Origin of the sequence: Bradyrhizobium sp. dw_411, assembly GCF_018449695.1 — a bacterium.
Taxonomy (GTDB): domain Bacteria; phylum Pseudomonadota; class Alphaproteobacteria; order Rhizobiales; family Xanthobacteraceae; genus Bradyrhizobium.
The window spans coordinates 1-57,671 of the sequence record NZ_JAAVUY010000028.1; the positions used below are offsets into that span (position 1 = coordinate 1).

General features: G+C 61.9%; 46 protein-coding genes (1 of these 46 running past the window's edge). 15 read left to right on the top strand and 31 right to left on the bottom strand.

Going from position 1 to position 57,671, the window contains the following annotated elements; genetic code table 11:
- Positions 1-83: 83 nt before the first annotated feature.
- The 7 genes from HB676_RS31580 to HB676_RS31610 form a co-directional block, all read right to left on the bottom strand.
- On the bottom strand, positions 84-1,805 hold the full coding sequence (locus tag HB676_RS31580; RefSeq protein WP_213742418.1) for an iron ABC transporter permease: 1,722 nt from the start codon (positions 1,803-1,805) through the stop codon (positions 84-86).
- A gap of 123 nt (positions 1,806-1,928) precedes the next feature.
- The gene (locus tag HB676_RS31585; RefSeq protein WP_249780557.1) at positions 1,929-2,945 is read right to left on the bottom strand and encodes an extracellular solute-binding protein; all 1,017 of its coding nucleotides are present in this window, start codon (positions 2,943-2,945) and stop codon (positions 1,929-1,931) included.
- 74 nt (positions 2,946-3,019) lie between these two features.
- Positions 3,020-4,081, bottom strand: a complete 1,062-nt coding sequence (locus HB676_RS31590; RefSeq protein ID WP_213742420.1) for an ABC transporter ATP-binding protein — start codon at positions 4,079-4,081, stop codon at positions 3,020-3,022.
- A gap of 142 nt (positions 4,082-4,223) precedes the next feature.
- Positions 4,224-5,411, bottom strand: coding sequence for an aminotransferase class V-fold PLP-dependent enzyme (locus HB676_RS31595; RefSeq protein ID WP_213742421.1), 1,188 nt, complete (start codon positions 5,409-5,411; stop codon positions 4,224-4,226).
- Between the two features lie 164 nt (positions 5,412-5,575).
- Positions 5,576-6,361: an LssY C-terminal domain-containing protein gene (locus tag HB676_RS31600; RefSeq protein ID WP_249780561.1), complete on the bottom strand. Its 786-nt coding sequence runs from the start codon at positions 6,359-6,361 to the stop codon at positions 5,576-5,578.
- 290 nt (positions 6,362-6,651) lie between these two features.
- On the bottom strand, positions 6,652-7,401 hold the full coding sequence (locus tag HB676_RS31605; protein WP_249780558.1) for a thermonuclease family protein: 750 nt from the start codon (positions 7,399-7,401) through the stop codon (positions 6,652-6,654).
- Between the two features lie 126 nt (positions 7,402-7,527).
- Entirely contained in the window at positions 7,528-9,282 is a 1,755-nt protein-coding gene (locus HB676_RS31610) for a hypothetical protein (protein ID WP_213742422.1), read from the bottom strand.
- A gap of 445 nt (positions 9,283-9,727) precedes the next feature.
- Here HB676_RS31610 and HB676_RS31615 point away from each other — a divergent pair, with 445 nt between their 5' ends.
- Entirely contained in the window at positions 9,728-10,630 is a 903-nt protein-coding gene (locus HB676_RS31615) for a caspase family protein (RefSeq protein ID WP_213742423.1), read from the top strand.
- Positions 10,631-10,987: 357 nt separating this feature from the next.
- Here the strand turns inward: HB676_RS31615 and HB676_RS31620 are convergent, their stop codons facing one another.
- The 4 genes from HB676_RS31620 to HB676_RS31635 form a co-directional block, all read right to left on the bottom strand.
- A complete protein-coding gene (locus HB676_RS31620) occupies positions 10,988-11,887 on the bottom strand; it encodes an HlyD family efflux transporter periplasmic adaptor subunit (protein ID WP_213742463.1) in 900 nt (299 codons plus the stop codon).
- Between the two features lie 518 nt (positions 11,888-12,405).
- Entirely contained in the window at positions 12,406-12,924 is a 519-nt protein-coding gene (gene dcm, locus HB676_RS31625) for a DNA (cytosine-5-)-methyltransferase (RefSeq protein ID WP_346347471.1), read from the bottom strand.
- A 997-nt stretch (positions 12,925-13,921) separates the two neighbouring features.
- Entirely contained in the window at positions 13,922-16,390 is a 2,469-nt protein-coding gene (locus HB676_RS31630; protein ID WP_213742425.1) for an adenylate/guanylate cyclase domain-containing protein, read from the bottom strand.
- A gap of 204 nt (positions 16,391-16,594) precedes the next feature.
- Positions 16,595-18,604 (bottom strand): AsmA family protein, encoded by a 2,010-nt coding sequence (locus tag HB676_RS31635; protein WP_213742426.1) that lies wholly within the window; start codon positions 18,602-18,604, stop codon positions 16,595-16,597.
- Positions 18,605-18,783: 179 nt separating this feature from the next.
- Between HB676_RS31635 and HB676_RS31640 the strand changes: the two genes are divergently transcribed.
- Positions 18,784-19,458, top strand: a complete 675-nt coding sequence (locus HB676_RS31640) for a Crp/Fnr family transcriptional regulator (protein WP_213742427.1) — start codon at positions 18,784-18,786, stop codon at positions 19,456-19,458.
- Between the two features lie 3 nt (positions 19,459-19,461).
- On the opposite strand, the gene HB676_RS31645 is transcribed toward HB676_RS31640, so the two are convergent.
- The 4 genes from HB676_RS31645 to HB676_RS31660 form a co-directional block, all read right to left on the bottom strand.
- Complete coding sequence (locus HB676_RS31645; protein WP_213742428.1) at positions 19,462-22,599, bottom strand: efflux RND transporter permease subunit; 3,138 nt, start codon at positions 22,597-22,599, stop codon at positions 19,462-19,464.
- Positions 22,599-23,525 carry an efflux RND transporter periplasmic adaptor subunit gene (locus HB676_RS31650; protein WP_213742429.1) on the bottom strand — a complete coding sequence of 309 codons (927 nt, stop codon included), beginning with the start codon at positions 23,523-23,525 and terminating at the stop codon, positions 22,599-22,601. Before HB676_RS31650 ends, HB676_RS31645 begins: the two co-directional genes overlap by 1 nt.
- Positions 23,526-23,686: 161 nt before the next feature.
- A complete protein-coding gene (locus tag HB676_RS31655; RefSeq protein WP_213742464.1) occupies positions 23,687-24,337 on the bottom strand; it encodes an OmpA family protein in 651 nt (216 codons plus the stop codon).
- A 185-nt stretch (positions 24,338-24,522) separates the two neighbouring features.
- Positions 24,523-25,983: a caspase family protein gene (locus HB676_RS31660; protein WP_213742430.1), complete on the bottom strand. Its 1,461-nt coding sequence runs from the start codon at positions 25,981-25,983 to the stop codon at positions 24,523-24,525.
- Positions 25,984-26,384: 401 nt separating this feature from the next.
- Here HB676_RS31660 and HB676_RS31665 point away from each other — a divergent pair, with 401 nt between their 5' ends.
- Together HB676_RS31665 and HB676_RS31670 are read left to right on the top strand one after the other, a co-directional pair.
- Complete coding sequence (locus HB676_RS31665) at positions 26,385-27,191, top strand: N-acyl homoserine lactonase family protein (protein WP_213742431.1); 807 nt, start codon at positions 26,385-26,387, stop codon at positions 27,189-27,191.
- Between the two features lie 14 nt (positions 27,192-27,205).
- Positions 27,206-27,562: a RidA family protein gene (locus HB676_RS31670; RefSeq protein ID WP_213742432.1), complete on the top strand. Its 357-nt coding sequence runs from the start codon at positions 27,206-27,208 to the stop codon at positions 27,560-27,562.
- A gap of 96 nt (positions 27,563-27,658) precedes the next feature.
- Here HB676_RS31670 and HB676_RS31675 read toward each other — a convergent pair whose 3' ends face one another.
- A complete protein-coding gene (locus tag HB676_RS31675) occupies positions 27,659-28,147 on the bottom strand; it encodes a MarR family transcriptional regulator (RefSeq protein ID WP_249780559.1) in 489 nt (162 codons plus the stop codon).
- Between the two features lie 98 nt (positions 28,148-28,245).
- Here HB676_RS31675 and HB676_RS31680 point away from each other — a divergent pair, with 98 nt between their 5' ends.
- The 5 genes from HB676_RS31680 to fahA all read left to right on the top strand — a co-directional run bounded on the left by HB676_RS31680 (position 28,246) and on the right by fahA (position 33,935).
- Positions 28,246-29,850 (top strand): FAD-dependent oxidoreductase, encoded by a 1,605-nt coding sequence (locus HB676_RS31680; protein ID WP_213742434.1) that lies wholly within the window; start codon positions 28,246-28,248, stop codon positions 29,848-29,850.
- A 9-nt stretch (positions 29,851-29,859) separates the two neighbouring features.
- Positions 29,860-30,084: a DUF2783 domain-containing protein gene (locus HB676_RS31685; RefSeq protein ID WP_213742435.1), complete on the top strand. Its 225-nt coding sequence runs from the start codon at positions 29,860-29,862 to the stop codon at positions 30,082-30,084.
- 118 nt (positions 30,085-30,202) lie between these two features.
- A complete protein-coding gene (locus tag HB676_RS31690) occupies positions 30,203-31,156 on the top strand; it encodes an MBL fold metallo-hydrolase (RefSeq protein ID WP_213742436.1) in 954 nt (317 codons plus the stop codon).
- A gap of 1 nt (position 31,157) precedes the next feature.
- On the top strand, positions 31,158-32,504 hold the full coding sequence (gene hmgA / locus HB676_RS31695; protein ID WP_213742437.1) for a homogentisate 1,2-dioxygenase: 1,347 nt from the start codon (positions 31,158-31,160) through the stop codon (positions 32,502-32,504).
- Positions 32,505-32,663: 159 nt separating this feature from the next.
- Complete coding sequence (gene fahA, locus HB676_RS31700; protein ID WP_213742465.1) at positions 32,664-33,935, top strand: fumarylacetoacetase; 1,272 nt, start codon at positions 32,664-32,666, stop codon at positions 33,933-33,935.
- A gap of 98 nt (positions 33,936-34,033) precedes the next feature.
- Here the strand turns inward: fahA and HB676_RS31705 are convergent, their stop codons facing one another.
- The 6 genes from HB676_RS31705 to HB676_RS31730 all read right to left on the bottom strand — a co-directional run bounded on the left by HB676_RS31705 (position 34,034) and on the right by HB676_RS31730 (position 42,033).
- Positions 34,034-34,345, bottom strand: coding sequence for a DUF1272 domain-containing protein (locus tag HB676_RS31705; protein ID WP_213742438.1), 312 nt, complete (start codon positions 34,343-34,345; stop codon positions 34,034-34,036).
- An 87-nt stretch (positions 34,346-34,432) separates the two neighbouring features.
- Positions 34,433-35,548 carry a CoA transferase gene (locus HB676_RS31710; RefSeq protein WP_213742439.1) on the bottom strand — a complete coding sequence of 372 codons (1,116 nt, stop codon included), beginning with the start codon at positions 35,546-35,548 and terminating at the stop codon, positions 34,433-34,435.
- Between the two features lie 139 nt (positions 35,549-35,687).
- Positions 35,688-37,517, bottom strand: a complete 1,830-nt coding sequence (locus tag HB676_RS31715; RefSeq protein WP_346347472.1) for a hypothetical protein — start codon at positions 37,515-37,517, stop codon at positions 35,688-35,690.
- A 784-nt stretch (positions 37,518-38,301) separates the two neighbouring features.
- Entirely contained in the window at positions 38,302-39,102 is an 801-nt protein-coding gene (locus tag HB676_RS31720) for a xanthine dehydrogenase family protein subunit M (protein WP_213742440.1), read from the bottom strand.
- Between the two features lie 14 nt (positions 39,103-39,116).
- Entirely contained in the window at positions 39,117-41,462 is a 2,346-nt protein-coding gene (locus tag HB676_RS31725) for a xanthine dehydrogenase family protein molybdopterin-binding subunit (protein ID WP_213742441.1), read from the bottom strand.
- Positions 41,463-41,547: 85 nt separating this feature from the next.
- Complete coding sequence (locus HB676_RS31730; RefSeq protein WP_213742442.1) at positions 41,548-42,033, bottom strand: 2Fe-2S iron-sulfur cluster-binding protein; 486 nt, start codon at positions 42,031-42,033, stop codon at positions 41,548-41,550.
- A 278-nt stretch (positions 42,034-42,311) separates the two neighbouring features.
- Between HB676_RS31730 and HB676_RS31735 the strand changes: the two genes are divergently transcribed.
- From HB676_RS31735 to HB676_RS31745, 3 genes are all read left to right on the top strand, one after another.
- Positions 42,312-42,998: a 3-oxoacid CoA-transferase subunit A gene (locus HB676_RS31735; RefSeq protein WP_218625910.1), complete on the top strand. Its 687-nt coding sequence runs from the start codon at positions 42,312-42,314 to the stop codon at positions 42,996-42,998.
- Complete coding sequence (locus HB676_RS31740) at positions 42,995-43,690, top strand: 3-oxoacid CoA-transferase subunit B (protein WP_249780560.1); 696 nt, start codon at positions 42,995-42,997, stop codon at positions 43,688-43,690. Before HB676_RS31735 ends, HB676_RS31740 begins: the two co-directional genes overlap by 4 nt.
- Before the next feature lie 212 nt (positions 43,691-43,902).
- A complete protein-coding gene (locus HB676_RS31745) occupies positions 43,903-45,942 on the top strand; it encodes a HAMP domain-containing methyl-accepting chemotaxis protein (protein WP_213742443.1) in 2,040 nt (679 codons plus the stop codon).
- Between the two features lie 99 nt (positions 45,943-46,041).
- Here HB676_RS31745 and HB676_RS31750 read toward each other — a convergent pair whose 3' ends face one another.
- From HB676_RS31750 to HB676_RS31770, 5 genes are all read right to left on the bottom strand, one after another.
- Complete coding sequence (locus tag HB676_RS31750) at positions 46,042-46,821, bottom strand: DUF4167 domain-containing protein (RefSeq protein ID WP_213742444.1); 780 nt, start codon at positions 46,819-46,821, stop codon at positions 46,042-46,044.
- 526 nt (positions 46,822-47,347) lie between these two features.
- Positions 47,348-48,232, bottom strand: coding sequence for a peptide chain release factor N(5)-glutamine methyltransferase (prmC, locus tag HB676_RS31755; protein WP_213742445.1), 885 nt, complete (start codon positions 48,230-48,232; stop codon positions 47,348-47,350).
- Positions 48,229-49,314 (bottom strand): peptide chain release factor 1, encoded by a 1,086-nt coding sequence (prfA, locus tag HB676_RS31760; RefSeq protein ID WP_213742446.1) that lies wholly within the window; start codon positions 49,312-49,314, stop codon positions 48,229-48,231. The genes prmC and prfA overlap by 4 nt, the downstream gene beginning before the upstream one ends.
- Positions 49,315-49,386: 72 nt before the next feature.
- Positions 49,387-51,654: a phosphoenolpyruvate--protein phosphotransferase gene (ptsP, locus tag HB676_RS31765; protein ID WP_213742447.1), complete on the bottom strand. Its 2,268-nt coding sequence runs from the start codon at positions 51,652-51,654 to the stop codon at positions 49,387-49,389.
- Positions 51,655-52,101: 447 nt separating this feature from the next.
- A complete protein-coding gene (locus HB676_RS31770; protein ID WP_213742448.1) occupies positions 52,102-53,358 on the bottom strand; it encodes an aspartate kinase in 1,257 nt (418 codons plus the stop codon).
- A 175-nt stretch (positions 53,359-53,533) separates the two neighbouring features.
- On the opposite strand from HB676_RS31770, the gene HB676_RS31775 reads away from it, so the two are divergent.
- From HB676_RS31775 to HB676_RS31785, 3 genes are all read left to right on the top strand, one after another.
- Positions 53,534-54,001, top strand: a complete 468-nt coding sequence (locus HB676_RS31775; protein WP_213742449.1) for a PH domain-containing protein — start codon at positions 53,534-53,536, stop codon at positions 53,999-54,001.
- Positions 54,002-54,017: 16 nt separating this feature from the next.
- Positions 54,018-54,788, top strand: coding sequence for a bifunctional 2-polyprenyl-6-hydroxyphenol methylase/3-demethylubiquinol 3-O-methyltransferase UbiG (gene ubiG / locus HB676_RS31780; RefSeq protein ID WP_213742450.1), 771 nt, complete (start codon positions 54,018-54,020; stop codon positions 54,786-54,788).
- 133 nt (positions 54,789-54,921) lie between these two features.
- Positions 54,922-55,821, top strand: a complete 900-nt coding sequence (locus tag HB676_RS31785) for a DMT family transporter (protein WP_213742451.1) — start codon at positions 54,922-54,924, stop codon at positions 55,819-55,821.
- Positions 55,822-55,875: 54 nt separating this feature from the next.
- On the opposite strand, the gene HB676_RS31790 is transcribed toward HB676_RS31785, so the two are convergent.
- The 4 genes in view from HB676_RS31790 to HB676_RS31805 are tightly spaced (at most 39 nt apart) and all read right to left on the bottom strand, a layout consistent with a single transcriptional unit that may run on beyond the window.
- The gene (locus HB676_RS31790) at positions 55,876-56,355 is read right to left on the bottom strand and encodes a DUF1178 family protein (protein ID WP_213742452.1); all 480 of its coding nucleotides are present in this window, start codon (positions 56,353-56,355) and stop codon (positions 55,876-55,878) included.
- Entirely contained in the window at positions 56,352-57,230 is an 879-nt protein-coding gene (locus HB676_RS31795; protein ID WP_213742453.1) for a carbon-nitrogen hydrolase family protein, read from the bottom strand. The genes HB676_RS31790 and HB676_RS31795 overlap by 4 nt, the downstream gene beginning before the upstream one ends.
- Positions 57,227-57,502 (bottom strand): glutaredoxin 3, encoded by a 276-nt coding sequence (gene grxC, locus HB676_RS31800; protein ID WP_213742454.1) that lies wholly within the window; start codon positions 57,500-57,502, stop codon positions 57,227-57,229. Before grxC ends, HB676_RS31795 begins: the two co-directional genes overlap by 4 nt.
- 39 nt (positions 57,503-57,541) lie before the next feature.
- Positions 57,542-57,671, bottom strand: partial view of a ComF family protein gene (locus HB676_RS31805; protein WP_213742455.1) — the end only. Its footprint extends 671 nt past the window's final position; the window shows 130 of its 801 coding nt (coding positions 672-801); its start codon lies off the right edge, out of view; it ends in the stop codon at positions 57,542-57,544.

Consider the following 57,671-nt stretch of genomic DNA (forward strand, 5'->3'; position numbering starts at 1 on the left):
AGACCTGAACCCCTCACCCCAACCCTCTCCCACAAGGGGAGAGGGGGCTCACCGGTTGCTTTGATAAAGCTTCGCGTTATTCTCTACCCATTCCTCACCCTTGTGCTCGTCGTCGCCCCGAACATCGGGATCTGGTTCACCGCGAGCACCACGGCGAACGTAATGATCAGCATCGCGATGCCCAATACCGAGATCGCGGCGAGGTCGCCGCTTTCGTTGAGATCGTAGATCAACACGCTGATCACCTTGGTTTGCGAGGTGAACAGCACGATCGCCGCGGAAAGTTCCCGCATCACGCCGATGAAGATGAAGCACCAGGTCGCGATCACGCCGGTGCGCAGCAAGGGCGCGGTAATGCGCAGCAGCGATTGCAGCCGGGTGGCGCCGAGAATGCGGCTGGCGTCTTCGAGTTCGGGATGGATGGTCGCGAACGCCGCCTGCAATTGCTGATAGGCCGAGGGCAGGTTGATGGTCAGGAACGCAATCAGAAGAATCCACAGCGTGCCATAGAGCACGAAGGGCTGCCGCGTATAGCTGAGAAACAGCCCGACGCCGAGCACGATGCCGGGAACCGCTACTGGCGCGGTAGCGAGAAAGCCGAGGACGCGCCAGCCCGCGATCACGCGCCGCGTCGTGACGTAGGCGATGACCAGCGCCAGCACAGTCCCGATCGTCGCGGTCGCGGTGCCCAGGATCACCGTGTTCTTGATCGCAAGCTGGGTCGACGACAGCTCCGTGAATACGAACACGATATTATGCAGCGTGAAAGTTGATGGCGTCACCAGCGTGGTCGCATTCGGCGAGAAAGCGGCGTTGAACAGCGCAAAATACGGCAGGAACACGGGATTGAGCAGCACCACAAGGCAGAACGCCAATGCTGCCCATCGCCACTTCTTCATTTCGACACGGCGCGGCGCGCCATATTTGCCGCCCACCACCGAATAGCCGCGGCGGCCGAGAATGAATTTCTGCGCCTGCAGCAGCGCGATGGTCAGCAGCAGCAACGGCACCGCGGCGGCTGCGGCGAGTTCGAGTTTCGGCGGATACTGGAACAGGCTCCAGATTTTCGTGGTCATGGTGTGAAAGCCGGCCGGCAGCGCCAGGATCGCGGGCGAGCCGAACAGCGTCATCGCCTGCAGGAATGCAATCAGGGCCCCGGCGACCAGCGCTGGCAACGCCAGCGGAATCGTCACGCGCCGTGCGGTGGTCCAGGCCTTGCCGCCGAGAATCGCGGAGGCATCCTCGAGTTCGCCCGGCATGTTGTCCAGCGAATTGGCCACCAGCACGAACACGAAGGGGAATGTGTAGCAGGAGATCACGAAAATGATCCCGGTCATCGAATAGATGTCGAACAGATGCTCGTCGGAAGCCGCCCCGGTCAGGAAGCGATAGAGCTGGTTGAGCAAGCCGCTGTTCGGCGCGGCCAGCAATTCCCATGCGACGGCGCCGAGAAACGGCGGCGTCACGAACGAGGCCGTCACCAGCGCGCGGATGAACTGCCGCCCCGGCATGTTGGTGCGCGACACCAGCCACCCCATCGGCGCTGCGACGATGCAGCAGATGGCGGCGGAGGAGACGGCGATGATCGCGGTGGTCAGCAGCGGATCGAGAAAATCCGGATCGGTGAACAGCGTGACGAAGTTCTGCAGGGTGAGGTGATTGGCCTTGTCGGTGACGGCGTAGATCGCGAGCCAAGACATCGGCAACACAATCAGCGCAACCAGCCCCAGCGCAAACAGCCATAGCACCGGCTTGGTCCAGTCGATTTTGGCTTTTGGGGTGTCTAGGCTGGTGGTGATGGTCATGTTGCCTGCCGATCTTATTTCTTTCCCTCACCGTCATTCCGGGGCGCGCGAAGCGCGAACCCGGAATCTCGAGATTCCGGGTCTGGTCCTTCGGACCATCCCGGAATGACGACGTTTAGTCGTTCACACCCGAAACAGCCGCGCATAGCGCGTCTTGATTTCTTCCGCCATCTTCTCGACCCCGGCGGGGTCTTCCTTCATCAGTCTGGTCTCGGAAAATTTCTTGCGGCCAGGTTTGCTCTGCACTTGCGCATGCACCGAATATTGCGCGGTGAAGTCGGTCAGAAACTGTTGTGTCTCGCGCGTGTGAAACCAGGCCTGAAACAGTTTGGCGGCATTGGGGTGCGGGGCGTTGATGAAGATGCCGGTCGGTCCCGAAATGGTCGGCGTGCCCTCGCTCGGATATACCGGCTCGACCGGCTGGCCGGCTTCCTTCAGCAGCACGATGTTGTATTCATTGCCGTCGGCCATCACTGCGCGCTCGCCAAGCGCCAGCTTCTTCGGCGGATCGGTCGAGGACTGCACCTGCATCACGCGCTGCTTCGACAGTTTTTCCAGATAATCCCATCCGAGATCGCGAACGAGCTGGAACGTCGTGGTCATGATGGTGCCGCTATAGGCGGGATGGCCCTTGACCATCTTGCCGGCCCATTTCGGACCCAACAGATCCGCGTAGCTGGTCGGCGCGTCCTCGGCTTTGACGAGGCTGGTGTTGTAGGCGATCGACGACAGCCAGACCCGCGTGGTCGCGAACATGCCATCGGGATCGCGATATTGTTCCGGAAAATATTGCGCGACGTCGTCCGAGACAAAGGGCTTCAGCCAGCCATTACGCTTCCACGGAATAAAGTGCGACGCGTCGGCGCTGCTGACCACGTCGGCGGCGCGGATGTTGGAGGCGAACTCCTGATCGATCCGCTGAAACAGCCGCTCGGAACCGGCGCGCTCGATCAGCACCTGCATGCCCGGATATTTCGCTTCGAAGGCCTTGCCTAGCTTCTCGCCGACCGGCAGGTCCATCGCGGAATACAATACCACCTTGGCTTCTTGTTTCGCCGCCTCGATCAGTTGCGGCGTGATCGCTTCCGGTGGCGGCGCGGCAGCGCGGGCGGGCGAAGCAAACACGGTGCCAAGCGCCAACGCACTTGCGCCCCGGATTATCTCGCGTCTGGAAAGCTTTTGGTTTCGCATGGCGCTGACCTGTTCGCTCCCAATTACCGGCTGAGTGCCCGGCAGCGTTCGATCGGAAAAGTCAGCCACACTTCAGTGCCCTTGGGCACCGCAGTTTCGGTCGAGGTGATGATGCGCAGCACCGTGCCATCTGAGGTCTCGACCATGTAGTCGCGGTTGGCGCCGAGAAACACCTGGCGGGTCACTGTGGCCTTGACGACATTTTCGGAGGATGCCGGCACTGAGGTTGAAAGCTGGATGTCGTGCTGGCGGATCGCGACCGCGGCATTCTGGCCGGCTTGAAGTTTTGCGCCCACCACCTGCAAGGTCGCGCCGGAAAACGAGATATGGTTTTCGTCGCGGGCGACGCCTTTAAGCACATTGCTGGAGCCGATGAAGCGCGCGACGAATTCCGATTGCGGCCGCTCATAGATATCTTCGGGGGTGCCGAGCTGGTCGATCTTGCCGGCATTCATCACCGCGATCAAATCGGCGGTGGTCATCGCTTCCGACTGGTCGTGGGTGACATAGACCGTGGTGTAGCGATATTCGTCATGCAGCCGGCGAATCTCGAAGCGCATTTCCTCGCGCAGATTGGCGTCGAGGTTGGAGAGCGGTTCGTCCAGCAGCAGGGTTTCCGGTTCGACCACCAGCGCGCGGGCCAGCGCCACGCGTTGTTGTTGTCCGCCGGACAATTCGCCGGGATAGCGTTGCGCCAGGACTTCGAGCTTGGTGGTCTCGAGAATGGCTTTGAGTTTTTTCGCAATGGTGTCGCGATCGAATTTCCGCAATCGCAATCCGTAGACGATATTTTCCGCGACCGTCATATGCGGCCACAGCGCGTAGCTCTGGAAGATCATCGACATCTTGCGCTGCTCGGGCGGCAGCGTGCGCGCGGCCGAGGACACCAGCCGGTCGCCGACATGGATTTCGCCGGAGGTCGGCTCGAGGAATCCCGCGATCAGCCGCAGCGTCGTGGTCTTGCCGCAACCGGAGGGTCCCAACAGGCAGATCAACTGCCCATGATCGATGCGCAGGGAGACGTTATCTACGACCGCCAGCGATCCAAATCGCTTGGTCAGGTCACGCAATTCAACGGACGCCAATCAGATCACTCCCTGTATTCTTTTTGCGCGCATCCACTTTTTCGGGATACGCGTGCGCCGCCAGCGGCCGCCCCATTATTTATCGCTGGATCATTATAAGCACGAATGCAGGGGGGCCGGGAAGGCTCCCCCTGCCAAACCCTTAAGCATGCACACTCTCACCGAGCCAGTTGATGGCGGCTTCGGTTCCGCCCTTGCCGTGGGGGATATTGAGCGCCTGAAGGCCGACTTCGATCACGCCGAGCGTGCCCAGGATCATCGGTGCGTTGACATGGCCCATATGGGCGATCCGGAACGCCTGGCCGCGTAATTCGCCGATCCCGGTGCCGAGCACCACGCCGCATTTTTCCTTGCAATAGGTCTGCAGCGCAACCGGATCGTGACCGTTCGACATCACCACCGTCGTGACCGTATCGGACCGCTCCGAAGCTTCGGTGATATTGAAGCCGAGCACCTGGCCCTCGGCCCAGACGCCGACTGCGCGCCGCACCGCTTCGCCCAAGAGATGATGGCGCAGGAATGCGTTTTCGAGCTTCTCCTGGAACAGCATGTCGATCGCCTGGCGCAGCGCGAACAACAGATGCACCGGCGCGGTGCCCGCATATTTGCTGTAATGCTCGCTGCCGTCGCGCTCGGTCCAGTCCCAATAGGGCGTGCGCATTCCCGCCGTCTTGTGCACCTCGCGGGCGCGATCGTTCATCGCGACGAAGCTCAGGCCGGGCGGTGTCATCAGGCCCTTCTGCGAGCCGGACATCGCGACATCGATGCCCCATGCATCCATCTGGAACGGCATGCAGCCGAGTGAAGCCACGGTATCGACCATATACAAAGCAGGATGATCGGCAGCCTTGATCGCCTTGCCGATCGCCTCGATGTCGTTGACGGCGCCGGACGCCGTGTCGATCTGCACCACCATGATGGCCTTGATCTTGTGCTCTTTGTCTTCTCGCAGCCGGGCCTCGACCTCGGCCGGCCGCACCGCGCGGCGCCAGTCGCCCTTGAGCACTTCGACATCGGCGCCCATCGCGGCCGCGGCATTGCCCCAGCCGACCGCGAAGCGGCCGCTTTCCAGCACCAGAACCTTGTCGCCGCGCGACAGCACATTGCTGATCACGGCTTCCCACGCGCCGTGGCCGTTGGCGATGTAGATGTAGGATTTGCCCTTGGTGGCAAACAGCCGGGAGAGATCGCGCAGCAGGCTGTCGGTCAGTTCGAACATTTCTTTGGAATAGATGTCGAGCGCGGGGCGATGCATCGCCTGCAGCACTGCATCGGGCATATTGGTAGGTCCGGGGATTGCCAGAAACTCCCGGCCGGCGCGAACTGCCATTATTGGTTTTCCTTGTAGATATATTGGAGGGATTGGGATGGCGGGAATCTCAAGCCGCATAATACGGGATCGACCGCGTCATTGCGAGCGCCGGCGAAGCAATCCAGATCACCAAAAACGGCCGCTGCCTTTCGTCGCAGCGTGACGGTTAGCTATTTTTACGGCTATTTCCGCAGCGCATTGGCGACCGCCTGCCAGATCTGATCCTTGAGTTCGGTCGCGGGCGGACTGGGGATGATGGTGGCGGGATCGCTGCGCTTCTGGCACGCCTCGACCAGCCGCAGAATCCAGACTTCGCCGTCGGTGTAATAAAGATCGCCGCCGCCATTGCGCCCGGCCATGGTCGGCCCGATGCCGGTCACCTGATATTTGGCAGTGACCATGCCGGCGGCTTCGAGATCGGTGGCAAGACGTGCGCGCTCGGCGTCGATATCGGCATCGATATGGTGCGTGACGGCGCCGGTGTAATGGCTGACGCCTACGCTGCTGTCGAAGGTCGCATCGCCAAGCCAGACCGGACGTTTTTCATCGCCCTGTTCGAGCACCTTCCAGAAGCGCACATGATGGCGATGATCGGGGCTGCGGCCGCTGGGCTTTTCGAAAGCGAGGTCCTCGCGCCGGCCGAGATAATAGAGTGGGCTGACCGGCGCGTCATGATAGGGACGGTCCAGCACCACGCTGCCGACGATCTCGATTGCGGAGCGCAGCGTCACGCGATCGGCCGGATACCATCCGGCGGCCGCCATCGCGCACAGCACATCCTTGTCGTCGCCGACGAGCCCGACATTGATCGGATCGCCGGGAATGCCCTGCGCGGTCAATGTCACCATCGGCAGCGCGGCGAGGCCTTTCTGGTGCTCGTGATGCGTCCAGAACGCCGGCAGCACGACATAGGCCAGCAGCGTATAGACGAGAATGGTGCCCAGCGCGCCCAGCAGGAAGCGCTCCAGCCGCGAGTAGTCGCGGTGCGGGTGAGGTCGCCGGTCCTCTGGCGTGTCAGTCACGGCGTCGTGCTCTCATTAATTCGTCGGAGAGGATAACGCATATTGCTTCATCCTTCGAGACGCACGAAGACGCGCTCCTCGGGATGAGAGACGGGGGCAAGGTTCCCCGGGATGAGGTTCGGGTCTCTCATGGTGAGGAGCGCGGCGCGCAGGCAAGTTTACGTAGCCTGCGTAAACTTGGCTACGAGGCGCGTCTCGAACCATCGCCACTGAAACCAGCATCACGCCGGAAAACTCTATCGCTTGGTCTCACGGCAGCCCGCGGCTTCGGCCTCGTCGACCGAGCAGAACCAGCGCGTGCCTTTGCTGATCTTCATCTCGATCTTGGCGTACCAGCGGCTGGTGGGCTGGTGGTAGATGCATTCGCCGGCACGGTTGACGTTGCCCTTGATGGTGCAATCGGGCGAGGGCGCGACCGAGCCCGATGCCGAGGCCAGCAGGATGGTGCTGGCGTTTTCCGGCGCCTTGGCGGCGCCCAGAATATTGGTCTTCTTGTTGCGGACGCGCCAGTCCCACGGCGCGATGAACGAGCCCTGCCACATCCCGGCCTTGGCGTCGCGCGCGGCTTTCTCGTCGGCGTCGTAGTCGTGCGAGAAGCGCACATAAGACAGCGCCCAGCCGCTCTTCACCATCCATTTCTGGATATCCTCGCCATCGACATCGCAACGCGCAACCTGCCGGCCGCGCGGATCGGTCCGGATGGTGTGACAGGTCCAGCTCTTGTTGCCGACATGCTTGATCAGTTCGTCGCGCGCCGCGACGCCGCAGGTCCAGCGCTCGCCGGTGTTGTTGAGGCAGAGTTGATCGACCGCGGGCGCATCGATACCGCCGAGGCGAATGCGGGCGTTGCCGATCGTGATCGAGTCGCCTTCACGGATCTTGGGAATGCCGGTGATGTCGGCCGCATCGGCGATGGCCGGCAGCAGGAGCAACGCAATCGCGGGCAAGAACCTGGCGGACGGGAATTTTATGAATTTCATGAACATGGGAAAAGGCCGATTCAATCAGGCAATGATAGCACGCTCACGTCGGATTGTGGGGCAGATGGAGCCGCCGCGCCAGCGCCCGATGGGGGCAAGGGTTTCAATTTAGCGCGACGGCTTACGCGAAACTTACATCCGCCCCGTCATCGCGCGGCGCGCCAGCGCGAGGCCCATCAGCACGAAGGCCGAGGTGACCTCGGGACCGCCGACCAGGATGCGCGTCGGGGTCTTCATCTTGTTCCACTCATAGGCCTTGAACGGCCCGCAGCGGCTGCCTTCGCCGAGATGACTGGCGATGCAATGCAGCGCCGGGGCGAAGCTCGCCACGTCGGCTCCGAGATGGCCCAATGCCATCAGCGCCAGCGCGGCGTCGAACACGTTCATCTCGCCGGTGATCAGCTCGCCTTCGACATAGGCCAGCACTTTGAGGCGGATCATCTCAAACGCGCCGTCGGGATCGATCGCCTGACGTGCCGTAACAGGCAACGCCATGAACGCCGCGTAGCAGCGGCCGAAATAGGCGCAGTACAGCTCCGGCAGATAATAGATATGCGAGCGTGGATCGGCGAATGCGCCTGATGATGCCAGCCGCTTCTGGAATCCGACGATCCCCTGCAGGATCGTCAGCCGCGCCGGCGTCTCAAGGATCTTCCAGCGCGCGAGGTTGCGGAAACTGACTTCGAGAATATCGAGATTGAGCGTCGGATCGAGATCGTTGCCGAATGGCCGCTCGCCTTTGAGATTGTCGATCCAGGTGACGACGCCGCCCTCATAATCGATGCTGTCGTTGAGCGGCACCGTCACTTTAGGTTCGTTGACGCCGCCGCGAACCTGATAGCCGGCGTAGAAATCCAGCAGCGGCTGGTCGAGGATCGGATCGGTCGAACCGGCCTGGGTCGCCGCCGAGAATGCGCAGGCCGTGGTGTCGCAATCCGGCACGTAGATGCCAAACCCGAGGTCCTGCTTGATCTGCGAGAAGAACCGCGAAAAGCGCGGATGCGGCAGCGGCGCCAGCGCGGTGATGACGCTGACCATGCGGCCGTCCTGCGCCCGCACGTCTTCGCGGCTGGTGGTCAGGCAAAAATCGACCATGTCGGCGATCGCACGGCGCGACGTGGCGGTTTCGCCTGACGACGCAAGTCCGGTCTCGATGAAGCTCAGCAGGGCCTCGGTGAAGAACGCGTCGTAATAGGCCGAGCGGTGGCGGATCTGCATCGGCTGCCACATCGGCTCGGCGATGCCCTTCCAGGGCGGATTGATCAGCGCGCGGGCCGGCGAGCGGGCGATGAAGATCCGCGCCAGATTAAACAGCAAGGTCGAGTTCTTGTAGCCGCGGGCATTGAGCCCGGTCAGCGCCATCTGGAATTCGCGGCCGCGGACATCCGGATCGCCGATCAGGTTGAAGGCCGCATAGGTCGGGATAAAGCCGTTACTGCGATAGGCGCGCAGCAGATGGGCGCCGCAAATGCGGATGATGCGCTCGATCTCGGCAAGGCCCGGCGCCGCCGCCCCATTGAGCCCCGGCGCCGCCGCACCATTCGTCATCGTCCTGGGCTGCGGATGCCGGACATCGATCGTGTCCAGCAGCGCTGCGACCGGCCGGCCGATCGCGGCCCAGTCCGGCGCCTCATCGTCGCGCGCCCGGATCAGCGCCTCGCGCAGGCCGTCGAGCCGCGGCGTCTCGCGCAATTCGCTGAGCCCGGCGCGCCGTAGCAGCGGGCGCAATGCGGGATTGCCGAGCGCGGTCTTGTAGAATTTGGCGAGGTGTGGATCGCCGCCGGCGCCGTTGAGCAGCAGGGGGTCGCAGACCTCATACAGCGACGGACCGTCCTTCCGGGCCGTCAGCGCGCGGTATGCGGCTCCGGCGAGTTCCATAACGGCCATGCGTTGCTTTCGGCGTTTCCCGCTAAATTTCTGTCCGCACGATCGTGTCGCACGTTCCGTTCAGCCGGTGCCAACCCGCCCAACGGCCAGCGCCCGGCTGTCTCCAACCCGCAGGGCCTTGCCTGCAAGTCGTTGAAAAAATAACCGAAATCCAAGGGAAAACAATGCGATTGCAAGGCCATTGCCGGCCTGCGCACAACAAAGCCGTTTGTGACTGATATCACATTCCGAAGCACCAGCTATGCGTCAGTATGAGTCCGGTAACCATGGAGGGTCTAACCCCCAAAGATAGTTGCCGGGGGTGTCCATGCAGGTTAAGGGTTGGTTTGTTGCGGTGCCGCAAATTGATCATAATTGGACGGCAATGCCTTCCGCGACCCCTAAAACCTAGACGGCGTTGGCGCGACTAACCTCGCGTGCGTTGGACGATGGACAGGACGACACGATGAATTTGAGTGAGTTTCGCATCTCCCGCCGGCCGCTGGCCGTCGCCGCCGTTCTGGTCGGCATGGTCTCGCTGGCGATCGGCGCCCATGCCGCGTTGAATATGCGTTCGCTCGATGCTGCGCTGTCGGTCGCCTCCGAGCAGGCCGGCCCGGCCGCCAAAAACAAGCCGTCCCGCGTCGCCTTGGTGATCGGCAATGGCCATTACCCCGACGCCAATGCGCCCCTGACCCAGCCGATCAACGACGCCCGCGCGCTGACGTCAGCGCTCCGTCGCGACGGCTTCGACGTCGACGTGATCGAAGACGCGACCAAGGACGACATGGACCGCGCCATCGGCCGGCTCAAGGCCAAGCTGCGGCCGGACTCGGTGGTGATGCTGTTCTTTGGCGGCTACGGTGTTCAGGTCGGCCGCGAGAGCTACATGATCCCGGTCGATGCCGCGATCTGGAAGGAATCCGATGTGCGCCGCGACGGCATGAGCATCGAAGCCGTGCTCGACGCGATGAAAGAGCAGGGCGCCTGCGCCAAGCTGGTCGTGGTCGATGCCTCCAGGCGCAACCCCTATGAACGCCGCTTCCGCACCTTCTCGCATGGCCTCGCCCCGATCACCGCGCCCGACAACGCGCTGATCCTGACCTCGGCGACGCCGGGCCAGGTGGCTGATGATTCCAATGGCCAGCATTCGGTGCTGATGTCGGAATTGCTGGCGAACCTCAACAGCCTCAATGCCGGCGAATCCAACAAGGCTTTGGCCGACCGCGCCGCCGCCGCCGAAGCCGTCTTCAACAAAACCCGCATTGCCATCTCCCGCGCCTCCGACGGCGCGCAAGTGCCGTCGGTTTCTTCCTCGCTGCTGGAAGATGTGCGGTTCGGCGTGACTGCCGCCGACGCGGGCGGTTAGGTAGCTCTCAATCCTCGATATCGGTGGGCGGCCGTAAGGCCGCTGACTTTGCCTCGCAAGCGGGGCGAGGGAGCGCACCGTCATGCTGCAAAATTTGGTCGTCATTCCGGGATGCGCCACTTGGCGCAGGCCCGGAATCCATACTCACGATCGTGGTTATGGATTCCGGGCTCGCGCTGCGCGCGCCCCGGAATGACGAGTTGATGTAGTTGTTCGCGCAAACTCGCGCATCCGCATCCCCGCCGCTCTCTCACTTCCTCCCCCCTTGCGGGGGAGGGTCGGGGTGGGGGGTAGCCGCAAACGCTAAACAAAGACGGGCCGTACGTCAGCGCAGCAACTTAACCTCGGCGCAGCGCGTCACTTCTCCTCCGCGCTCGCCGTCACCGGCCGCACCGGATCGCCCTCGCGCAGCAGCGCGCCCGCGCGCGCCACCACGATGTCGCCTTCCGCCAGCCCCTCGCGGATTTCGACCTGGCCGCCGGACATCAGCCCGACCTCGACCCGCTTGGTCTCGACCCGGGCGCGGCGGATCACCTGCACGACGGTGCCGCCATTGCCATAGAGCACCGCGGTGAGCGGCACCGCCACGCCGCAGCTCTGCCCGGTCTTGATCATCGCGCGGCCGGACGAATTGGCCAGAAGCTTGCGCGTGGTGGTGACGGAGATGAACACCTGGCCGAGCTGGCTGTTGGGTTCGACCGTGGACGCCACCCGGCGCACCCGGCCGTCGACCTCGCCGGCGCCGAGGATCTTGATCCGCGCGGTCTGGTTGGCCGCGAGCTTGCCGAGATCTTGCGTGGGCACCAGGCCGACCAGGTCGAACTCGCTGCGCGCGAGGATGGAAAACAGCGCCTCGCCCCGTCCCGACGCCACCGCGCCGACCTGGGCCGTCGAGGCCGAGATCAACCCGGCCACGGGTGCCGTGACCTGAACCGTGCCGCCCTCCGGCAGCGTCAGCCGCGCCAGCGCCTGCCCTGCGGTGACGGTATCGCCGGCATCGGCCATGATTTCCGCGACCTTCAGCCCCGGCCGATCCGGCCGCACCGAAGTCTCCTCCCGCGGGATCACGATCCCGGCCACCTCGACGACCCGATCGAAGCAGGATTTCGCGGCCTTGAGCACGGTGACCGCCGCACCGCGGGGGGCGTCGGGATCGTCGGCGGCGAGGGAGGGGGTGGCGAGGCCGAGGCAGAGGAGGGTGGCGAGAGAGGGGACGAGGGATTTTCGGGAAGGATACAGTGCGGCTAAATCAGTCATCAGCATTCTGGTCCCGTTTTCTTGGTCATCGATATCAGACGGGGGGCTAAGAAGCCAAGCAGTACGGTAGACGTCGGTCGCTACTTACAACGGATACCCCTCCACCGAGATGGTTCGATCGCTCGGCAACTCAGAAATGTTCGGACCACCGACGCAAGTTAACCCAAGGTTGTCGTCAATCGTTTAACTCCTCTTCTTGTAGAGTCAGAGCGAGCAGCGCGGGGGACGCCAAATGGATGAGATACCCGAATTCGACGCGCCGGTTTTCAAGCAACTATCGAAAAATGACTCAGGGCAGGGGGACAATAATCAAGCAGGCTTTGTCATACCGATTGAGCTTTATCCCTATTTTCCGCCGTTGGTGAAGAGCGATACGGAGACTGCTCCGGGAGTGCAGATTAACGCAATCTTGGTCGTTGCAAATAAGGAAGTCGGACTTGTTCAGACCCGTTATCAACTTCAGACATGGGGGAAGGCACGGAAGGGGGAACACCGGATAACGGGAAATCTCGCTCCGCTTAGAGGGTTATCTGGGCCGTATCAAAGAATAGCGTGCCTTGTGTCTCGTCTAGGAAACCATGCTTTCTACCCAGCGAATTTTTCTTGGACACCCCAGCTAGCGAGAAAGGCTGACATGGAAAGCCGGCAAGAAGAACGTCGTGTTCCGGTACAAGAGACGGATCAGCTGAGAATTCTCGAATATCGCCGGAAATAGGATGGTTGTCGGGAAAATTGTTGGCGTAGGTTTTCTGGCTGTTCAGATCCCATTCGGACGTGAACACACAACGGCCACCGATGCTCTCAAAACCTTTACGTAGACCGCCAATGCCAGCGAAAAGGTCGATGAAGCGAAACCAGCCGGGTACGTTCGCAATACGAGAAGCTGCAGCATCTTCTAATAAAGTAATGGCCGCCCCAGATGGTTCTCCTGTTCCCGCTTGATAGCGATACCCCGTACTACGGGAGACCTTGATGAGGGAAATAGCTTCATCGAAAGAGAGACCTGCTTGCTGGTGCAGCGTTGTAAATCTTGTCACTCTACCAGCCACTTTTGCCCCCGAATCTCTGTGTCAATGAATCCCAACCTGACACAATCTTACCCAGCGAACAATTAAAATGTTCTTACTTTGTTCTATTTTCGACTTTCATACCGGGTAAATTGCAGAACGACAATACGGACCAGCGCCTCTGAAGATAATTTCGCGTAAAACCCAATTTCCCCTGCCAATTCAAGGTGATTCCATCCGTCCAGATGGACCGCAAAAAATATTCTGCTTTTCGCATCCCCCAAATCATTGGCATCTTGCGGCTGTCTCGTCCCACCTGAGGGGCGGCTCGCGATCGTCACGGACGCGGGGCGGGATGCGGTGGACGCGGATGCGCTTTTGACGAATAGCGTGTGATGCGGACGGCGAAGTCGTGTGGTCCTGACGCCTCGACGCTGGCGTTCAAGTTTCGCGGACGTTTCGCGAAGCGACGGTGACAAAAGAGCCCGATCACCGGGGAGAGTACGAAGGAAACCGTTAACACCATCGCGTGCGGGAATGCCGGGTTCTCCGGTGCAACCGTGGTGACTAACGCGCGTGCTACACTACTCTACACGCGCGGCTGCGGGTGCATCGAGCACCCGGCATTCCCCACGCCCTCTTTGTTTTGGGCGAAGCTATCGAGCGTCACTCGGGCATTTCGTGCCGCGGGGATGCTGAGGTGTGCCTTGGCGTCATTGCGAGGAGCGGAGCGACGCGGCAATCCATACTTTCTTTGCGTTGCGCGATGGATTGCTTCGCTTACGCTCGCAATGACGGTGATTACGTTTCGCGCGCTTGGCTGTTTGAAATTTGAATCGGTGCTGCAACACCCTCAGTGTCGTCCCGGCCTTGAGCCGGGACCCATAACCACGGGGCGTGGGGTTGTGCGAAGGTGATCGAACGGCGTGCTTGAACGATAGGCCGCGGCGCCGCGATGAGCGCAATTGCGCTCACGCTAGGGGTCCCGGCCTGCGCCGGGACGACGGCAGGGGGGATGCGATAGCGGTTACTGCTTCAAGCGTCGCGGCTCAGCGCTCGGTGCGGGCTCGGCAGACGCAAGTGGCGCATCCTCATCCTCTCGCCAGCCCAATATCTCCACCGCCAGCACCGGATGATTGAATCCCTTCAGCATCAGATCATCGAGCGGCTTGCCTTCGGCCCATTGCTCGACCATGCCGAACACGCGCCGCGACACCACGATCTGGTCGGCCTTGGCTTCGTCGCACAGGCGGGAGGCGAGGTTGGTGACGCTGCCGATCGCGGCGTATTCGAGGCGCTGTTCGACGCCGATCTGGCCCAGCGTCGCATAGCCCATGGCGATGCCGACGCCGAAACCAAGACTGTGCCCGCGGTTGCGCCATTGGCGCGTCAGCGCGCCGATGGTGTCGCGCATCTCGACCGACATCTTCACCGCGCGCTGGACGTGATCGGGAAACGGAATCGGCGCGTTGAACAGGATCATCACGCCGTCGCCGGCGTAGCGGTCGAGCGTGCCCTCATAGCGGAAAATCAGCTCGCCCAAGGCGGCGTGATATTCGCGCAGCACATTCATCGCCTCTTCGGGCTCGGTGGTTTCGGTGAACGCGGTAAAACCGCGCAGATCGCAGAACACCACCGTGACTTCGCGGCGGTGGCTGTCGAGCAGCGCGTCATGGCCGTCGCTCGACGCAATCAGTTGCGCGACTTGTTTCGGCAAAAAGCGCTCGAGCTTGCGGATGCGCTCGATCTCGCCGATTTGCTTTTCGACGCGCTCCTCCAGCGACTTGTTCCAGTCGGTCAGTTCCGCGGTCTGTTCGCGCAATTTGTCGGCCTGCTGCTGCACGGTGGTATGCGCGGTCGCCAGTTCGCGGCCCTTCTGGTCGACTTCGGTGAACAGCCGCGCATTGCGCATCGCCAGCACCGATTGATGCGCGAAGGTGCGCATCAGGCCGATCAGATTGGCGGTGAATTCGCCGGCCGCGCGGCGCAGCACCACCAGCGATCCCAGAATGCCGGTCTGGTCGACCAGCGGCACCACCAGCACCGCATGATAGCCGGCGGCAACCGCGACCTCGCGCAGCAGATGTTCGGTGGCGTCGGTGAGATCAGGGATCGCAATCGGCTCGCCCTTGGCGGCAGCCTGGCCGAGCACGGACGTGTCGGCATCGATCGCGCGGTGCGCGCCTTCGGCCGATTTGTCGATGCCGATCGCTTCGGTGAGCTGAAATTGTTTTGTCGCGGCGTCGTAAGCGTAGATCAGCACCGCGTCGGCATGGGTGATTTCCAGCGCGCGCGCCGCCACCGTCGGCAGCACCGCGTTGAGATCGAGCGAGGACGACACCGCGCGGCCGACTTCCTCGAGCACTTTAAGTTCGTTGACCGATTGCGCCAGATCGCGCGTGCGTTCCTCGACCTTGGATTCGAGGCCGGTATACGTCTCGTGCAGTTGGCCGGCCATGCTGTTGAACTGGTCGGCGAGTTCCTGGAGTTCGTCCTTGGTGTGCACATCGATGCGATGGCTGAAATCGCCCTCGCCGAGACGCCGCGCGCCGCTTCGAAGGGCCGTGATCGGGATCAGCATGCGTCGCGCCAAAAGGCTGCCGGCCAGGATTGCGACCGCGAGGCCGAGCGCGATCAGCAGCGCGCTCCGCACCAGTTGATCGCGGATCGGCGTCAGTGCCTGCGCGGTCGGCTGTTCGAAGAAGACGGACCAGTTGAGTTTGTCGACGGAATGCGCCGCCGTCAGCACCTCATGGCCATCGGCATCGAGGCCCGACGTCAGCGCGTGACCATCGGGCAGCATCACGCTCGAAACCTGCGGCAGCGCGGTGATATCCTTGCCGACCTCAGGACCTTTGCTGGAACTGGCGATCACCTCGCCGTGCGCATCGACCACATAGGCAAACGTGCCGCGGCCGACCTGCGCATCGCCGAGATAATCGTTGAGAAAGCCAAGGTCGATATCGGCGACGGTGACGCCGGCATTGAAGCCGGAATGCGCCACCGAGATCGACATAAACGGCTGGGTGCCGCGGAAGAATACCGGCGCAGTGGTGACATTGCGGGTGAGGGTGTCGGTGAACCTGACGTCGCGCGAGTAGTCGATCTGGCTGCCGACCGAGATCGCGGTGCGCGACAGCCGCAATTGCTCGCGGCCATAGCCGTCGAGCAGCGTCAGTTGCGAGACCGCCGGCACCTGGTTGAGCAGTTGCGCGTAATCGGCGCGGTGCTGTTCGGTGGTGACGGCACTGGCGCGGGTGACCCAGCTGATCTGGCGTTCGAGGTCGGAGACCGCCTGCTCGATCCGCCGCGCGGTCGCCTCGGCCTTCTCGCCCATTCCGCCGCTCAGCGTGGTCTGGATGCCGCGGTAGCTGATCCAGGTCTCGATCGCGCCGTTGACCGCGAGCACGAACACCACGAGGCCCACCAGCGAGATCACGTATTTCGCGAACAGGCCGCCGCGCGCAAACCAGCTCTTGCCCTTGACCCCGTCCATCCAATCCCTCGTGCGCGGGTGCAAGCATCCGCTGCCATCAGCCGGGATTGTTTAGCACAAATCGAGAGGGTGGGGCCGGGGAGGGAGGGCGTGGTTAGCGGTGGATTAGGACGTAGCCCGGATGAGCGCAGCGATATCCGGGGCCGGTGTTGCATTCACCCCGGATGTCGCTGCGCTCATCCGGGCTACAAGCGCACGGTGGGCCTAGCGGTTGAACAACTGCTTCAGCACGTCGTTCATCGGCTGGCTGTCCGGCTGTTGCTGCTGCGGCGGCGGATCGTTCTGCGCCGGCGCGGCGGGAGCCTGCGAATCCGGCATGCCACGGCGGGGGTTGCGGCCCTGGCTCAATCCCTGCTGCAGCAGATTGCCCAGGGTCTCGCCGAGCTTGCCGCCCAGCGGATCGGACGGATTGCCGCCACCCGATCCATCGGAATTGCCGCCGAGCAAGCCACCAAGCCCACTGCCGCCGCCCAATCCACCGCCCGGCCCGAACAGCCCCTGGCCCATCTCCTTCAGCTTGGCATAGGCCGCATCGGGATTATCCAGCATGCCGGCCATGTCAGGATAAATCCGCGGCTGCGCCCACGGCCCGTCGATCACCACGGGGATGCCGAAGCCGACCGGGTCGGTAGCGCGGCCCTGGCCCTGGGTGGTCATCACGAGTTTCGGTTCGACCCGGAACGCCAGCGACTTGCGGCCGAGGTCCACGGTGCCGGTGCCTGTCATCTTCACCAGCGGGCCGACCAGATTGAGATCGCTGGTTGTCGCCTGCCCTTGCTCGATGCGGAACGAGGCCGACAATTGCGAGAGGTCGGTGGTCTGCTCGCGGTTCTCCTGCCAGCCCGACAGCGTGCTCGCAGTCAGCGAGCGGATCATCTGCGCGACATTGAGGCCGCGGATCGCGCCGTCCTGAAAGGTCGCAAACGCTGTTCCGTTAAGGCCCGACATGATCGCGCGCTGGCTCTGGCCGCTGGAGCGCACCGAGATTTTCGCCTGCATCTTGCCGTCGAGCTTATCGAAGCCGGCCGCACTGCGCAGCAGCGGCAGCGCGCGCACACCCGTCAGATCAGCGCGCATCGTGTAAGCGGGCGTGGCGCCCCCCGCATCGATATCAATTTCGCCGCTGGCCTGGCCGCCATAAGCGCCGAGATTGGTGATGCCGCATTTAAGCACGCCGCTCGCGAGCGTCGCGTCGATCGCGACAGGCGCGAAATGGCCTTCGCCGATGTTGAGTTCGGCGGCGGAAACCCTGATCTGCGCATCGACATAATTCAGGCCGGTGACATCGAGCGGGGCGTTGCTCCAGGTTGGAGAGGAGGGCGCATCCTGCGTTGCGCTTGGCCCTCTGGCGGCCGCGATATCGAGCCGCTGGAAATCGAGATCGAGTTTTACCAGCGGCTTGCTGGCGAGATCGACCGACGCCCATCCGTTGAACGCGCCGTCGCCCAGCGTGCCGGTGAGGCCGTTGATCATCACGACCGAGCCGTTGAACCGGACTTCGGCCTTGCCGGTCAGGGGCGCCTGCAGGACATCCGGCACGTCGAGCGTGAGATCGACCGGAACGGTCTGCCGTTCCAGCGGCGGGGTGGGTGCGGTCGCCTTGATGTTGAATTTGATCGGATGCTCGCCGGCGCGTGCGCTACCGGTGATCCTGATCTTGCGATCCGCACTGACCGTGGCATCGGCATTGATGCCCTCGATGCGATTTTCGACGCGGTCGCGCGCGTTGGAAAAAACGATCGTGGCGTCGGTCACCTTGAGCCGTTCGATCGTCGGCGTGTTCGAGCCGTCTTCGCGCGGAGATGCCGATGCCTTGCCCGAAGAAGCCGCAGGTGCCGCGCCGCGTTCGCGCCGCAGCGGCACGTTGAGAACCGGGCGGGTAATCACGAGATCGGTGATTTCGGGATGCCCCGACCACAGGCTCGCCAAGGTCATGTCGGCCTGGATGCTGCCGACGGTCAGGTGATTGCCGGTATCTCGATCTCCGGCTTTCTGGGTACCCTCCAAAGTGACGTCATTGAGCGTCACGTTGAAGGACGGCCACAGCCCGATCCTGGTGGAACCCGCGATCGTCAGCCGGTAGCCGGTGTCGCGCTCGACGCGCTCCTGGATGACCGAGGTCAGAAAGCCCGAGGGGATCCCGATGACCAGAAGCAGGCCCACGATAACGATAAAGGCAGCGACGGCGCTGCCAGCGATTTTCAGGGCTCTCATGGCTGACTTCCGGACCCGGCAAACAAGTGTGACTTTTGCCTCAAGTCTACCCCGGAAAAGGGGAACCGCTCAAAGCCGCCAAAAATAGACCGGGGGTGCTGCAAAGGTATGTGACTTATGACACACTTCGACCCTGAAGAATTCCAGTCCTTTCCGGACTGGCGCGAGAAAGTATTGCCATGAGCAAACAGGCCGAATTTGCGGTTATTTTGAAGATGAATCCGATGTTCGTCGATCTCGGCGCTGATGAATTGCAGCGCATATCGGCGCTTTGCCATACCCAGCACCTCAACACCGGAGAGATGCTGTTCCAGAAGGGCGACGCTGGCGACGCGTTGTTCGGGGTTCGCCGCGGCCAGATCCGGATCGAAACCGGTGCGTCCGACGGCACCCGGCTGACCCTGAATTTTCTTGGGCCCGGCGATCTCTTTGGCGAGGTCGCGGTACTCGACGGTCAGAGCCGTACCGCCGATGCCGCCGCAGGCGAGCCGACCGAATTGTTTGTGTTGCGGCGCGAGGATTTTCTCGGCCATCTCGAACGCGAACCGCGTGTCGCGGTCAAGCTGATCATGCTGCTGTGCCAGCGCATCCGCTGGATGAGCGAGCGGATGGAGGAATCGGTGCTGCAGCCGCTGCCGGTTCGCCTTGCGCGCCGGCTTTGTGCTTTGGCCTCCGATTTCGGCTCCGAGGTGCACATCTCGCAGGAGCAACTCGGCGTGTTCGTCGGCGCTGCGCGCGAAAGCGTGAACCGTCAGCTCCAGCTCTGGCGCAAGGACGGCATTCTGGACCTGCAGCGCGGACGGATATTGCTGCAGAACATGACCAAGCTGACGGCGGTGGCGCGCAACGAGTAGCGTTTACTCCGCCGCAGGCGAATGCACGATTGCTGGCGGTGGCTTGTGATCGGGGGCATGACCGGCCGGTTCGTGCTCGCCGTCGCCGCTGGACGCCAACAGCTTCTTGCCGTGACGCCAGATCACCGAGCCGATGTCGTCCATCATCATGAACATCGCCGGCACGAACACCAGCGACAGCACGGTGGAGAATACCAGGCCGCCGATCACCGCCAGCGCCATCGGCGAGCGGAATTCGCCGCCGGCGCCGAATGCCAGGGCTGATGGCATCATGCCGGCCGCCATTGCGATGGTGGTCATCACGATCGGACGGGCGCGCTTCATGCCGGCGTCGATGATCGCTTCATCGCGCGGCTTGCCTTCCCGGATCGATTCGACCGCGAACTCCACCAGCATGATGGCGTTCTTGGTCACGATACCCATCAGCATCAGGATGCCGATCCACACCGGCGTCGTGAGTTGCTTGCCGGTGACCAGCAACGCCACGATCGCGCCGCCGATCGAGAGCGGCAGCGAGAACAGGATCGTGATCGGCTGCAGGAAGGTTCCGAACAGCAGTACCAGCACCGCATAGACCATCATCAACCCGGCCGTGATCGCAGTGGCAAAGCCCGCCGATAATTCGTTCAGGCTTTCGGCATCACCCGAGGGGTTCACGGAGACGCCCTTCGGCAGGCTTTTCATGACCGGCAAGTCGTAGATTTTCTTGGTGGCATCGCCGAGCGCCGCGGTGCCGACGAGGTCGGCGGCCACAGTGGCCTGACGTTCGCGGTCATAGCGGTTGATGCTGGTCGGGCCCTGATCGAGCTTGATGTCAGCGACGACGGATAACGGCACGCCGCCGCGGCCGCCGCCGAGCGGTACCCGTAACTGGTCGAGAACCTTCAGGTCACCGCGCGCGCCATCCTCGAGCTGGACCCGGATCGGCACTTGACGATCGCCGGCGTCGAATTTGGCGAGCGCCGGGCCGACGTCGCCGATGGTAGCGACGCGAATGGTTTCCGACAGGCTTTCGGTGGAAACGCCTAGGCGTGCGGCGAGATCGGCTCGCGGCTGGATCCGAAGCTCCGGCCGATCGAGCGAGGTCTCGGAGATCACATTGGCGATCAGCGGAATTCGCTTCATCTGGTTCGCCAATTCGCTGGCGACATTGCTGACGATATTGCTGTCGGCGCCGGTGACGACCAGCGAGATCGCGCGCAGGCCGTTTTCGTCGAGGAACCAGAACCGGATGTCCGGCACGTTTTCGAGCTCGTGGCTGATCTCAAGCTCGAGCGCGCGCTGCGTGATCTTGCGATCGGTTTTCGGCGTGTAGTTGATGATCAGCGCCGCGCGCCTCACTTCGAACGTTCCCGGCGGCACCCGGCCGCCGTCGACGAATACGCTCCTGACCTCCGGCCGCTTGCGCAGGCGGGCGACAATGTCTTCGGTGACCTTCTCGGTGAAGGCGAGTTGCGAACCGGGCGGCAGTTCCATCGCCAGCAGGGAGCGCGCGGTGTCCTGCGCCGGCAGGAAGCCTTGCGGCAGCAAAGTGATGCTCCAGATCGAGGCTGCGAAAATACCAAAGCCGATCATGACGGTGATGAAGTGATGCTTTACCGACCAAGTCACCAGCCGCGTATAGGTGTGCAGGATTAATCCCGGCGGAGGGTCGTCATGCGCGTGATCTTTCAAGAAATAAGCCGCCAGCACCGGCGTGACGAAACGCGCGGCCAGCAGCGAGAAGAATACCTGCACGGATACGGTGATGCCGAACTGCTTGAAGAACTGCCCCGCGATACCGGACATGAAGCTGGCGGGCGCGAAGATCGCGATGATGGTCAGCGAGATCGCGATGACCGCGAGGCCGATTTCGTCGGCGGCTTCCAGCGCGGCGCGATAGGGCGATTTGCCCATCCGCATATGCCGCACGATGTTTTCGATTTCGACGATCGCATCGTCGACCAGAATGCCGGTGGACAATGTGATGGCGAGGAAGCTGACGAGGTTCAGCGAAAATCCCAGGATGTCCATCGCCCAGAACGCCGGGAAGATCGACAGCGGCAGCGAGATCGCTGCGATGATGGTGGCCCTGATATCGCGCAGGAACAAAAGCACGATGACGACGGCGAGAATGGCGCCTTCAAACAACGTCGAGATCGCAGCCTCGTAATTTCCCTTGGTGAATTCCACTGACGTGTCGATCAGCTTGAGGTCGACATCGGGATAGGCAATCTTCAACGCGTCGATGCGCTTCTGCACGGCGGCGGCGACTACCACGTCGCTGGCGCCCTTGGAGCGCTTGATGCCGAGCGCCACCACCGGCTCGCCGTTGAAGCGGGCAAAGGTCCGCCGATCGGCAATGGTGTCGGTAACGGTGCCGAGATCGTCGAGCCGCACTTCGCCGCCGGTCGGCAGGCTGATCATGGTTCCGGCGAGATCGTTGAGCGTCTTGGCGCCGGCGAGGGTTCGGATGGCCTGGTCGTTCTTGCCGATTTCAGCCCGTCCGCCGGCGAGATCGACATTGGTGCCGCGCAAACGATGGCTGACATCGACTGCCGTCAGTCCCGCGGCCTGCAACCGGTCGGGATCGAGCGAGACCAGAATCTCGCGCTCGACACCGCCGATACGCTCGACCTGGGCGACGTTGCGCACACCCTGCAGCGCGCGCTTGACCACGTCATCGACAAAATAGGAAAGCTGCTCGGGCGTCTTGCCAGGCGAGATCGCGGCATAGGTGACGATCGGCAGGCCGATTACGTCGACGCGCTGGATCAGCGGCTCGTTGACATTTTGCGGCAGGTTGGCGCGCACGCGGGTGACGGCGTCCTTGACGTCGTTGAGCGCCCGGTCGGTGTTGGTTTCAAGCGCGAACTGGATCGTCGTCAGCGACAACCCGTCGGTGATCGAGGATGAAATGTGACGTACGCCTTCGACGCCCGACACGCCGTCTTCGATGGTCTTGGTGACCTGAGATTCAAGTTCCGCGGGTGCGGCGCCGAACTGCGATACCGCAACCGAGATTACCGGGATGTCGGCGCTGGGCAGCCGCGTCACCGCGAGCTTGGTGAAGGAGACCCAGCCGAGCACCAAAAGGATGATCGAAAACACGATGGAGGGAAGCGGATTCCGGATCGACCATGCCGAGATATTGAGTGCCATCAGCGTACCCGCGTTCGATCGAGTTCCTCGGCGAACATGGTCTTGATCTTGTCGCCGTCATGAAGCGAAGAGCCTGCGTCGGCGACGACGACTTCGCCGACCTCGAGGCCTTCAAGTATTTCCGTTGATGTGTCGGACACCAGTCCAACCCGGACTTTGCGCATCTCAACTGTATTTCCTTTGACCACCTGAACGGTCAGGTGGTCAATGGCGGTGCGCGGAACCGCGACCCCACAACTGCGCTTGGCGTCGATGCTGGCCTGCGCGAACATGCCGATCTTAAGCGAGGGATTGCTGGTCAGCGTGATCCTGACATGGCCGAGCTGGCTGTTGCGATCGATCTGCGGCGAAACCAGCCTGACGCGGCCGACGATGTCAGGCCCATTGTCCCGGCTGATCCGCACCGTCGCGCCCGGATTGAGCTTCAGCATGTGGACCGCCGGTATTTCGGCGTCCATGTCGATCTCGTTATTGACCGCGATCCGGAACATCGGCCCAGCCTGGGGCGAGGCCGGCGCCCCGACGATGGTGTTGACCTGGGTAACGAGGCCGGCGGCCGGCGCCCGCAGCGACGTCGGCGCGGGCCGTGAGCCGGCGGGTGCCGCGGCTTGCGCCGGAGGCGGAGTCAGCCGCGCCAGTTCCTGATTATCGGCGACCGTGTCGCCTTCGCGGACCAGCAGTTCGGAAACCCTGGATCCTTCCTGGTCGACTCCGACCACCGCTTCCCGGCGCGGTACGATAAATCCGGTGACCCGCACCAGATCGGAGAAACAGGCGTTGGTGGATTTGGTGACGATCACCATCGCGTTGTTGGGCGTTTCCTTCTCTTCGGGGCGGGAACGGTGTTCAAGCCAGTACCAGCCGCCGCCGAGAATCGCGACGCAGACAACCGCCAGCGCAGGCTTGAGGTATTCGGAAAGCATCATCGCCGGATCAATCCAGACCTAAAATCTCAAGACCGTCATTTCGGTGCTGACGCACCATCCCGGAATAACGGGAAGTATGACAGACAAAAACGTCCCGCAGGGGCGCGGGACGCATTTAGATGGCAAAACTTTACCCAGACCCGCACGCATCGCTTGGACAATCACTTGGACGCGGTGGCCTTGTTGTCCATATTCGCAACCTGCACGCGGCGGTTGACCTCCGCCAGCGGATTGGCCGGGTCCTTGAGCTTGGTCTTGCCATAGCCGACGGTCACGAGGTCGGTGCCGGCGATTCCGAATTTCTCGACCAGATAGCGCTTGATCGAGTCGGCGCGACGTTCCGACAGGTCCTGATTGTAGGTATCCCCGCCGGCGGCATCGGTATGGCCCGCGACCACGAAGGTCGAGCCCTTCAGGTCGGGATTGGAAAGCGCGCGGCCCAAAGCCTGAACCGACGGCAGCGACCTGGCGCTGATATTGGCTGAATTGTAATCGAAGTTGATTTCCAGATCGATCTTCGGCTTGTCCTTGACGACGGCGGCGATCTCTTCGCGCTCAGCCGCCGAGAGCGAACGTGTCGCCCGATTGCGGAATTTTTGCACGAATTGTCCTTCGGCTGCGAAAGCCGCCGGATCGGTCTGGGTCTGCGGACCCACCGACAGGCCCCGGGTCAGGGGCTTCCTGGCGGGCGCAAGCGCCCGGATGATCTGATCCTCGGTGACATCCTCGGCGGCGCGGGCCATGCCGATGGAGAGCGCGGCGCCGATCGTCAGAAGCGAGAGGATCGCGGTCAGATTTCGCCTGCCAGACATGTTCGACATTGTCAGCCCTCCTGCACGGTCGCGCGCGGTTCCAATGGATTTTGTAAAATCAGCCACGGGCCCCAATTGATCGCGGCTGCTTCTTGATTTGTCTTTGGTGCCCGCATCTAGGTTCGAATTTTGGGTTTCAAACCGCGCCGGCCGATCCATTCAAGATATCGTCAGCCGGAATATCGTCAGCGAACCCCGTAGCTGGCGAATTCCTTGACAATATTCGGATCCATCGCCTTGGCGTTCGATATATCCAGATCGCCCTCGGAAATCGAGCCGTTGTTCTTCTTGGCGAGGCCTCGCCCGTATAGCGACGAGGTCAGTCTCGGATTGATCTTGAGGGCGGCGTCGAAGTCGGCAATCGCATTCTTGGCCATGCCGCTTTTGAGATTGACAAGGCCGCGGCTGTCGAGCGCATCGACAAAGTTCGGGCGCAGCCGGAGCGCTTCGTTGCAATCCCGCAACGCCGCCTGCAAATCGCCGATCACGGTGCGGGCCCAGCAACGATTGTTGTAGGCTTCCACATCCTTTGGGTTGAGCCGGATTGCATCGTCGAAGTCCTTGACGGCAAGGGCGTAGGCCCCCTTGCTCGCATAGACCTGCCCGCGCCGGTAATGTGCGCCGGCGTCGTCGGGGTTCTCGATGAGCTTATCGGTCAGGGCTTTGATGGTCGGATCATCGGCGATATTGGGCGGCGCCGAGCCGTCATTGGGCTGCGCCGGTTTATCCGCCGGAGGGGGCGGAGGAGTTTCGGCTTTCGGCGCCGGCGGCGGATCGGTGCGCGGCAACGGTGTAGGGGTCGGCGCGGCTGGCGGCGGCAGGGCGGCTACCGGACCCGGCGGCGGTGCGGGTGTCGGACTGGGCGCAGGATTGACTGGCGTTGACGGGCGCGCGCCCGAGCCCGGAATGAATGAGAAATCCTCAGCCAGCGAGGATGAAATCCACGGCACCTGCTCACTGCGTGACGCGCGGGTGACACCGACGCGGGTACGATTCAGCGTCTCCTCCGCCATCAGGTCGGGGACGCGGATTTCCTTGAGCAGTTCCTGCACGAACAGGCTGTGATCGCTGCCATTGTCCGAGATAACGGAGCTCAAGGCCGCCGAATACATCACCAGCGTGCCGTTCGGCGCAATGACGGGCGCGAGGCCGGCCGAGAAACTGCGAAACCGGCGTTCGAACGGGTTGCGCCTGGAGGCATCGACCAGGGCGATCTTGACGCCGGCGCCGCGGTTATTGATTTCGCCGAGCACGGTTTCCAGGCTGATGCCGTCGCGGCGGACATCCGGTTCGGTCCAGATCTGCGCATCGACCGGAATCATAAAGCTTTGCCGGTTGGACTGGATGCCAAAGCCGCTGAAGAAAACCAGCGCGACGGCGCCGGGCTTGACGTGTCCGTACAGCCGCTCGAAGGCGCGGCGCATTCCTTCGCCGTTGAGATTTTCCCCGATATCGACCGTAAAGCCGTCGCGCTTGAGCTCGTCGGCAATATCACGGGCGTCGTTGATGGGTTCTTTCAGGGGAGCGTCGGCATCGGGATATTTCGCGTTGCCGATGACAAGGGCAAACCTGTCCGCGGCAGACGACGGGGCAATCGACGCGGCCGACAGGATCAGGGCGACAAGCAGTGTAAGGCGAATTCTCATACGACGTTCAGCCCAACCATCAAGACGCCGATCCCAGCTTGCGCCTCGGCGACCTTATCCCACGAAAATCGCATTATCAAACCGGGCTCGCAAGCGCTATCGACCGCGGGAAATGCCTCAGATGACGCGACAATTAACCGCTGCAATTGCTCGCCCCACATGTAATTCTCACTCGATATCAATCGTAGCGTTCGGCCCCCGCGCGGTAACGCTACAGCATGCGCAAGGGAGCTTGTGTGATCGATCTCACATTGGCGGATCGCCGGCAGGCGACCTGCATTTCCACTTAGCCTGCATGAACACGGCGGGGTTTGACCTTTGTGAACGACAATGGCTTGCTGCGGTCAGGTCAAACCTGTCCCAGCACAACAAAACCAACAATAAACCCAAGAAGAAATCCCATGGAAAACGCCTACGAAATCTACGCGCTGCGCTATGCGACGATGGCGGCCCGCACGCCGCACATGAATTACCTCTCACCGGACCCGCACGAGACCACGGCTTCCGATCTCGATTATTTCGTCTGGCTGATCCGGGGCCACGGCCGGGATATTCTGGTCGATACCGGGTTCAATGCGGTTGAAGCGGGCTTACGAAATCGCAAGCTCACGCTCAATCCGGTGGATGCGCTGGCGCGCTTTGGTGTGGGTGCCGACTCCATCCGCGACATCGTCGTCACCCATTTGCACTACGACCATGCCGGCAATCTCGATCTATTTCCGAATGCGCGGTTTCATCTGCAGGATCGCGAGATGAGCTTCGCGACCGGGCGCTGCATGTGCTTTAGCGGCTTGCGTCACCCGTTTTCGGTCGAACATGTCACGCAGATGGTTCGCCATGTGTTCAGCGAACGTGTGACGTTCCATTCCGATGAGGGCGAGGTCGCGCCGGGCGTGACACTGCATCGCGTCGGCGGCCATTCCGATGGCTTGCAGGTGGTGCGGGTCGAGACCGCGCGCGGCCCGGTGGTGCTGGCGTCGGATGCCGCGCATTTCTACGGCAATATGCATCGCCGCAATCCATTCCCGATCGTCTACAATATCGGCGATATGTACGAGGGCTGGCTAACCGTCGAACGATTGGCGGGCCATCCCGATCGCGTCATCCCCGGCCACGATCCGCTGGTCACCGAGATCTATCCGGCTGCCGGCGACAAGGCCGATGCGTTTGCCCTGCACCTGAAACCCTCGCGTTCGTTCGTCAAATAGAGTTGCGAGCGCAGATGTCAGACAGAACCATCAGCCGATTTCCGGGCCTCACGCCTACCCGCAGCCGCGCCGTCGTTCACGACAATCTGGTGTTCACGGTGGCGGTCGCGCCCGATCCGGTTACTGCCTCGATGTACGAGCAGACCGCCAAGGCGCTCGCGCGCATCGATGAAAGCCTCGCGCTTTGCGGTTCGGACAAAAGCAAAATCCTCTCGGCCATCGTCTATGTCGCCGACATCAAGAAGAAGGGCGAAATGAACCGCGCCTGGGACGAATGGGTCGATCCGTCAAACCCGCCGATGCGCGCCTGCATCGGCGTCGAACTCGAAGCGCCGCATATTGTGGAGATCGTGGTGACAGCGGCGAAGTGAAATTACCTTCGTCATTCCGGGGCGTGCGAAGCACGAACCCGGAATCTCGAGATTCCGGGTTCGATGCTGCGCATCGCCCCGGAATGACGTGGTCAATCAATACGCTTTCGTCCCGTCCGCTTCCCGGCTGGTCTGCACCAGATCGAGGCTCGTCTCGATCTTGCCGAGCAGACGCGCGAAATCCTTTTGCTCCTGTGCCGAGAGGCAGGACATGATCTCGCTCTCCTTGCGCAGCAGGCGCGGGATCAGCTGTTCGTAAAGCGCCTTTCCCTTCCGCGTCATGCGCAGCCGGAACTCGCGGCGATCGTCTTCATTCTCGATCCGTTCGACCAGTTGTCGTGTCATCAGTGCCGTGACAGCGCGGCTGATGGTAGACTTATGTGTGCGGGTGCAATGCGCGATGTATTGCGCACTGCACGCGTCGTTGCGGAAGCCGAGCGTCGCCAGCACGCGCCATTCCGGAATATCGAGACCGTAGCGCTCCTGATATTCACCCGATAGCGCGGCCGAAACCTCGGCGGCCAGCCGGTTCAGCCGGAACGGCACAAACCTGAACAGGTCCAGTCTGGAGGACGTTTTTGGCAACAATCGCTCCAATTTGAGTTGACTGGGGAATGCGCGGGGAGTTTAGATAGTTGCAGATGCGACTATCTTAGCCCGGATCAAATTCCTGAGCAATGTGAATGGCGCAGTCCAAAGCCCAGTTCGGTTATCGTCGCCACGCCGATCAGGATCGGACCGGTGGCGACGTCGCGCAATATCCGGTTGTCGTGGTCGGCGCCGGACCGGTCGGATTGTCGCTGGCGATCGATCTGGCGCAGCGCGGCCAGCCTGTCGTGCTGCTCGATGACGCCGACCGGATCGGCGAGGGTTCGCGCGCGATCTGTTTCTCAAAGCGCTCGCTGGAATATTGGGACCGGCTCGGCATCGGCCAGCGCATGGTCGACAAGGGTGTGGTGTGGAGCGTCGGCAAGATTTTCCACGGTGCATCGCAACTGTATCAGTTCAACCTGCTGCCCGAGGAAGGCCACAAGCGGCCGGCCTTCATCAACCTCCAGCAATTCTATGCCGAAGCCTATCTGGTGGACCGCGTCGGGGAACTCGTGCCGATCGACCTGCGCTGGCGCAATAAAGTGACCGCGCTGGAACAGCGCAACGATCATGCGGTGCTGACGGTCGAGACGCCGGACGGGTCTTATCGACTGCGCGCGAATTATGTTGTTGCCTGCGACGGCGCTCGCTCGTCGCTGCGGCAAATGGTCGGCGCGGAATTCGCCGGACAGGTGTTCGAGGATCAATTCCTGATCGCAGATGTCCGGATGGCCGCGGAATTTCCGACCGAGCGCTGGTTCTGGTTCGATCCGCCCTTTCATGCCGGGCGCTCGGCGTTATTGCACAAACAGCCCGATGACATCTGGCGGATCGATCTGCAACTCAATCCGGATGCCGACCCCGTCGCGGAGAAGCGGCCGGAAAATGTGCGGCCGCGGATCGCGCGCATGCTCGGGCATGACAAGTTCGAGTTCGAATGGATTTCGCTTTACAAATTCCAGTGCCGCCGGATGGACAAATTCATCCATGGCCGCGTGTTGTTCGCGGGCGACGCCGCGCATCAGGTGTCGCCATTCGGCGCGCGTGGCGCCAATTCCGGCCTGGAAGACGCCGAGAATCTCGCCTGGAAACTGGATCGTGTGCTGCGCAGGACCTCGCCGGAAGCCTTGCTGGAGACGTATCACAGCGAGCGAAGTGCGGCGGCCGACGAGAACATCCGCGAATCGACCCGATCGACTGACTTCATGGCGCCGACCTCGCGCCACGAGGCGCGGTTGCGGAAGGCGGTGCTGTTGCTGGCCAGGGAAACCGAATTCGGCAAGCGCATGATTAATGGCGGCCGGCTCTCGGTTCCCTCGATCTATGATTCGTCGCTGTCGACCGCGGACCGCGACGCCTGGCGCGGCGGCCCGGCGCCCGGCGCCTCGCTGCCGGACGCGCCGCTCGGAGGAGAAACCGCCTATTTGACCGAAGTCTTCATTAAAGCCGGAACGCGTTTCACGCTGCTTGAGTTCAGTAATGGCGCTGCGGTTGAAACTCCCGACGATATCGGTGTGATCCGTATTGGCGGCAAGGACGGTCTTTCGGATGCGGCGGGACTGGCCGGCGCGCGCTATGATGCGCAGCCCGGCACGGCCTATTTGGTGCGGCCGGACGGCTACGTCGCCGCGCGATTTCGGCATCCGACCCGTGCGATGCTCGACGCGGCGCTGGCGCGCGCCGCCGGCCACAACTGAGGTGATCGAATGGGATTATCGACCAGTTCAAATTTCGCCAAGCCGGATGACGCCTTTCGCGCTGTCGTCGAGGCGCATCGCGGATTGAGCGACGAGCACAGCGCCGAACTCGATGCGGCGCTGGTGCTGATCCTGGCCAATCACATCGGAGATATCGAGGTGCTGCGCGAGGCGATCGCGCTCGCCAAGCGGCGCATGGTCGATGCAAGTCAGCAACAACAGCAGCAGCAATAATAGAATGAATACACCCAGTGGCGTCATTGCGAGCGAAGCAATCCACCATCCGCACTGAAGTATGGATTGCTTCGTCGCTTCGCTCCTCGCAATGACGGGGATAGAGAGGACTGGACTGATGGCCAAAGGTTTCGCATCCACCACTGACATGGCGGAGAAGAAGGTGACATTCTCGGAGATCGGCACCGATCTCTATGCCTTCACCGCCGAGGGCGATCCCAATTCCGCTATCATCGTCGGCGACGACGGCTGCCTGGTGTTCGACGCGCAGGCGACGCCGGCTATGGCCAATAAAGTGATCGAGCGCGTGCGCACCGTTACCGACAAGCCGATCAAATATGTGGTGTTGTCGCATTACCACGCGGTGCGGGTGCTCGGCGCGTCGGCCTACAAGGCGCAAGCCGTGATTGCCTCGTCGGAAACCTATCGGCTGGTCGAGGAACGCGGCCAGCAGGATTGGGATTCCGAATATGGCCGCTTCCCCCGGTTGTTTCAGGACGCGCAAAGCATTCCCGGCCTGACCTGGCCGACTCTGACGTTCGAGGGCGAGATGTCGATCTTTCTCGGCAAGCGCGAAGTGCGCCTGATGCAGCTAGGCGCGGGTCACACCTCCGGCGATATCGTGGCGTGGGTGCCCGATGCCGAGGTGATGTTTTCAGGCGACCTGATCGAATATCATTCGGCCTGCTATTGCGGCGACGCGCATTTACGCGAATGGCCGGCGACGCTGAACGAAATTCGCGCCTTCAATCCCAAGGCGATCGCGCCGGGGCGCGGCGATGCGCTCAAGGGGCTGGCGACCGGGCGCGATGCGATTGCGATGACGCGCGATTTCGTGACTACGCTCTATGGCGCGGCGGAAGCCGCGGTCGCCCGGGGACGCAATCTCAAGGAGACGATGGCGGCGGCCCGCGAAGTGATGGATCCGAAATTCCAAAACTTTGCGATCTACGAGCATTGCCTGCCGTTCAACGTCTCGCGGGCGTTCGATGAAGCTTCGGGAATCGACGACCCCGTGATCTGGACCGACAAGCGCGATCGGGAAATGTGGGCCAGCCTGCAAGGAGGATGACATGAATATCAATACGTCGCCTGATCTCGTCAGCCGCAATTCTCAGAACATCACCCCGGGCTATATGTCCGGCTTCGGCAACAGTTTCGAGACCGAAGCGCTGCCGGGCGCGCTGCCGATCGGGCGCAACTCGCCGCAGCGCTGCGCTTACGGGCTTTATGCCGAACAGCTCTCCGGTTCGCCGTTCACGGCACCGCGTGGCAGCAATGAGCGTTCCTGGCTTTATCGCATTCGGCCGTCGGTGCGGCATTCCGGCCGCTTCGCCAAGGCCGATGCCAAATTATGGCGCACCGCGCCGTGTCATGAAGTCGAATTGCCGATCGCGCAATTGCGCTGGGACCCGGCGCCGATCCCGAAAGAAGACATAACCTTCCTGCAGGGCGTGCAGACCATGACCACGGCGGGCGACGCCAACACGCAAGCCGGCATGGCCGCGCATGTGTTTCTGATCACGAAATCGATGGTCGATCAGCATTTCTACAATGCCGATGGCGAGCTGCTGTTCGTGCCGCAGCAGGGCAGCCTTCGTTTTGTCACGGAGTTTGGCCGGATCGATATCGAGCCCGGTGAAATCGCGATCATCCCGCGTGGCGTGAAATTCCGCGTCGAGATCACAGCGGGTCCGGTGCGCGGTTATCTCTGTGAGAATTACGGCGGAGCCTTCACGCTGCCGGAACGTGGTCCGATCGGCGCCAATTGCCTGGCCAATGCGCGCGATTTTCTCACGCCGGTGGCGGCCTACGAGGACAAGGACACGCCGACCGAATTGTTCGTGAAATGGGGCGGGGAGTTGTTCGTGACCCAATTGCCGCATTCGCCGATCGACGTGGTGGCGTGGCATGGCAATTACGCGCCGTACAAATACGATCTGCGGGCGTTCTCGCCGGTCGGGGCGATCGGTTTCGATCACCCCGATCCATCGATCTTCACAGTCTTGACCTCGCCGTCGGAAACCGCGGGCACCGCGAATATCGATTTTGTGATTTTCCCGGAACGCTGGGCGGTGGCGGAAAACACCTTCCGTCCGCCCTGGTATCACATGAACATCATGTCGGAGTTCATGGGGCTGATCTACGGTGTCTATGACGCCAAGCCGCAAGGTTTCACGCCCGGCGGCATCAGCCTGCACAACATGATGCTGCCGCACGGTCCCGACCGCGAGGCCTTCGAGCACGCCAGCAATTCCGAGCTCAAGCCGGTCAAGCTGACGGGCACCATGGCCTTCATGTTCGAGACCAGATATCCGCAGCGTGTGACGGCGCATGCCGCGAAGAGTCCGACGCTGCAGGACGATTACGCGGACTGCTGGAAGGGGCTGGAGAAGAGGTTTGATCCGAACCGGCCGTGAAATCTCAGGGCCGAGCAAAACTCTTTCAACGTCATTCCGGGATGGTCCGAAGGACCAGACCTCAGATGTGCAATTGCACATCGGGGAATCTCGAGATTCCGGGTTCATCGCTGCGCGATGCCCCGGAATGACGACAAACAATAATCAGGACTGAAAATGGTGCCCCATCCCAACGATCCCTCGCTCTACTCCTTCGTCCCCGTCGATCCAACATCTGACTTCCCGATCCAGAATCTCCCTTACGGCGTGTTCTCGTCCGGCGGTGGATTGGCGCCGCGCGTCGGCGTCGCGATCGGCGATTTCGTGCTCGACCTCTGGGAGCTCGAACAGGACGGCCGGTTGAATGTCGGTGACCTCGGCGCGTTCTCGGCACCGACGCTCAATCCCTTCATGGCGCTGGGGCCAAAACTCTGGTCGCACACCCGCGCGCGGATCAGCGAGTTGTTGCGTCATGACAATCCCGAACTGCGCGACAATGAGGAGTTGCGCAAACTCGCGCTGGTGCCGATGGCGCAGGTGAAACTGCATATGCCGATCGCGGTCTCCGGCTACACGGATTTTTATTCGTCGAAGGAACACGCTACCAATGTCGGCGTCATGTTCCGTGGCAAGGACAATGCGTTGCAGCGGAACTGGCTGCATATGCCAATCGGCTATAACGGGCGCGCATCGACCGTGGTGGTCAGCGGCACCAAAGTGCGCCGCCCCCGCGGTCAGTTGAAGCCGCCGGGCGCGGAGCTTCCGAGCTTTGGCGCGTGCAGGCGGCTCGACTTCGAACTGGAAATGGGCGTCGTGATCGGACAGCCCTCGCCGATGGGCGAGATGCTCGACGAGGTCAGCGCCGCGGAGATGATCTTCGGCTTTGTGCTGTTGAACGACTGGAGCGCGCGCGACATCCAGCAATGGGAATATGTCCCGCTCGGCCCGTTCCAGGGCAAGGCCTTCGCGACCTCGATCAGCCCGTGGATCGTGACCCGCGAGGCGCTGGAGCCGTTTCGCGTGCAGGGCCCGGCGCAGGATCCAGCGCCGTTGCCCTATCTGCAGCAGGTGCAACCCAACAATTACGATCTGCAACTCGATGTCGGCTTGCGTGCGGCGCCGATGAAGGAGTCGATGCGAATCTGCCGTACCAATTTCAAATACATGTACTGGTCGTCGGTGCAGCAGCTCGTGCATCACGCGTCGTCCGGCTGCGCGATGAATATCGGCGATCTCTTGGGCAGCGGCACCATCAGCGGGCCGGAGAAGGACCAACGCGGCAGCCTGCTTGAAATCTCGTGGAATGGCACCGAGCCGGTTGAATTATCAGGCGGTATCAAGCGGACCTTTCTCGAAGACGGAGATTCCCTCAGTTTACACGGTTGGTGCCAGGGCGACGGCTACCGTGTGGGTTTTGGCGAGGTCGAAGGGACGATCCTGCCGGCGCAGTAGCCGCCGTCATTCCGGGATGGTCCGAAGGACCAGACCCGGAATCTCGAGATTCCGGGTTCCTGCTGCGCAGGCCCCGGAATGACGACGAGAGAGACAGCTCACCGCTCTTCCGGCGCAATATCCCTGATCCGTCCGCAATGCGCGGCGACATCGTCGAGACCATATTTCAGATGCACGCGCTTGTCTGACGGCAGTTGTTTCTCGGCGCACACACCAGGCCGCCATTCCCTCGTCGGGCGGATTGGCCGCGGAACAAATCCGCCGCCGCAGTTCGGGCAGACATTGTCGAGTTTGCTCTCGGCGCATTCAGCGCAAAACGTACACTCGTAGCTGCAGATCCGCGCGTCCGTTGAATTGGGCGGGAGATCCCTATCGCAATATTCGCAGTTCGGCCGGAGTTGCAATGCCATGGTCCGTCTTCCCCCGTGAAGCGACGATGATCGCAAATCAGCGACGCGGCTTGAATGACGAATTCCCCTCGATTCCGGACGGGATAGCTATCGTTTCCCGGCCTGCCATTCACGGGTCAGGCTCGCGATATCGGCCATCGCGGTGTCGCGGATCGTCGAGGGCGTGCGCGAAAAGCGCGGCGCCGGTGCGGGCTGGGTGACGCCGTGGCGGGTCACGAAGGTCTGTCGGGCCGCCATGTGCGGATGTTCCGGCGCTTCCTTCATGGTCAGGACCGGCGCGAAGCAGATGTCGGTGCCTTCCATGATCTCACACCATTCGTCGCGCGTCTTGGTCTTGAACACCTCCACCAGTTTCTGCTTGAGCGCGGGCCACGCCTTACGATCCATGTGAGCGTCGAAATCGGAATGCGAGAGGCCGGCCAGATCGCGCAGCAGCGCGTAGAATTGCGGCTCGATCGAGCCGATCGAAATGAAGCTTTTGCAGGCGCATTCATAGACACCATAGAAATGCGCGCCGCCGTCGAGAAAATTGGTCCCTCGTTGTTCGGTCCATCGGCCGGCCGCGGTCATGTCAAAGAACATCGACATCAGCGACGCCGCGCCGTCGCACATCGCCGCGTCCACCACCTGTCCCTTGCCGGACGTCTTGGCTTCCAGCAATGCGGCGAGCACGCCGACCACGAGATAGAGTGCCCCGCCGCCGAAATCGCCGACCAGATTGAGCGGCGGCACCGGTGTTTCGGCGGTGCCGATGGCCGCGAGCGCGCCGGTGACCGAGATATAATTGATGTCATGGCCGGCGGCCTTCGCCAGCGGGCCCTCCTGGCCCCATCCGGTCATGCGGCCATAGACCAGGCGCGGGTTTCGCGCCTGCACGACGTCAGGGCCGAGACCGAGCCGCTCCATCACGCCGGGACGAAAACCCTCGACCAGCGCATCGGCACCGCCGAGCAGATCGAGCACCTGTGCGATCGCGGCCTTGTCCTTCAGGTCGAGTTCGACAATCTTCCGTCCACGCCCGGAGGCGGATTTGAGATTCTTGCCGGTGCCGACACGATCGAGTGTCACGACTTCTGCGCCCATATCGGCCAACATCATGCAGGCAAAGGGACCCGGTCCGATGCCGGCGAATTCCACGACGCGGAAACCCGCGAGCGGACCGGAGGCGCCGACGGAGGAGTGTGGGGCAGATTTTTCGAGCACGTGGGGGTCTCCCGAAGTCGCTTGGTGACGAAATTGTCTAGCCTTGCGGGAAGGGAGGCAAGCGCCTTTTGGCGAGAAGTACGGCCGGCAGTGCGGCGCGCATTGCTGCACGCCGCTTGCCCGGGTCCGTGCCCGATCCTCATGGCCTTTTCAGGATTGCTCCAATCTTGTCCACGGTCATGGAGGGCAAGAAATCCGGATCGGTAACGATTGCCATGGCTTCGTCCTGCGTCAGGGCGCGCAACGACCGGACCTTGGTCTCGCCGCTGCCGATTTCCCACGCACTTTCCCAGAGTACCGCCAACAGGTGGGCACCCTGCTTCATCACATTGATGGTCTTTTGGCCGTAGGCGGCCCACAACGCGTCGGAACTCGCTTTTCCGCCTTTGCCGACGTCGACATAGGTCTGGACCATGTCCATCGGTGGAATTTGCTTAAATACGTCGCGCATCATCTCGATGGTCTTCTGCGCCGCCTCAAAGCCGTTCGTTATCTGCTCGCTCTTTTTCGCCTGTGGCGTCCGCATCAGGCCGCTCAGGATTTCCTTGCGATGATCGAAGACCATCTTATCCTCATAGGCGGAATGGACGCCCTGGCCTAACGGACGCTTCTCGGTCGTGCCCGCCTTTTTGCCTTTTGTGAACTCATGTTCCTGCGGCCGTTCTGGATCTCCGTCGTGGAGGTAGGAGATGTGGAGAGGCTGGCATGCGTCACCCACATAGTGGGTAAGCACGCCGGCGGCACACACGAATTTCTGGGCTTCGCCATCGGCGGCAAACTGGCACATCTCGTCGAAAATCTGCCACACCCGGAAGGGCAGCAGTCCCCGGTGCTTCGCCGCGATCGGCTCACCGCTGAGAATGTCGTCCACGCTGTCGTAGAAAGCCTGCCATTTGTCGGGGTCGATAAAATCGGGGCTGGTCGTCAAGCTGAGCAGCGTGTTGCCGTCCGCGTCCTTTTGATCCATGTCGGCGAAATGGTTCGGCCCTTCCGAGGGCCGGGTGTGGTTTTGCTTGCCGACACCGGGCTTCCAGAAGAAATCCGGCACATCCGCCATCGGCACGAAATCCTGGGTGCCCATACCCTTGAAGTCCCCTTCCTCGAGGGCGTCATCGTCGTGGCTTATGATTTCCTTGTTATTCTCCATCAGCGTATCGAGATGCGGGTATTTTCCCGACAACGCGACGAGGGTGCGCGTCGCGATGGAGAAATGGCCGAGGGCGCCCCAGGTATCCGTTTGGTCGAGATTCCAGTCGCGAACCGGGTCGACTTCGAGAAGCGCGCAGACTCTCGACAGCAACGTTGCCAGGGCAAAGCTTTGCGGAGGAGCGCTTTCGGATGAGGCGAGCATGTTGCGTCCCCATTCCATGGCCAGCGGCAAGAAAGGCTTGTCGGCGTTGGCCTTCGGATCTGCGTCGGCGATTGGCTCCAGCATCCAAAGCGTTCCGGAATCGCCGGGATGTGTTGCAAACCCGGGTGCAGGATATCGTTTTCCGCCGCGGGTTTTCGCGGGTGCGCGCGGACCGATGAACAGGTCCGAGACGTACTCGAAGCCGCCACTCGTCTTGTATCTGTAAAACAGACCTTGAATTTCGCCTAGCATTTCTCCCGTTGCGGCGCCGACGCCGCGAACGTGACAGCCCACAAGTGACAATGTCAGATTTATCCCGGAGAAATCGGCCATTGGCCCCAAAATGCCGATACCCGGAACCTTGGTGGTCCATCGCGAAACGTCGTCGACTTCGATCAAGCCGATGTCGAGGTTCACGTAAGTGTCCTTGCCCGGGAAGTTCGGATAGATCGATGTGAACGATTGGCGCGTGAGTTGCTTGGCCGCGCTTACACCAACCCGTTCGCGTACGCCATTGAGTTCGGACCAGACGATTTCTCCGGCATCGCCGGTCACATGCCGGTTAGTGAGGGCGAATACCTTGTGCCCATCACTCACAAGACAGCCGACCGTGGCCACGTATTCCTGGCCCTGTACTTCCGCGATGATCGGATTGCCGGGGCCGATATTGTTCAGCGGAAAACGAATATTTTGCGCTTCGATCTCCGTCTTGGATTCTTTGGGGGCCTCGATAACGCAGATCGGTACACGTTTCCCGTCGGGCATGAATATGGTGCCTGGTACGAACTGGTCGGGCTTCGAAGCAAATACCTTGTAGTCTTGCCACTGGTTCACGAAGACCAGAATGCACGGCCAGGAATAGGGTCTGACCTCGGAATTATCCAGCCGGCGGGCCGACGTGCCGTGGATCTTCTTCTTGTCATTTGGCCAGCTATCCCCCTGTCGTATCCGGTAACGTCCGATCGCGGTCGCAACGACATTGGGATACCGCATCAGGTGAACGTGGAATAAATCTCGTGCCGTGACGAGATCGTTCAGCGACAGGTTGGCGAAATTATTGTCCTGGTTCTGAAATGCGGAGAGGTCGATCTGGGGCTGCGCTTTCATGAGGGTTCTCCAAAAAAGCTGAATGAAGGCCGGCCTGATGCAGCGATCGGAATCGCGAGAAATCGTTTCGGTCTGGCTGGCCGGGAGCAACGTGGCGCCGCCGAAAATGCATAATCTATCTAAAATCGTAACTTATAATATTTCAATCAAAGAGATATTGGTTCAGCCGGGATAAATTTCCAATGTGCCGGTTTGTCGCAATGTGGCTCCCATCCTATCGACGTTTCATGGCTTCAAAATGAAACGGCGCGCATTGCTGCGCGCCGTTCTGTCCGGAATGCTTGAAATGCCGGGGTCAGCCGGCTTCAGCAATCGCGCGTTGTGCCATCACCTTGATCAGGTTGGCGCGATAGGCCGACGATCCGTGAATATCGGTCAGGAGCCCGTCAGCGGAGATTTTCACGCTGTCCAGTGCGCCCGGCGACCAGTTCGCCTTCAGCGCAGCCTCGATTGCCGGTATCCGCATCACGCCGTTCTGCGATGCGCCGGTTGCGGCAACCCGGACATCTCCCGCTTTGGTCCTGGCCACGAACACGCCGGTGAGTGCGAAACGCGAGGCGGGGTGGCGCATTTTTGCGTAAGCCGCCTTGGCGGGAATCGGGAACACGATCTGCGTGATGATTTCGCCGTCCGCAAGCGCAGTCGTGAACAGTCCCTTGAAGAAATCGTCGGCGGCGATGCTGCGCTTGTCGGTTTTCACCGTCGCGCCGAGCGCCAGAACGGCCGCGGGATAATCCGCGGCGGGATCGTTGTTGGCGATCGAGCCGCCGATGGTGCCGCGATGGCGCACCTGGGGATCGCCGAGCACCGAGGTCAGATGCCCGATTGCCGGGATCGCCTTTTTGACGTCGGCGCTTTGCATGATGTCGAAGTAAGTCGTTGCGGCCTTGATCGTCAGTGCGTCGGCCGACACCTCGATGCCAACCAGTTCCTTGATACGTCCGAGATCGATCACGTCGGAGGGTGAGGCCAGCCGCTGCTTCATCACGGGGATCAGCGTGTGGCCGCCCGCCAGATATTTGGGCTCCGAACCGCTGGCGAAAAGTGCCGTGGCTTCGGCAACGGAGGAGGGGCGATGATAGGTTGTCTCATACATGGTCCGTCTCCCTCTTACGCGTTGCCGTGAATGGCGTGCCACACCCGATCGGGTGTCGCCGGCATCTCAAGCTTGTTGTGGCCGATGGCGTCGGTGATGGCGTTGATGACGGCGGCGGAGGCGCCGATCGCACCGGCCTCGCCGCAGCCCTTGACGCCCAGGGGATTGCCGGGACACAGCGTCGGTGTGTGCGATAGCTTGAACGACGGCAGGTCGTCGGCACGTGGCATGGTGTAATCCATGAACGACGCGGTCACGAGCTGACCCGAGCTGTCGTAAACCGCGCCTTCGAGCAGCGCCTGACCTATGCCCTGTGCGAGGCCGCCATGGACCTGGCCTTCGACAATCATCGGATTGATCAGCCGGCCGAAATCGTCGACTGCGACAAAATTGACGAAGCTGGTTTTGCCGGTGCCGGAATCAACCTCGAGTTCGCAGATATAGGCCCCTGCCGGGAAGGTGAAGTTGGTGGGGTCGTAAAACGCGGTTTCCTTGAGGCCAGGCTCCATGCCGTCAGGCAGATTGTGCGCGGTGTAGGCGGCGAGCGCGACCATTGGCAGCGCAATCGACTTGTCGGTGCCGGTGACCTTGAACTCGCCGTTCTCAATGACGATGTCGCCTTCGGACGCTTCGAGCAGATGCGCCGCGATTTTTTTGCCCTTGGCTTCGACCTTCTCCATCGCCTTGACGATGGCGGTGCCGCCGACGGCGAGCGAGCGCGAGCCGTAAGTGCCCATGCCGAACTGCACCTTGTCGGTGTCGCCATGGACAATCTGCACCTGGCTGATCGGAACGCCGAGACGTTCCGCAACGAGTTGGGCGAATGTCGTCTCGTGGCCCTGGCCGTGGCTGTGCGATCCCGTCAGGACCTCGATGGTGCCGACCGGATTGACGCGGACCTCGGCGGATTCCCACAGGCCGACGCCGGCGCCGAGGCTGCCGACTGCTTTCGAGGGCGCAATACCGCAGGCCTCAATGTAGCAGGAGAAACCTATGCCGCGCAGCTTGCCTTCTTTCTTCGCCTTTTCCTTGCGGGCGGGGAAACCGGCATAGTCGATCGCCTTCAGTGCGACATCGAGCGACGCGCCGAAATCGCCGATATCATAGGCCATGATTACAGGCGTCTGGTGCGGGAAGGTCGTGATGAAGTTCTTGCGGCGTAAATCCGCCGGATCGACCTTCAACTGCCGCGCCGCGGTTTCCATCATGCGTTCGATCAGAAAACTCGCTTCGGGACGGCCTGCGCCCCGGTAGGCATCGACCGGTGTGGTGTTGGTATAGACGGCGATCACCTCGGCATAGATCGAGGGAATGTTGTACTGGCCAGACAGCAGCGTCGCATAGAGATAGGTCGGCACGGCTGACGAGAACAGCGACATATAGGCGCCGAAATTGGCGTGGGTCTTGACCCGCAGGGCAACGATCCTGTTGTCCTTGTCGAACGCCATTTCCGCTTTCGAGACATGGTCGCGGCCATGGGCGTCGGTGAGGAAGGCCTCGGACCGATCGCCGGTCCATTTCACCGGGCGCCGGACCTTCTTGGAGGCCCACAGCGCCACCATTTCTTCCGGATAGATGTAGATCTTCGAGCCGAAACCGCCGCCGACATCGGGTGCGATTACCCGCAGCTTGTGTTCCTGGGCGATGTTGTAAAAGGCCGACAACACCAGCCGCGCGACATGCGGATTCTGCGAGGTCGTGTACAGCGTGAAATGTTCTTCGGCTTCGTTATATTCCGCGATCGCCGCACGCGGTTCCATGGCGTTCGGCACCAGCCTGTTATTGGTGAGATCGAGCGACACGATGTTGGCCGCTTTGCTGAAGGCGTCCTTGACGGCAGCCTCGTCGCCGATCGCCCAGTCATAGACGATGTTGCCCGGTGCTTCCGGATGCAGTTGCGGCGCGCCGGGTCTGATTGCGGCGGCAATATCCGCCACGGCCGGAAGTTCCTCGTAGGTGACGATGACGGCTTCCGCCGCGTCCTTTGCCAGATTCTTGGTCTCGGCGATGACAACGGCGACTGCCTGGCCGGCAAAGCGCACCGTCTCCGGCGCCATCGCCGGCCACGCGCCCATCTTCATCGGTGTGCCGTCCTTGGAAGAAATCGCCCAGCCGCAGATGAGATTGCCGACCTTGTCATCGACGATCTCCTGTCCGGTCAGCACGCCGACCACGCCCGGCATCTTCATCGCGACCGAGGAGTCGATATTTTTTACCTTGGCGTGCGCGTGCGGGCTGCGGATGAAATGGGCATGGGTCATGCCCTGGAGCTTGATGTCGTCGACGTAACGGCCCTTGCCCGTGATGAAACGCCGGTCTTCCTTGCGCACGACGCTTGCGCCAATGCCTTCAACGCCCATGTCCTGATCTCCCTATCGGAGTTTTACTCTCCGCCATTTCCATCGAAATTCGGCGGTCTCGAATTCGGCAACAGGTAGCTCGCAGCTATTCCGCTGCTTGCGCGACCTTCATGCGGCCGGCGGCATCCAGCACCGATTTGACGATGTTGTGGTAGCCGGTACAGCGGCAGATATTGCCTTCCAGCTCATGCCGGACAGTATCTTCGTCGAGCTGGCCGCTGTGCCGGTGGACGATATCGATCGCGGACATGATCATGCCGGGCGTACAGTAGCCGCATTGCAGGCCATGATTGTCGCGGAATGCCGCCTGCATCGGGTGCAGCTCGTCGCCCTTCGAAATACCCTCGATGGTGGTGACGTTGACGCCGTTGGCCTGGCCGACCAGTACGGTGCATGATTTGACGGCGCGCCCGTCGATGTGAACGACGCAGGCGCCGCACTGGCTGGTATCGCAACCGACATGGGTGCCGGTCAGGTTGAAATGATCGCGCAGCAGATGGACAAGGAGAGTCCGATCCTCAAGATCGGCCGAGACACCCTTGCCGTTCACGGTCAATTTGACTGTAGACACGTCTGGTTCCTCCCAATGGCTTTTTTGCTTGCATGAATTAGACGCACGGGGTGCAGACTTTGCAACTAGGAATTTCGTCGCGTATCGCATTGCGATGCCGACCAAAGGCAAGGTTTGGACAAGGCTTTGCTGCTTCCAGGGGAGGGTTGAGGAAGACGCCATATGCAAATTTGCGGCTTTCTCGGCACCGGCGTTGATGGTCTATTCAGTCCAAGCCGGTCCCGGCGTAAGCCACGGACTGCAAACGGCAAGGATCCCGGTCGAAGGAGCCATTCGCGTTGATCGACAAGCAGGTGAAGACGACCGCCGACGCCGTCGCCGGGGTTCGCGACGGGTCGACAGTATTGGTGGCTGGATTCGGCGCAGTCGGTGTCGCGGATCATCTGCTTGATGCACTGCACGAACAGGGTGCCAGGGAGTTGACGATCGTCGCCAACAATTCCGGCAATGGCGATCACGGCCTGGCCCGGCTGATCAATTCCGGCCGGGTTCGCAAGGTGATCTGCTCTTATCCGCGCTCCGGCGATTACAGCGCCTTTCTCAATGCCTACCGCGCCAAGAGCCTCGAACTGGAATTGGTTCCGCAAGGCATCATCAGCGAACGTATGCGCTGCCACGCCGCCGGCCTTGGCGGTTTCTTCTCGCCGGTGTCGGCGGGAACGAAGTTGGGCGAGGGCAAGGAAACCCGCCAGATCGACGGTCGCCTGCATGTGTTCGAGAAGCCGCTGAAGGGCGACGTCGCGCTGATCAAGGCCAACAAGGCCGATCGCTGGGGTAATCTGACCTACATCAAGTCGGCGCGGAACTTTAATCCTGTGATGGCGATGGCCGCCGATCTCACGGTGGTCGAGGTCGATGGCATGGTAGAACTCGGTGCGCTCGATCCCGAAGCCGTCGTCACGCCGAGCATCTTTGTCGATCGCGTGGTCGTTGTTGGAGCCCAAGTTGTTGGAGCCAAAGCATGATCCCCGAATCCTGTCAGCCCCTGACGCGCGAACAAATGGCCTGGCGCGCCGCGCAGGATTTGAAGGAAGGCGATTATGTCAATCTCGGCATCGGCATTCCGACGCTGGCCGCGAGCTACGTGCCATCAGGCCGCGAGGTGATCTTTCACAGTGAGAACGGCATCCTCGGTATGGGTCCGAAGCCCGCGCCGGGCGAGGAAGACCCGTATATGATCGATGCCGGAAAGAACAACACGACGCTGGTCGCGGGCGGCTGCTTCGTCCACCACGCCGATGCGTTTCTGATGATCCGCGGCGGCCATCTCGATGTCAGCCTTCTCGGCGCTTTCGAGGTCTCCGAAAAGGGCGACCTTGCGAACTGGTCCACGGAAGACCCGGCGTTTCCGCCCGGCGTCGGCGGCGCGATGGATCTGGCGGTCGGCGCCAAGGCCATCCGCGTCATCATGGAGCACACCAGCAAAAAGGGGGAGCCGCGTATTCTGAAGTCTTGCACCTACCCGCTGACGGCGGCCGGCTGCGTGAAGCGCATCTACACCAATCTCGCCGTGATCGATGTGACGCCCCAGGGTCTTTCCGTCATCGAGATGATTCCGGGCATGACGCTGGAGGCGCTGCAGGCCCTGACCGAGCCGAAGCTGCAACTGGCCTCCAACTGGCAGGCTCTGGCGCCGCCCCAGGCTCGCGCAGCATAATCAAGCCCGCGCAGCGCAATCAGGTCCGCACCGCATAAGCAGGCCGAAAATCCGGCCGGAATGGCCTGATTTACCCTTGCGTAAGGGGGGTAGGCGCTCTCGTTCCGCGAATTTACGGCCTTTTATCCATTCTACTCTAGGTTTCCGGATCGGGCGCGGGGGCTGGCTGTTCCCCGGCGCTACGGTTTTAGAAAAGTGGATGGGGGGTCCAGATGGGATCGTTGAGGCGCCGGTCACCGGTATCGCTGAAATTTCCGACCTTTCGATTTCGCGCCAAGATCATGCTCGGCTTTACGGTCGTGCTCGCCATCTCGGCCGTCAGCATGGGTCTCGCCTATCTCGGATTTGAGAATGTCTCCACGGGTGTCGCCTCCTACCACAACAGCGTGTCGGAAGCCGATCTGGCGCGCAATATCGATCGCGAGCTGAACTCTTATCGGGCGCTGGCGCGATATTTTGTGGTGACTGGAAAGGAAGACGACGCCAAGGCGGCATTGGCGGCCGAGCGCAGCCTGAAAGACGCCATCGATCAATCGATGAAGAACACCACAAATCCGGCGCGCCTCAACCAGATTACGCGCCTGGCCCGGGAATTTCACGCCTTCACCAAGATCTTTGCCGATATCGTCAAAGTCAAGAACGAGAGCGCGCTGCTGACGCAAAACCAGTTGGCCCGCGACAGCAATACGCTGCGCTACAAGCTTGACGATCTCGCCAGCTCAGCGGTCGATGCAGAGCTTCCGGCAATCGAACTCGGCGCCAAGCAGGTGGCCGCGCAATTCCAGTCAGCGATAGCGCTCGCCAATACGTTCGTGATCAATCCCGACATGACAGTTGCGACTAGCGCGCTGGCGCGTCTCAAATTCGTTGAAAATTCGCTGAAGGCGATTTCATCGACCGATGAGAAAATCGTGCAGGGCCTCACGGAGATTTCCGCGCTGTTGGACGATTACCGGCAGACGTTGGGCAAGTTGATCGACAACGCGAAGTCGATCGGCGAGTTGACGACCGAGATCACTGAATCCGCCGACGAGATCATGAAGGGCTCGGAAGCGATGAAGAAGGACCTGCTTGCCGATCAGCAGCGGCTCGCGTCGGAGTCCAATGCGATCATTGGCGACACCGAACGGTTGGTGGTGATGTTGGCCTTCGGCGGCTTCCTGCTGGGCGGCACGCTGGCGGTATTGCTGGGCAGGGGCATCTCCCGGCCGATGACGGCGATGTGCAAGGCGATGCGCGAGCTCGCCGGCGGCAATTTCGATGTCGTGCTGCCGGGGCTTGGCCGCAAGGATGAGCTTGGCGAAATGGCTGGCGCGGTCGAAGAGTTCAAGCTGCAGGCGGTTGCCAAGGCGGAGCGCGATGCGGCGACGCAGGACGCCCAGAACAAGGCCAGCAGTGCGGCGCGCCGCGACGAGCTGATTCGCTTCGCGGATGATTTTGAGACAGCAGTGGGCGCCATCGTCTCCAATGTTTCGGCTTCGGCGGTTCAGCTCGAAGAGGCTGCCGGCACGCTGACGCGCACCGCCGAGACCACGCAGAGCCTGTCGAATCAGGTTTCCGGCACCTCCACGGAAGCCTCCAACAATATGCAGTCGGTGGCGTCCGCGACGGAAGAGTTGTCGGCATCGGTCGACGAAATCGGAAGACGCGTCAGCGAATCCAGCCAGATCGCCGAAGCGGCGGTGCTGCAGGCGCAGCAAACCGATGAGCGGATCGGCAAATTGTCACGCGCGGCGCAGGAGATCGGCGACGTCGTCAAGCTGATCACCGCGATTGCCGAGCAGACCAATCTCCTGGCACTGAATGCGACCATCGAGGCCGCCCGTGCTGGCGATGCCGGCCGCGGCTTCGCCGTCGTCGCCTCCGAGGTCAAGTCGCTGGCGAGCCAGACCGCGAAGGCGACCGACGAGATATCGTCGCACATTCTGGGCATGCAGGGCGCGACGCAGGAATCGGTTGCCGCCATCAAGGAGATCGGCGGCACCATCGCGCAGATTTCGAATATCGCCGCGACGATTTCGAGTGCGGTCGAACAGCAGAGTTCAGCGACGCAGGAAATCGCACAGAGCGTTCAAAATGTCGCCCGGGGTACGCAGGAGGCTGCGGACAACATCATGCAGGTCAATCGCGGCGCGACGGAAACCGGATCGGCGTCGGAGAATGTGCTGAGCTCGGCGCGAAATTTGTCGACCGAAAGCACGCGGTTGCGTGAAGAGCTCGATCGCTTCATGGCGAATATCCGCGCGGCTTGAGCCTTATCGGTTCGCTCTCATCGTCCCGGCCTTCACCGGGACGATCTCTGCAAAAGGCATTGGGTAGGTGGGCTTTTGGTAAGAGGGCCTGGCGCCCTCTTACTCATTCCCCGGATTGAAATCATCGCCCGGCGTTACCGGAGCGGCCAGGCCTTCAGGGCGCGGGCCGTGCGGCCGGCGGCGGCGGCGCGGCGGGAAACGTTCGCCGCCATTGCCGCCCTCGAACCCGCCGGGGCCGCCATTGATCTGCGGCTGCGGTCCGGTGATGAACGACGGCAGGCGATCGACGCTGACATTGTCGGCGATAACCGGCTGCGGCTGGGGCTGCGGCGGTTGAAACTGCGGCTGCGGACGATGTTCGCGATGATTGTTGTGTTCGCGGGGCTGATGCTGCTCGCGGGGCTGGTAGGGTTGCCCTTCGCGCTGGTGGTTGCCATTGTTATTGTTGCCGTTGTTGTCGCGCGGCACGAACGGCTGCTGCTGCACCGGAACGAAACCGGGCTCCTGGCCGAAATTCGAAAAGCTCTCGCTCTCGTCGTCGCTGTCTTCCGAGGCCATTTCGTTCTCGGTGCGCGGCTGCGGCTGGTTCTGGCGGAACTGCTCCTGCGCGGCAGCGATCAGGCGGAAATAATGCTCGGCATGCTGATAGTAATTCTCGGCGGCGACCGGGTCGCCGGAGGAACGTGCGTCACGCGCCAGCTGGACGTATTTTTCGGCGACGTGGGATGCGGTACCGCGGATCTTGATGTCGGGTCCGTTGGACTCGAACACCCGGGTCATCGGGTTCTGGCCGCGCCGGTTGTTGTTATTGTTATTATTGTTGTTGTTATTGTTATTCCGGTTACGCATCCGCTTGTTGTTATTCTGACCGTTTCTCATGTCGTGCCTTTATTCCAGCCCTGAAGTTGTCAGCCTTGAGAAGTTACTAGTCTAGCTTTGGCAGTGGTCTTGAATTGGTGGCGCTACGGTTTCTTTGGCCCAATCGGGCCGCGCGCATCACGCGCACCGAATCGCTGTGCCGTGTCAATTTCACATCAATTTTGCCGTACGTCGCGGTCAACAAAGACGCGTTCCCCAACAGCCCGGCGTATGCCCCCGGCCGTATCAAATCATTCCGCCTGCCAAAACAAGCACAGGTTTCTTGCGTGAGTTTTCAAGCGCAATATCAGGCTTTCGTTCGCTTTGCGGTCAAAAGCTGCGCAGCTCTTAAAGCCATCGCGCTCAATTGGACCTGCGTTTTGGAACCTTTCACTCGGGGCGGGCTCTCGCTTTGAGAACTCTGGCCTCCACCCGATATCCCTACTGGGTATCTACGGGGCCAGCAAACCCTGGACCGATGTTGTGGGCGGAACGTAGTCGCTCCCGGGGGATATTCCAAGTGGTTTTTTTGCCCTCCAATCGGGCATTATGGGGGCATTTTCCGGGCTGCCACGGCCCGGCGGATACCGGCCAGATCGGCCTTGGCGGGCCGCTCCTGCGTTAACCCTGCCGCCGCCATTAATTCCCCGATATCCCCGCTTTGGTCGTGGCCCGCTTCCACCACGAGAACGCCGCCAGCGAGCAGGCGTTCCGCGGCTTGCGGAATCAGCTTGCGATAGGCGTCGAGACCGTCTGCGCCGCCATCGAGCGCAAGCAGCGGGTCGTGATCCCTGACCTCGGTGGCGAGACCGGCGATCTCGGCTGAACGGATATAGGGCGGGTTCGACACCACCAGATCGAAGCCATCCGACAGCGCTGCCGCATAGTCGCAGGCGACGAAGGCCGCGCGTGAGGCAAAACCCAGACGGACCGTATTACCGTTCGCGGTTTGCAGCGCCGCCGCGCTGATATCGGTGCCGACCCCATAGGCGTCTGACAGTTCCGACAACAGTGCCAGCAGGATCGCGCCCGAGCCGGTACCGAGATCGGCGATGCGTAACGGGCGTTTTGCAGAGGATGCAGTACCCATCATTTCCAGCGCCATCTCGACCACCGTTTCAGTGTCGGGCCGCGGCACCAGCGTCGCGGCGGTGAGCTGCAACGGCAGTCCCCAGAACTCTCTCGTTTCAAGAATGCGCGCGACCGGTTCGCCGGCGAGACGCCGCCGGGCGAATTCCTCAAGACGCGTCGCTTGATCCGGTGTGACCGGCCGCGCGGCCGCGGCGATCAACCCGGTCAGATCGAGGCTCAGCGCCGCGCCAACCAGAATCCGCGCGTCGAGTTCGGGAGAGTCTATCGCGCCGGATATGAATCGCGCGGTGAGCTTGCGCCGGGCAGCCTCGACGGTCTGTCCGGCGAAGATTTCGTTCACGCCGCGGCGCCTTGGGCGGCGAGTTGCGCGGCCTGATGCTCCGTGGTCAGCGCATCGATCAATTCGCCGAGCGCTTCGCCCGCGATCACCTGCGGCAATTTATAGAGCGTCAAATTGATGCGATGATCGGTGACGCGTCCCTGCGGAAAATTATAGGTGCGAATCCGCTCGGAGCGGTCGCCGGAACCGACCTTCTCGCGGCGATCCGCCGAGCGTGCCGCATCGATGCGCTGGCGTTCGGCGTCGTAGATGCGCGAACGCAGGATGTTCATCGCCGAGGCGCGGTTCTTATGCTGCGAGCGGCTGTCCTGCATCATCACCACGATGCCGGTCGGAATATGGGTGATGCGGATCGCGGATTCGGTCTTGTTGACGTGCTGGCCGCCGGCGCCCTGTGCGCGCATGGTCTCGATCCGCAGATCGTCGCTCTTGATGTCGACATCGACTTCCTCGACCTCCGGCAGTACCGCGACCGTTGCCGCCGAAGTGTGGATGCGGCCCTGCGTTTCCGTGTCGGGCACGCGCTGCACCCGGTGCGCGCCGGATTCGAATTTCAGCTTGGCGAAGGCGCCGCGGCCTTTTACCTCGGCGATGATTTCCTTGTAGCCGCCCATGGTGCCTTCGCTGGCGGAGATCACCTCGACCTTCCAGCCCTGCAGTGCGGCGAAGCGCTCATACATCCGGAACAAATCGCCGGCGAACAGCGACGCCTCGTCGCCGCCGGTGCCGGCGCGGATTTCGAGCACCACGTTGCGGTCGTCCATCGCATCTTTCGGCAACAGCGCGACGCGGATTTGCTGCGCGAGTTCGAGGCTGCGCGCCTCCAGGGTTTCGCGCTCGGCTTCCGCCATGCCGCGCATCTCGGGCTCGGTCGTGGGGTCGGCAATCAAAGCATCGATGCCGGCGATCTCTTCATTGGCGGCGCGGTAGGCTTTGACAGCATCGATCAGCGGATTGAGTTCGGCGAGCTCGCGCGTGATCTTGACGTAGTTCTCGGAATTGAGCTGTCCCAGTACCTGCGCCTCGAGCGAGGCATGGTGCGCCAGCAGAATATCCAGTTTGGCTTCGGGGAGTATCGACATGGTCAGGTCTCGAAAGGCGTAAAATCCAAAAGGGCTGATATAGCGGGCACAGCCTCGCTACCAAGAGCCTCGCTACAACGACAGCCCTTCGGCCTCGGCGAAGGCTGTCAACTTGTCGCGGATGGACACGCTGCCGGACGGCGCGTCGAGCAGCGATGTCATCACCGCTTCGGCTTTTTTGGCGTCGAGGTCGAGGATCATCGCCTTGACCGGGCCGTGGCCGGTGGCTGAGAGCGACAGCGAGCGGTAGCCCAGCGCGATCAACGCCAGCGCGCCGATCGGCTTTGAAGCCATCTCGCCGCACAGCGAAGCGGATTTCTTCGCGGCGTTGGCCTTTTGCACGATCTCGCGCAGCACCCGCAGGATCGGTGTCGACATGGTGTCGAAGCGCTCGGACACCTTGGCGTTGCCGCGATCGACCGCGAACAGGAACTGAAACAGGTCGTTGGATCCGACCGAGACGAAGTCGACCTTCTTGAAGAGTTCGTCGAGCTGGTAGAGCAGCGCGGGGACTTCCACCATGGTGCCGACATCGATGCGTTCGGGCAGCGGATGGCCGTGCTGGCGCAGATAGGTCAGTTCACGCTCGACGATTCCCTTGGCGGCGTCGAATTCGGCGACTTCGGTAATCATCGGGAACATGATGCGCAGTGCGCGCCCGCCGCCGGCCCGCAGCAGCGCGCGAATCTGGCCGCGCAACAGGCCCGGCCGGTCAAGCCCGAGCCGGATCGCGCGCCAGCCGAGCGCGGGATTCTCCTCGACCACCGTCTCCATATAGGGCAGCGCCTTGTCGCCGCCGATATCGAGCGTGCGGAAGGTCACGGGCTTGGTGCCGGCGGCATCGAGCACGGTGCGATACAGCGCCAGTTGATCGCTGGTGCGCGGCAGGCTTTGGCCGACCATGAATTGCAGTTCGGTTCGAAACAGGCCGATGCCGGCGCTGCCGGTGTCGTCGATATGCGGCAGGTCGATCGCCAAACCAGCATTGATCATCAATTCGACCGGCTGGCCGTCCTTGGTGATGCAGGGCTTGTCGCGCAGCGCCGAATATTGCGCCTGTCGCCGCGCGCGAAACCGCACCCGCTCCGCATAGGCCTGTTCGATTTCAGAAGACGGCCGGACATAGATCGAGCCCGACGTGCCGTCGACGATGATGGCGTCGCCGGGGTCGGCCAGACCCGCCGCGTTCGGTATTTCGCCGACCGCGGGAATGCCGAGCGCGCGCGCCACGATCGAGACGTGGGAATTGGCGGTGCCTTCCTCCAGCACCAACCCGCGCAGGCGCTTGCGATCATAATCAAGAAGCGCCGCGGGCCCCATCGCACGCGCGATCAGGATGGCATTGTCGGGCAATTGCTCGCGCGACGGTGCGTGATCCTGTCCGACCAATTGGCGCATCAGCCGATGGCCGAGGTCTTCGAGGTCGTGCAGGCGGTCGCGCAAATAGGGATCGGTCGAGCGCAGCATGCGCGCGCGGGTGTCGGATTGCACGCGTTCGACCGCGGCCTCCGCGGTAAGGCCGGTGGCGACCGCCTCGTGCAGCTTGTGCGACCAGCCATGGTCGTTGGCGAACATGCGGTAGGCTTCCAGCACGTCGCGGTGCTCGCCGCCCTCGGCGACATCGCCGCGCTCCAGCATGCGGTCGAGGTCGGCCCGCAATTTCGTCAAAGCCGTATCGAGCCGCTTGATTTCCTTGGGCAGATCTTCGGCAATGTAATTGGTGATGACGACGCGCGGTTCGTGCAGCACGACATGGCCGAGCGCGATACCGTCGGACAGCACCGCGCCGACCTTGTGCAGGGAATGCCGCGCGGCGGGTTCGGCGCCGGGCTGCGCCAGCGCCGACAATTCGCCCGACGCGATCATTTCCGCGAGCACCATCGCGGTGGTCTGCAGCGCCTCGACCTCTTCCTCGACGTAAGTGCGCTTGGCGCGGTTCTGCACCACCAGCACGCCGAGCGTATTGCCGGCGCGCAGGATGGGAACGCCGAGGAACGAATGATAGATTTCTTCGCCGGTCTCCGGCCGGAATGAGAACGCCGGGTGGCTTTGCGCGTCGTTCAGATTGAGCGGGGTCGCCTCGCTGGCTACCAGGCCGACCAGGCCTTCATGCGCGCTCAGGACGGTCCTGTGCACCGCGTCGCGGTTGAGGCCTTCGGTGGCGTAGAGTTCGAGCGTGTTATCGACGCGCAGCACATAGGTCGAGCAGACCTCCGCCACCATGTTGGCGGCGATCAGCACCACGATCTTGTCCAGCCGTTCCTGGGCAGAGACTTGCTCCGCCATGGTTTCGCGGAGCCGTCTTAGCAAGACGCGGGGGCCTCCCGACGCGCTCCGCATGTGTTAAAATCCTCCCCCGCGAGGCCAGCACACCGGGTGGCCGGTAGCTGGCATTAAGCTCACAAAAAACAACAATTTTATTCATTCGGCACCGCCGCAAGCCCTGGATACCGGCCGAATCGGGATTGCCAAAACTGTGGCACAGTTTGCGGCAGCTCACCCATCAGGCCGTATAGCGAATTGAGGCTTGTTTTGCCAAGCAAAACGCCTGCCACATGCCCGCCATCCCATGCTGCGACTGCTAAGCGCACGATCCGCCAAATATCCGCCAAAGCGTCGATGTTTTGGCGATCAGATCATGCGCAAAACAGAATGTTTTTGGAGCAAAATTCTTTGCGAGCGTTTTTGGGAGAATCCAAGCCGGCTGTTGGTATGGGGCGGCTGGCGGTTCGTATGGGAAAACGCAACCGGGATGAGCGGTTCTGATTCGATCAGAACCGGTCGCCGTCAGGTCTGGTCGAGCCCGTAGAGCGTGTGCAGGGTGCGTACCGCCAGTTCGGTATAGGCAGTGTCGATCAGCACCGAAAACTTGATTTCGGAGGTGGTGATCGCGCGGATGTTGATATTGCGCGCGGCGAGGGCGGAAAATGCCTTGGCGGCGACGCCGGCATGGCTGCGCATGCCGCTGCCGATCACCGATACTTTTGCGACGTCAGTAGCGCTGTCCAGCCGTTTGTAGCCGATCGTGGCCTGGGCTGCGGTAATGGTATCGCGGGCGCGGGTATAGTCCGAGGCCGGGACGGTAAAGGTCAGGTCGGTTGTGGCGCCGTCCTCCGATACGTTCTGCACGATCATGTCGACATTGATGTTGGCGTCCGCCAGCGGGCCGAAGATCGAGGCGGCGACGCCTGGCTTGTCCGAGATCTGGCGGACGGAAATCTGGGCCTCGTCCTTGGAAAAGGCGATCCCGGTGACGACGTGGCTTTCCATGATTTCCTCCTCGCTGCAGATCAGCGTGCCCGGCGGCTGCTTGGCATGCGGGTCGATATCTTCGGGCTTGTCGAAACTGGAACGGACGAAGATCGGCATGTTGTGCACCATGCCGAGTTCCACCGAACGGACCTGCAGAACCTTGGCGCCCTGCGAGGCCAGTTCCAGCATGTCTTCGAAGGCGATACGGTCCAGCCGGCGTGCCTTGGGAACCACGCGCGGGTCGGTGGTATAGACGCCGTCGACGTCAGTATAGATATCGCAGCGGTCGGCGTGAATCGCGGCCGCAATCGCCACCGCCGAGGTATCGGAACCGCCGCGCCCGAGCGTGGTGATTCGCTGGGTCTGTGGATTGATGCCCTGGAAGCCGGCGATCACGGCGACTTCCTTGCGGTCCTTGAAGCGGTTGATCAGCTCAGTGCCGTCGATATCGAGAATCCGCGCCGAGGCATGGGCGTCGCTGGTCTTGATCGGAAGCTGCCAGCCCTGCCAAGAGCGGGCCTGGATGCCGATCGCCTGTAGCGCAATTGCCAATAGCCCGGCGGTGACCTGTTCGCCCGAGGCAACCACCGCGTCATATTCGCGCGCGTCGTGCATCGGGGAGGCGTCGCGGCACCATTCCACCAGTTCGTTGGTCTTGCCGGCCATCGCGGACACCACGACGGCGACGTCATGACCGGCATCGACCTCGCGCTTCACATGGCGCGCGACGTTGCGGATGCGGTCGATATTGGCGACGGAGGTGCCGCCGAATTTCATCACGAGGCGGCCCATGACGACAGGTGCATTCCTTTGCGAGGATAGGTAAATGGTACCCGCGCGCAAAACCGGGAGCGCGCGGGCCAAAAGGCGCGTATACATAGCGGCGCGGTTGGGGGCAAGCAACCCGGTTTGGGCCATTTCCGCGAGGGCGCGGGGCCACCCGTGTCGGGTAATTAAGGCGGAATGTATGGGGCGCTATATCGACGATATCCTGCAGCCCGGCGAGAAGGTGCTGTATTCGACCAATGCGCACTGGATATTCTATTGGCCGGCGATCGCGGCGTGGCTCGCAGCGATTGTGTTCCTGGTTATATCGCGCATGGTCGATACCGGCACGCCGGCGCTGTTCTGTCTGGCGGTAGCCACCGTCGCGGCGGTTGTCGCGCTGTACAAGATGATGGCCGCCTGGTTCCACCGCTGGACCACCGAGACCGACGTCACCAATCTGCGGGTCGTGCACAAGACCGGCTTCATCAAGCGCCGCACCTTTGAGATGAGCCTTGACAAGGTCGAGAGCGTTGACGTCAACCAGAGTATCCTCGGCCGCATCCTCAATTACGGTAATGTGACGATTCTCGGCGTCGGCGAGGGCAAGGAAACCATCACGACCATCGCTTCGCCGCTTGAATTCCGCAATTTCATCACCGCGCGATAGGAGCGGCGCGCATCCCATGACCATGCAGCAAGATTCTCCCGCCAATTTCTCCGCAGCTTCGGCCTCGACGGTCGATCCCGCCGAGATCGCAAAATTCTCAAAGCTGTCGGAGACCTGGTGGGACCCGAACGGCAAGATGGCGCCGCTGCACAAGATCAATCCGCTGCGGCTGACCTATATTCGTGACGCCGCCTGCCGCAAGTTCGAGCGCAACCTCAAAAGCCTCAATTGCCTGTCCGGCCTGCGCATCCTCGATATCGGCTGCGGCGCCGGCCTATTGTGCGAGCCGTTTACCCGGCTCGGCGCGCAGCTGATCGGCGTCGATCCGTCCCCCAGCAATATCGCGGCCGCCCGGCTGCATGCCGACAAGGGCCATCTGTCGATCGATTACCGCTGCACCACGGTCGAGGAGATGGACGTGCGCGAGCGCTTTGACATCGTGCTGGCGATGGAAGTGGTCGAGCATGTCAGCGATGTCGGCATGTTCCTCAATCGCTGCGCGGCGATGCTCAAGCCCGGCGGGCTGATGGTAATCTCGACGCTGAACCGCAACTGGAAGAGCTTTGCGCTCGCCATCGTCGGCGCCGAATATGTCCTGCGCTGGCTGCCGCGCGGCACCCATCAATGGGACAAATTCGTCACCCCCGACGAACTCGCGCGGCATCTGGAAGACAACAAGCTCGCCATCACCGAACAGGCCGGCGTGGTCTACAGCCCGTTCGCCGACAAATGGAGCATCTCGTCCGACATGGACGTAAACTACATGGTGGTCGCGGAGGGGGCGTGATAGCCAACTCTCGTCGTCCCTGCGAACGCAGGGACGACGACTGGCTGGAGCCGTATGCAATCCTGACGGTTGACCGCATCATTCGCCCGCTTCACGGTGGCCGCGTTTCTCATCTGGCCAACTGAATCTCCCCATGTTCACCACCGTCTCGCTCTGGATTCCCTTCACGATCATTGCCGCGCTGGGGCAGGCGACGCGCAATGCGATGCAGCGGCAATTGACGAAACCGCTCGGCACCTGGGGCGCCACCAATATCCGCTTCCTGTTCGGCTTTCCGTTCTCGATCGTGTTCTTCGTGGTGCTGCTGATCGCGACCGGCGATCCCCTGCCGTGGCCGACAGCGATATTCTGGCCGTGGCTTTTGCTCGGCGCGCTCTGCCAGATCATCGCCACTGGATTGATGCTGCTTGCGATGAACGATCATTCGTTCGTGGTGACCACGGCCTATATAAAGACCGAGGCGATCCAGACCGCGATCTTCGGCTTTGTCTTCTTGGGCGATCATCTCACGGTGCTGAAAGTGGTTGCGATTCTGGTCGCGACATCTGGTGTGATCGTCACCGCGGTGCGGCCGGGCGGCGAGAAAAATTTCACGGATATCAAGCCGACCATATTGGGCCTTGTCGCCGCCGCGACATTTGCTTTGTCGGCGATCGGCTTCCGCGGCGCGATCCTCACGCTATCTGGCGTGTCGTTCGTGACGTCAGCGACCTACACGCTGGTGTTCGGGCTGTTCGTGCAGACACTGATCCTGACAATCTATCTGCTGGTGCGCGCGCCCGGCATCCTCAAGGCGATCTTGGGGCTGTGGCGGCCTTCGATGCTTGCCGGCTTCATGGGCGCATTCGCCTCGCAGTTCTGGTTCCTGGCCTTCGCACTGACCGCGGCGGCCAATGTGCGCACGCTGGCGCTGGTCGAGGTGCTGTTCGCACAGGGGATCGCGTATTATTCGTTCAAGCAACCGCTGTCGGCCCGCGAGGTTGCCGGCATCGCGCTGATCGTGATTGGCGTGGCGCTGTTGGTGGCGGCGTAATCTGCAGTCATTCCAGGTTCGATGCTTCGCATCGCCCCGGAATGACGCCAAACCTCAATTCCGGTCGTCGGGCAATACCGGCAGCGGCGACACCTCGACGCCTTCCTCGATCAGGGAACGGGCCTCCTCCGGCGACGCTTCGCCGTAGATCGGGCGATGTTCGATATCGCCGTAATGCATCTTGCGGGCTTCGTTCGGGAAGCGCTCGCCGACATTGTCGGCGTTCTTGACAATATGGTCGCGCAATTCCTTGAGCTTGGCGCGCAGCTCGCGCTCCTGCGCCATCATCAGGGGCGTCGATGCGGGCGATGTGGCGTCGGTGGTGGGAGCCGCGGCAACAGGCGCCTGAACCGGAACGTCGCGGCCCTTCTTGCTTACGATCTGCGGGGCCATGATGGCGCGCTCGACCTTGGCCGAGCCGCAGACGGGACAATTCACCAGCTTGCGTTTTTCCTGGGTTTCGTAGGCGGACGAGCTTTGAAACCAGCTTTCGAACGCATGGTCGCGTTCGCAGCGTAGATTGTACCGGATCATGCCGATCCCCGCACCAGGTGCAGATGATCGGGGCCGGATTTGGGATCGGTGACGCTAAAGCGCCGTCCATGCTGCAGCGACGGCACAGTTTTACGCGCGACTTCAACCCTTGAGGGATCGATTTTGGCCAGGAAGACGCCTGGTTCGACGCCGCCCTCCGCAAGGATCTCGCCCCAGGGCGCAATGATCAGCGAATGACCGAAAGTTTCGCGCTTGTTCTCGTGCAGGCCGGCCTGCGCCGCGGCAAAAATGAAGCAGCCGTTTTCGATGGCGCGGGCGCGCAGCAGCGTGTGCCAATGCGCTTCGCCGGTTTTGCGGGTGAAGGCGGAGGGCACCGCGATGAACGACGCGCCGCTTTCGGCGAGCGCGCGGTACAGCGCCGGGAAGCGGACGTCGTAGCATATCGTTAGCCCGATCCGGCCCCACGGCAGGTCGGTGATCACGGCGGTTTCGCCCGGCTGATAATTGGCCGATTCGCGGTAGCTCTCACCGCCCGGCAAATCGATGTCGAACATGTGGATCTTGTCGTAGCTCGCGATCACCAGGCCATCCGGCCCGATCAGGAACGAACGGTTGACCGCCCGCTCCGGCGAGGCGCGCAGCGCCAATGAGCCGACATGAAGATGGATTTTCAGCTCAGCCGCGAGCGCGCGATAGGCTTTCAGCGAAAGATCGTCCTCCTCGGCGGCGAGATGCTCGAACAGCGCGGTGCGATTAAGCTGCATCATGTTGCTGACCTCGGGGGTCTGCACATAATCGGCGCCCTGCGCTGCCGCCTCGCGGATCAGCTTCACGCCCTGCTCAAGGCTTGCTTCCGGCAACAGCCCGGTGCGCATCTGCACCATGGCGGCGGTGAAGGAGAGGTCAGCGCTCATGACGTGGCCTTTTCGTCCGCCAGCAACGCATCGAGCTTGCCCGCGCGGTCGAGCGCATAGAGTTCGTCGCAGCCGCCCACATGGAGTTTGCCGATGAAAATCTGCGGGAAAGTCGAACCGGCGCCGGCGCGATCCCACATCTCTTGCCGAAGCGCCGGGTCGGTCGCGACGTCGAATTCGGTGAATGCGGCCTTCTTGCGCGTCAGCAATGACTTGGCGGCGCTGCAATAGCCGCAGCCCGGACGGGTGTAGATTTCGATCGCAGCGGTCATGGGGGCGCTCTGTTGGCTAAGAATGCCAGATTATATGGGTTATTTATAGGTATCTACAACCCGGGCGAACACCAGCACGTCGACGGACGCGGCTTTGGCGCGCAGCAAGGCCCGCGCGCAGGCGTCGACGGTAGCCCCGGAGGTTAAGACATCGTCGATCAGGACCACG

Bases quoted from the DNA above. Each gene is read 5' to 3' on its own strand.
- HB676_RS31580 (WP_213742418.1), bottom strand. From the start codon at position 1,805: ATGACCATCACCACCAGCCTAGACACCCCAAAAGCCAAAATCGACTGG.
- HB676_RS31595 (WP_213742421.1), bottom strand. From the start codon at position 5,411: ATGGCAGTTCGCGCCGGCCGGGAGTTTCTGGCAATCCCCGGACCTACC.
- HB676_RS31605 (WP_249780558.1), bottom strand. From the start codon at position 7,401: ATGTTCATGAAATTCATAAAATTCCCGTCCGCCAGGTTCTTGCCCGCG.
- HB676_RS31610 (WP_213742422.1), bottom strand. From the start codon at position 9,282: ATGGCCGTTATGGAACTCGCCGGAGCCGCATACCGCGCGCTGACGGCC.
- HB676_RS31615 (WP_213742423.1), top strand. From the start codon at position 9,728: ATGAATTTGAGTGAGTTTCGCATCTCCCGCCGGCCGCTGGCCGTCGCC.
- HB676_RS31620 (WP_213742463.1), bottom strand. From the start codon at position 11,887: ATGACTGATTTAGCCGCACTGTATCCTTCCCGAAAATCCCTCGTCCCC.
- HB676_RS31630 (WP_213742425.1), bottom strand. From the start codon at position 16,390: ATGGACGGGGTCAAGGGCAAGAGCTGGTTTGCGCGCGGCGGCCTGTTC.
- HB676_RS31635 (WP_213742426.1), bottom strand. From the start codon at position 18,604: ATGAGAGCCCTGAAAATCGCTGGCAGCGCCGTCGCTGCCTTTATCGTT.
- HB676_RS31640 (WP_213742427.1), top strand. From the start codon at position 18,784: ATGAGCAAACAGGCCGAATTTGCGGTTATTTTGAAGATGAATCCGATG.
- HB676_RS31645 (WP_213742428.1), bottom strand. From the start codon at position 22,599: ATGGCACTCAATATCTCGGCATGGTCGATCCGGAATCCGCTTCCCTCC.
- HB676_RS31650 (WP_213742429.1), bottom strand. From the start codon at position 23,525: ATGATGCTTTCCGAATACCTCAAGCCTGCGCTGGCGGTTGTCTGCGTC.
- HB676_RS31655 (WP_213742464.1), bottom strand. From the start codon at position 24,337: ATGTCTGGCAGGCGAAATCTGACCGCGATCCTCTCGCTTCTGACGATC.
- HB676_RS31660 (WP_213742430.1), bottom strand. From the start codon at position 25,983: ATGAGAATTCGCCTTACACTGCTTGTCGCCCTGATCCTGTCGGCCGCG.
- HB676_RS31665 (WP_213742431.1), top strand. From the start codon at position 26,385: ATGGAAAACGCCTACGAAATCTACGCGCTGCGCTATGCGACGATGGCG.
- HB676_RS31670 (WP_213742432.1), top strand. From the start codon at position 27,206: ATGTCAGACAGAACCATCAGCCGATTTCCGGGCCTCACGCCTACCCGC.
- HB676_RS31680 (WP_213742434.1), top strand. From the start codon at position 28,246: ATGGCGCAGTCCAAAGCCCAGTTCGGTTATCGTCGCCACGCCGATCAG.
- HB676_RS31685 (WP_213742435.1), top strand. From the start codon at position 29,860: ATGGGATTATCGACCAGTTCAAATTTCGCCAAGCCGGATGACGCCTTT.
- HB676_RS31690 (WP_213742436.1), top strand. From the start codon at position 30,203: ATGGCCAAAGGTTTCGCATCCACCACTGACATGGCGGAGAAGAAGGTG.
- hmgA (WP_213742437.1), top strand. From the start codon at position 31,158: ATGAATATCAATACGTCGCCTGATCTCGTCAGCCGCAATTCTCAGAAC.
- HB676_RS31705 (WP_213742438.1), bottom strand. From the start codon at position 34,345: ATGGCATTGCAACTCCGGCCGAACTGCGAATATTGCGATAGGGATCTC.
- HB676_RS31720 (WP_213742440.1), bottom strand. From the start codon at position 39,102: ATGTATGAGACAACCTATCATCGCCCCTCCTCCGTTGCCGAAGCCACG.
- HB676_RS31725 (WP_213742441.1), bottom strand. From the start codon at position 41,462: ATGGGCGTTGAAGGCATTGGCGCAAGCGTCGTGCGCAAGGAAGACCGG.
- HB676_RS31740 (WP_249780560.1), top strand. From the start codon at position 42,995: ATGATCCCCGAATCCTGTCAGCCCCTGACGCGCGAACAAATGGCCTGG.
- HB676_RS31745 (WP_213742443.1), top strand. From the start codon at position 43,903: ATGGGATCGTTGAGGCGCCGGTCACCGGTATCGCTGAAATTTCCGACC.
- HB676_RS31750 (WP_213742444.1), bottom strand. From the start codon at position 46,821: ATGAGAAACGGTCAGAATAACAACAAGCGGATGCGTAACCGGAATAAC.
- prfA (WP_213742446.1), bottom strand. From the start codon at position 49,314: ATGTCGATACTCCCCGAAGCCAAACTGGATATTCTGCTGGCGCACCAT.
- ptsP (WP_213742447.1), bottom strand. From the start codon at position 51,654: ATGCGGAGCGCGTCGGGAGGCCCCCGCGTCTTGCTAAGACGGCTCCGC.
- HB676_RS31770 (WP_213742448.1), bottom strand. From the start codon at position 53,358: ATGGGCCGCCTCGTGATGAAATTCGGCGGCACCTCCGTCGCCAATATC.
- HB676_RS31775 (WP_213742449.1), top strand. From the start codon at position 53,534: ATGGGGCGCTATATCGACGATATCCTGCAGCCCGGCGAGAAGGTGCTG.
- ubiG (WP_213742450.1), top strand. From the start codon at position 54,018: ATGACCATGCAGCAAGATTCTCCCGCCAATTTCTCCGCAGCTTCGGCC.
- HB676_RS31785 (WP_213742451.1), top strand. From the start codon at position 54,922: ATGTTCACCACCGTCTCGCTCTGGATTCCCTTCACGATCATTGCCGCG.
- HB676_RS31790 (WP_213742452.1), bottom strand. From the start codon at position 56,355: ATGATCCGGTACAATCTACGCTGCGAACGCGACCATGCGTTCGAAAGC.
- HB676_RS31795 (WP_213742453.1), bottom strand. From the start codon at position 57,230: ATGAGCGCTGACCTCTCCTTCACCGCCGCCATGGTGCAGATGCGCACC.
- grxC (WP_213742454.1), bottom strand. From the start codon at position 57,502: ATGACCGCTGCGATCGAAATCTACACCCGTCCGGGCTGCGGCTATTGC.